The organism is Lelliottia sp. CFBP8978, assembly GCF_034046055.2.
In the GTDB taxonomy this organism is placed as follows: domain Bacteria; phylum Pseudomonadota; class Gammaproteobacteria; order Enterobacterales; family Enterobacteriaceae; genus Enterobacter.
Genome location: NZ_CM188253.1, coordinates 1,380,630 through 1,437,200, shown reverse-complemented (window position 1 = coordinate 1,437,200; position 56,571 = coordinate 1,380,630). Strand labels below are relative to the sequence as shown.

56 protein-coding genes and 1 riboswitch (2 of these 57 running past the window's edge) are annotated in these 56,571 nt (G+C 55.9%); of the genes, 28 read left to right on the top strand and 28 right to left on the bottom strand.

Features of this window, described 5'->3' with window-relative positions:
* Window positions 1–1,036, top strand: partial view of a phosphoethanolamine transferase gene (locus tag SOM82_RS06705; RefSeq protein WP_320459967.1) — the 3' portion only. It extends 548 nt beyond the left edge of the window; 1,036 of the gene's 1,584 nt are visible here — the last part of the coding sequence; the start codon falls outside the window, past its left edge; it ends in the stop codon at window positions 1,034–1,036.
* Between the two features lie 115 nt (window positions 1,037–1,151).
* Here SOM82_RS06705 and ompX read toward each other — a convergent pair whose 3' ends face one another.
* A complete protein-coding gene (gene ompX, locus SOM82_RS06700; protein WP_100777103.1) occupies window positions 1,152–1,670 on the bottom strand; it encodes an outer membrane protein OmpX in 519 nt (172 codons plus the stop codon).
* Window positions 1,671–2,024: 354 nt separating this feature from the next.
* On the opposite strand from ompX, the gene rhtA reads away from it, so the two are divergent.
* From rhtA to glnQ, 5 genes are all read left to right on the top strand, one after another.
* Entirely contained in the window at window positions 2,025–2,912 is an 888-nt protein-coding gene (rhtA, locus tag SOM82_RS06695) for a threonine/homoserine exporter RhtA (protein ID WP_154126773.1), read from the top strand.
* A 303-nt stretch (window positions 2,913–3,215) separates the two neighbouring features.
* A complete protein-coding gene (dps, locus tag SOM82_RS06690) occupies window positions 3,216–3,719 on the top strand; it encodes a DNA starvation/stationary phase protection protein Dps (protein ID WP_154126772.1) in 504 nt (167 codons plus the stop codon).
* 362 nt (window positions 3,720–4,081) lie between these two features.
* The gene (gene glnH / locus SOM82_RS06685; protein ID WP_154126771.1) at window positions 4,082–4,828 is read left to right on the top strand and encodes a glutamine ABC transporter substrate-binding protein GlnH; all 747 of its coding nucleotides are present in this window, start codon (window positions 4,082–4,084) and stop codon (window positions 4,826–4,828) included.
* Between the two features lie 79 nt (window positions 4,829–4,907).
* Window positions 4,908–5,567: a glutamine ABC transporter permease GlnP gene (gene glnP / locus SOM82_RS06680; protein ID WP_154126770.1), complete on the top strand. Its 660-nt coding sequence runs from the start codon at window positions 4,908–4,910 to the stop codon at window positions 5,565–5,567.
* A complete protein-coding gene (gene glnQ, locus SOM82_RS06675; RefSeq protein ID WP_320459966.1) occupies window positions 5,564–6,286 on the top strand; it encodes a glutamine ABC transporter ATP-binding protein GlnQ in 723 nt (240 codons plus the stop codon). Before glnP ends, glnQ begins: the two co-directional genes overlap by 4 nt.
* 50 nt (window positions 6,287–6,336) lie before the next feature.
* Here the strand turns inward: glnQ and SOM82_RS06670 are convergent, their stop codons facing one another.
* Window positions 6,337–6,786: a DUF1311 domain-containing protein gene (locus SOM82_RS06670; protein WP_320459965.1), complete on the bottom strand. Its 450-nt coding sequence runs from the start codon at window positions 6,784–6,786 to the stop codon at window positions 6,337–6,339.
* Window positions 6,787–7,134: 348 nt separating this feature from the next.
* Here SOM82_RS06670 and ybiO point away from each other — a divergent pair, with 348 nt between their 5' ends.
* Window positions 7,135–9,348 carry a mechanosensitive channel protein gene (gene ybiO / locus SOM82_RS06665; protein WP_320459964.1) on the top strand — a complete coding sequence of 738 codons (2,214 nt, stop codon included), beginning with the start codon at window positions 7,135–7,137 and terminating at the stop codon, window positions 9,346–9,348.
* A gap of 34 nt (window positions 9,349–9,382) precedes the next feature.
* On the opposite strand, the gene rlmF is transcribed toward ybiO, so the two are convergent.
* On the bottom strand, window positions 9,383–10,300 hold the full coding sequence (gene rlmF, locus SOM82_RS06660; protein WP_320459963.1) for a 23S rRNA (adenine(1618)-N(6))-methyltransferase RlmF: 918 nt from the start codon (window positions 10,298–10,300) through the stop codon (window positions 9,383–9,385).
* Window positions 10,301–10,541: 241 nt separating this feature from the next.
* On the opposite strand from rlmF, the gene mcbA reads away from it, so the two are divergent.
* The 3 genes from mcbA (at window position 10,542) to ybiJ (ending at window position 11,739) form a co-directional block, all read left to right on the top strand.
* A complete protein-coding gene (gene mcbA, locus SOM82_RS06655; RefSeq protein ID WP_154126767.1) occupies window positions 10,542–10,808 on the top strand; it encodes a DUF1471 family periplasmic protein McbA in 267 nt (88 codons plus the stop codon).
* 118 nt (window positions 10,809–10,926) lie between these two features.
* Window positions 10,927–11,193 (top strand): DksA/TraR family C4-type zinc finger protein, encoded by a 267-nt coding sequence (locus tag SOM82_RS06650; RefSeq protein WP_154126766.1) that lies wholly within the window; start codon window positions 10,927–10,929, stop codon window positions 11,191–11,193.
* 285 nt (window positions 11,194–11,478) lie between these two features.
* Window positions 11,479–11,739: a DUF1471 family protein YbiJ gene (gene ybiJ / locus SOM82_RS06645; RefSeq protein WP_154126765.1), complete on the top strand. Its 261-nt coding sequence runs from the start codon at window positions 11,479–11,481 to the stop codon at window positions 11,737–11,739.
* A gap of 115 nt (window positions 11,740–11,854) precedes the next feature.
* On the opposite strand, the gene ybiB is transcribed toward ybiJ, so the two are convergent.
* From ybiB to rhlE, 3 genes are all read right to left on the bottom strand, one after another.
* Window positions 11,855–12,820: a DNA-binding protein YbiB gene (gene ybiB / locus SOM82_RS06640; RefSeq protein WP_320459962.1), complete on the bottom strand. Its 966-nt coding sequence runs from the start codon at window positions 12,818–12,820 to the stop codon at window positions 11,855–11,857.
* A gap of 66 nt (window positions 12,821–12,886) precedes the next feature.
* Entirely contained in the window at window positions 12,887–15,064 is a 2,178-nt protein-coding gene (dinG, locus tag SOM82_RS06635) for an ATP-dependent DNA helicase DinG (RefSeq protein ID WP_320459961.1), read from the bottom strand.
* Window positions 15,065–15,161: 97 nt separating this feature from the next.
* Entirely contained in the window at window positions 15,162–16,556 is a 1,395-nt protein-coding gene (rhlE, locus tag SOM82_RS06630; protein WP_154126763.1) for an ATP-dependent RNA helicase RhlE, read from the bottom strand.
* A gap of 232 nt (window positions 16,557–16,788) precedes the next feature.
* Here rhlE and cecR point away from each other — a divergent pair, with 232 nt between their 5' ends.
* Genes cecR through SOM82_RS06605 form a run of 5 tightly spaced genes read left to right on the top strand, consistent with a single transcriptional unit; the run spans window position 16,789 to window position 22,429 of the window.
* Window positions 16,789–17,466, top strand: coding sequence for a transcriptional regulator CecR (cecR, locus tag SOM82_RS06625; protein WP_320459960.1), 678 nt, complete (start codon window positions 16,789–16,791; stop codon window positions 17,464–17,466).
* Complete coding sequence (gene hlyD, locus SOM82_RS06620; RefSeq protein ID WP_320459959.1) at window positions 17,463–18,458, top strand: secretion protein HlyD; 996 nt, start codon at window positions 17,463–17,465, stop codon at window positions 18,456–18,458. The genes cecR and hlyD overlap by 4 nt, the downstream gene beginning before the upstream one ends.
* A complete protein-coding gene (locus SOM82_RS06615; protein ID WP_320459958.1) occupies window positions 18,451–20,190 on the top strand; it encodes an ATP-binding cassette domain-containing protein in 1,740 nt (579 codons plus the stop codon). The genes hlyD and SOM82_RS06615 overlap by 8 nt, the downstream gene beginning before the upstream one ends.
* Window positions 20,180–21,313 carry an ABC transporter permease gene (locus SOM82_RS06610; protein WP_320459957.1) on the top strand — a complete coding sequence of 378 codons (1,134 nt, stop codon included), beginning with the start codon at window positions 20,180–20,182 and terminating at the stop codon, window positions 21,311–21,313. Before SOM82_RS06615 ends, SOM82_RS06610 begins: the two co-directional genes overlap by 11 nt.
* Before the next feature lie 9 nt (window positions 21,314–21,322).
* Window positions 21,323–22,429 carry an ABC transporter permease gene (locus SOM82_RS06605; protein WP_320459956.1) on the top strand — a complete coding sequence of 369 codons (1,107 nt, stop codon included), beginning with the start codon at window positions 21,323–21,325 and terminating at the stop codon, window positions 22,427–22,429.
* On the opposite strand, the gene SOM82_RS06600 is transcribed toward SOM82_RS06605, so the two are convergent.
* A complete protein-coding gene (locus tag SOM82_RS06600; RefSeq protein WP_154126757.1) occupies window positions 22,391–22,801 on the bottom strand; it encodes a YbhQ family protein in 411 nt (136 codons plus the stop codon). The genes SOM82_RS06605 and SOM82_RS06600 overlap by 39 nt on opposite strands.
* Before the next feature lie 133 nt (window positions 22,802–22,934).
* Here SOM82_RS06600 and SOM82_RS06595 point away from each other — a divergent pair, with 133 nt between their 5' ends.
* Genes SOM82_RS06595 through SOM82_RS06585 form a run of 3 tightly spaced genes read left to right on the top strand, consistent with a single transcriptional unit; the run spans window position 22,935 to window position 25,896 of the window.
* Window positions 22,935–23,696, top strand: coding sequence for an endonuclease/exonuclease/phosphatase family protein (locus SOM82_RS06595; protein WP_320459955.1), 762 nt, complete (start codon window positions 22,935–22,937; stop codon window positions 23,694–23,696).
* Complete coding sequence (gene clsB / locus SOM82_RS06590) at window positions 23,693–24,934, top strand: cardiolipin synthase ClsB (RefSeq protein ID WP_154126755.1); 1,242 nt, start codon at window positions 23,693–23,695, stop codon at window positions 24,932–24,934. The genes SOM82_RS06595 and clsB overlap by 4 nt, the downstream gene beginning before the upstream one ends.
* Window positions 24,934–25,896, top strand: a complete 963-nt coding sequence (locus SOM82_RS06585; protein ID WP_154126754.1) for a lysylphosphatidylglycerol synthase domain-containing protein — start codon at window positions 24,934–24,936, stop codon at window positions 25,894–25,896. The genes clsB and SOM82_RS06585 overlap by 1 nt, the downstream gene beginning before the upstream one ends.
* Window positions 25,897–25,941: 45 nt before the next feature.
* Here SOM82_RS06585 and SOM82_RS06580 read toward each other — a convergent pair whose 3' ends face one another.
* From SOM82_RS06580 to moaA, 6 genes are all read right to left on the bottom strand, one after another.
* Entirely contained in the window at window positions 25,942–26,649 is a 708-nt protein-coding gene (locus SOM82_RS06580) for a Bax inhibitor-1/YccA family protein (protein WP_154126753.1), read from the bottom strand.
* 57 nt (window positions 26,650–26,706) lie between these two features.
* Window positions 26,707–27,159, bottom strand: a complete 453-nt coding sequence (gene moaE, locus SOM82_RS06575; protein ID WP_320459954.1) for a molybdopterin synthase catalytic subunit MoaE — start codon at window positions 27,157–27,159, stop codon at window positions 26,707–26,709.
* A gap of 2 nt (window positions 27,160–27,161) precedes the next feature.
* Window positions 27,162–27,407: a molybdopterin synthase sulfur carrier subunit gene (gene moaD / locus SOM82_RS06570; RefSeq protein WP_320459953.1), complete on the bottom strand. Its 246-nt coding sequence runs from the start codon at window positions 27,405–27,407 to the stop codon at window positions 27,162–27,164.
* Window positions 27,400–27,885, bottom strand: a complete 486-nt coding sequence (gene moaC, locus SOM82_RS06565; protein WP_154126750.1) for a cyclic pyranopterin monophosphate synthase MoaC — start codon at window positions 27,883–27,885, stop codon at window positions 27,400–27,402. Before moaC ends, moaD begins: the two co-directional genes overlap by 8 nt.
* Window positions 27,886–27,888: 3 nt before the next feature.
* The gene (gene moaB / locus SOM82_RS06560; RefSeq protein ID WP_154126749.1) at window positions 27,889–28,401 is read right to left on the bottom strand and encodes a molybdenum cofactor biosynthesis protein B; all 513 of its coding nucleotides are present in this window, start codon (window positions 28,399–28,401) and stop codon (window positions 27,889–27,891) included.
* Window positions 28,402–28,423: 22 nt separating this feature from the next.
* The gene (moaA, locus tag SOM82_RS06555; RefSeq protein WP_154126748.1) at window positions 28,424–29,413 is read right to left on the bottom strand and encodes a GTP 3',8-cyclase MoaA; all 990 of its coding nucleotides are present in this window, start codon (window positions 29,411–29,413) and stop codon (window positions 28,424–28,426) included.
* Window positions 29,401–29,535, bottom strand: a riboswitch (molybdenum cofactor riboswitch). (Overlaps the previous gene by 13 nt.)
* 227 nt (window positions 29,536–29,762) lie before the next feature.
* Between moaA and yvcK the strand changes: the two genes are divergently transcribed.
* Window positions 29,763–30,671, top strand: coding sequence for a uridine diphosphate-N-acetylglucosamine-binding protein YvcK (gene yvcK / locus SOM82_RS06550; RefSeq protein ID WP_154126747.1), 909 nt, complete (start codon window positions 29,763–29,765; stop codon window positions 30,669–30,671).
* An 83-nt stretch (window positions 30,672–30,754) separates the two neighbouring features.
* On the opposite strand, the gene uvrB is transcribed toward yvcK, so the two are convergent.
* Window positions 30,755–32,770 carry an excinuclease ABC subunit UvrB gene (uvrB, locus tag SOM82_RS06545; protein ID WP_154126746.1) on the bottom strand — a complete coding sequence of 672 codons (2,016 nt, stop codon included), beginning with the start codon at window positions 32,768–32,770 and terminating at the stop codon, window positions 30,755–30,757.
* A 752-nt stretch (window positions 32,771–33,522) separates the two neighbouring features.
* Here uvrB and SOM82_RS06540 point away from each other — a divergent pair.
* Window positions 33,523–34,245 (top strand): ABC transporter ATP-binding protein, encoded by a 723-nt coding sequence (locus SOM82_RS06540; RefSeq protein ID WP_320459952.1) that lies wholly within the window; start codon window positions 33,523–33,525, stop codon window positions 34,243–34,245.
* Here the strand turns inward: SOM82_RS06540 and bioD are convergent.
* The 4 genes from bioD to bioB are packed head-to-tail and all read right to left on the bottom strand — an operon-like array spanning window position 34,208 to window position 37,883.
* A complete protein-coding gene (bioD, locus tag SOM82_RS06535) occupies window positions 34,208–34,909 on the bottom strand; it encodes a dethiobiotin synthase (protein ID WP_320460072.1) in 702 nt (233 codons plus the stop codon). The genes SOM82_RS06540 and bioD overlap by 38 nt on opposite strands.
* Window positions 34,902–35,657 carry a malonyl-ACP O-methyltransferase BioC gene (bioC, locus tag SOM82_RS06530; RefSeq protein ID WP_320459951.1) on the bottom strand — a complete coding sequence of 252 codons (756 nt, stop codon included), beginning with the start codon at window positions 35,655–35,657 and terminating at the stop codon, window positions 34,902–34,904. The genes bioD and bioC overlap by 8 nt, the downstream gene beginning before the upstream one ends.
* Window positions 35,641–36,798, bottom strand: coding sequence for an 8-amino-7-oxononanoate synthase (bioF, locus tag SOM82_RS06525; RefSeq protein WP_320460071.1), 1,158 nt, complete (start codon window positions 36,796–36,798; stop codon window positions 35,641–35,643). The genes bioC and bioF overlap by 17 nt, the downstream gene beginning before the upstream one ends.
* Before the next feature lie 44 nt (window positions 36,799–36,842).
* Entirely contained in the window at window positions 36,843–37,883 is a 1,041-nt protein-coding gene (bioB, locus tag SOM82_RS06520) for a biotin synthase BioB (RefSeq protein ID WP_320459950.1), read from the bottom strand.
* 89 nt (window positions 37,884–37,972) lie between these two features.
* Between bioB and bioA the strand changes: the two genes are divergently transcribed.
* Both bioA and SOM82_RS06510 read left to right on the top strand, forming a co-directional pair.
* Window positions 37,973–39,262: an adenosylmethionine--8-amino-7-oxononanoate transaminase gene (gene bioA / locus SOM82_RS06515; RefSeq protein ID WP_414672112.1), complete on the top strand. Its 1,290-nt coding sequence runs from the start codon at window positions 37,973–37,975 to the stop codon at window positions 39,260–39,262.
* 70 nt (window positions 39,263–39,332) lie between these two features.
* A complete protein-coding gene (locus SOM82_RS06510; protein ID WP_320459948.1) occupies window positions 39,333–39,809 on the top strand; it encodes a kinase inhibitor in 477 nt (158 codons plus the stop codon).
* 126 nt (window positions 39,810–39,935) lie between these two features.
* Here the strand turns inward: SOM82_RS06510 and hutH are convergent, their stop codons facing one another.
* From hutH to hutI, 5 genes are all read right to left on the bottom strand, one after another.
* Complete coding sequence (gene hutH / locus SOM82_RS06505; protein WP_320459947.1) at window positions 39,936–41,456, bottom strand: histidine ammonia-lyase; 1,521 nt, start codon at window positions 41,454–41,456, stop codon at window positions 39,936–39,938.
* Window positions 41,453–43,141: a urocanate hydratase gene (gene hutU, locus SOM82_RS06500; RefSeq protein WP_320459946.1), complete on the bottom strand. Its 1,689-nt coding sequence runs from the start codon at window positions 43,139–43,141 to the stop codon at window positions 41,453–41,455. Before hutU ends, hutH begins: the two co-directional genes overlap by 4 nt.
* A gap of 127 nt (window positions 43,142–43,268) precedes the next feature.
* Window positions 43,269–44,003: a histidine utilization repressor gene (locus tag SOM82_RS06495; RefSeq protein WP_154126737.1), complete on the bottom strand. Its 735-nt coding sequence runs from the start codon at window positions 44,001–44,003 to the stop codon at window positions 43,269–43,271.
* A gap of 19 nt (window positions 44,004–44,022) precedes the next feature.
* Entirely contained in the window at window positions 44,023–44,961 is a 939-nt protein-coding gene (hutG, locus tag SOM82_RS06490; protein ID WP_320459945.1) for a formimidoylglutamase, read from the bottom strand.
* Window positions 44,958–46,181 carry an imidazolonepropionase gene (gene hutI, locus SOM82_RS06485; RefSeq protein WP_320459944.1) on the bottom strand — a complete coding sequence of 408 codons (1,224 nt, stop codon included), beginning with the start codon at window positions 46,179–46,181 and terminating at the stop codon, window positions 44,958–44,960. Before hutI ends, hutG begins: the two co-directional genes overlap by 4 nt.
* Before the next feature lie 224 nt (window positions 46,182–46,405).
* Here hutI and SOM82_RS06480 point away from each other — a divergent pair, with 224 nt between their 5' ends.
* On the top strand, window positions 46,406–47,689 hold the full coding sequence (locus tag SOM82_RS06480) for a putative acyl-CoA thioester hydrolase (RefSeq protein WP_320459943.1): 1,284 nt from the start codon (window positions 46,406–46,408) through the stop codon (window positions 47,687–47,689).
* 59 nt (window positions 47,690–47,748) lie between these two features.
* Here the strand turns inward: SOM82_RS06480 and pgl are convergent, their stop codons facing one another.
* Window positions 47,749–48,744 carry a 6-phosphogluconolactonase gene (gene pgl / locus SOM82_RS06475; protein WP_320459942.1) on the bottom strand — a complete coding sequence of 332 codons (996 nt, stop codon included), beginning with the start codon at window positions 48,742–48,744 and terminating at the stop codon, window positions 47,749–47,751.
* Window positions 48,745–48,885: 141 nt separating this feature from the next.
* Between pgl and SOM82_RS06470 the strand changes: the two genes are divergently transcribed.
* On the top strand, window positions 48,886–49,704 hold the full coding sequence (locus tag SOM82_RS06470) for a pyridoxal phosphatase (protein WP_320459941.1): 819 nt from the start codon (window positions 48,886–48,888) through the stop codon (window positions 49,702–49,704).
* Here the strand turns inward: SOM82_RS06470 and modC are convergent, their stop codons facing one another.
* The 4 genes from modC to SOM82_RS06450 all read right to left on the bottom strand — a co-directional run bounded on the left by modC (window position 49,705) and on the right by SOM82_RS06450 (window position 52,556).
* Window positions 49,705–50,763: a molybdenum ABC transporter ATP-binding protein ModC gene (modC, locus tag SOM82_RS06465; RefSeq protein ID WP_154126731.1), complete on the bottom strand. Its 1,059-nt coding sequence runs from the start codon at window positions 50,761–50,763 to the stop codon at window positions 49,705–49,707.
* A 2-nt stretch (window positions 50,764–50,765) separates the two neighbouring features.
* Window positions 50,766–51,455 (bottom strand): molybdate ABC transporter permease subunit, encoded by a 690-nt coding sequence (modB, locus tag SOM82_RS06460; RefSeq protein WP_154126730.1) that lies wholly within the window; start codon window positions 51,453–51,455, stop codon window positions 50,766–50,768.
* Window positions 51,455–52,228 (bottom strand): molybdate ABC transporter substrate-binding protein, encoded by a 774-nt coding sequence (gene modA / locus SOM82_RS06455; RefSeq protein WP_320459940.1) that lies wholly within the window; start codon window positions 52,226–52,228, stop codon window positions 51,455–51,457. Before modA ends, modB begins: the two co-directional genes overlap by 1 nt.
* Before the next feature lie 178 nt (window positions 52,229–52,406).
* Window positions 52,407–52,556 (bottom strand): AcrZ family multidrug efflux pump-associated protein, encoded by a 150-nt coding sequence (locus SOM82_RS06450; RefSeq protein WP_032638956.1) that lies wholly within the window; start codon window positions 52,554–52,556, stop codon window positions 52,407–52,409.
* Window positions 52,557–52,684: 128 nt separating this feature from the next.
* On the opposite strand from SOM82_RS06450, the gene modE reads away from it, so the two are divergent.
* From modE to galT, 4 genes are all read left to right on the top strand, one after another.
* Window positions 52,685–53,473, top strand: a complete 789-nt coding sequence (modE, locus tag SOM82_RS06445) for a molybdenum-dependent transcriptional regulator (protein ID WP_320459939.1) — start codon at window positions 52,685–52,687, stop codon at window positions 53,471–53,473.
* 67 nt (window positions 53,474–53,540) lie between these two features.
* On the top strand, window positions 53,541–55,013 hold the full coding sequence (modF, locus tag SOM82_RS06440) for a molybdate ABC transporter ATP-binding protein ModF (protein WP_320459938.1): 1,473 nt from the start codon (window positions 53,541–53,543) through the stop codon (window positions 55,011–55,013).
* 204 nt (window positions 55,014–55,217) lie between these two features.
* Window positions 55,218–56,234, top strand: a complete 1,017-nt coding sequence (galE, locus tag SOM82_RS06435) for a UDP-glucose 4-epimerase GalE (RefSeq protein WP_320459937.1) — start codon at window positions 55,218–55,220, stop codon at window positions 56,232–56,234.
* Between the two features lie 9 nt (window positions 56,235–56,243).
* A protein-coding gene (gene galT, locus SOM82_RS06430; RefSeq protein WP_320459936.1) for a galactose-1-phosphate uridylyltransferase crosses the window boundary here: on the top strand, window positions 56,244–56,571 show its beginning. The gene runs 722 nt beyond the window's last position; 328 of the gene's 1,050 nt are visible here — the first part of the coding sequence; it begins with the start codon at window positions 56,244–56,246; its stop codon lies off the right edge, out of view.

Here is a 56,571-nt window from a genome sequence, read left to right as displayed (position 1 = left end):
GGTGAACAATAAAGAAGTGCTCGACGAGCAGACGCGTATGGCAGAGCTGTCGAATATGAAAGACACCTGGAACGTGCTGGCGGTAAAACCGAAGTACCACACATATGTGGTGGTGATTGGCGAAAGCGCCCGCCGCGATGCGCTGGGCGCGTTTGGCGGCCACTGGGATAACACCCCGTTCGCCAGTTCCGTCAATGGCACGCTGTTTACCGATTATGTGGCGGCGAGCGGCTCGACGCAGAAATCGCTCGGGCTGACGTTAAGTCGCGTGGTGGACGGTAAACCTCAGTATCAGGATAACTTTGTTACGCTGGCAAACCGCGCAGGTTTTCAGACCTGGTGGTTTTCCAATCAGGGACAAATCGGGGAATACGACACCGCCATCGCCAGCATCGCAAAGCGAGCCGATGAGGCGCAGTTCCTGAAAAACGGTGACTTTGAAGCAGATAAAAATACCAAAGACGAAGCCTTGCTGAAGATGACCGCGCAGGTATTTGCCAGCCAGCGCACCCAGCCGCAGCTGATTGTCCTGCATCTGATGGGTTCACACCCGCAGGCCTGCGATCGTACTCAGGGAAAATATACGGTTTTCGTCCAGTCCAAAGAGACCTCTTGCTATCTCTACACCATGACGCAAACCGATGAACTGCTGAGTCAGCTATATACTCAACTGCGCAATACCGGCGAGAGTTTCTCAATGGTGTACTTCTCGGATCACGGTCTGGCATTTAAAGAGCGCGGAAAAAAGGTGCAATACCTGGCGCATGACGACAAATTCCAGCAGAACTTTCAGGTGCCTTTCATGGTGCTTTCAAGCGACGATAAATCCCATCGCATCATTAAGGCGCGCCGCTCCGCCAATGACTTCCTGAGCTTCTTCGCCCAGTGGACCGGTATTTCCGCTAAAGAGATTACCCATCACTACCCGTTTATCTCCAACAAAAAAGCGCCGCCGGTTTACATTACCAACTTCAAGTTACAGAAAGTGGAATACACCCATCTGGGGACCGATCTCTTTGAGACGAAGAGTCGGTAAGTCAGCGTTGCCTCTGCTCCTGGGGTTTGTGACCAGAATGAACATCCGCCGATGCCGTTAAAGCAAAAAAAAATCCGCCACATTGGGCGGATTTTTTATTGGCTCACCGGAGTGATTAGAAGCGGTAACCCACGCCTGCGATCCAGGTGCCAACGTCAACGTTGCGGATACGGCTCTGCTCATAGGAGAAGTCCAGAGCAACGTTTTCGATTGGGTTGAACTGCATACCTGCGCCATAGGAGAAACCGTAGTCGCTGGTAGATGCAGTGCGATTCAGACTTTCGTTTTCAGTCTGCTGGAATTTACCGTAGCCAACACCTACAACACCGTAGATGCTTGCCCAGTCGTTCAGGCGGAAAGCAGGACCAGCGGTCACACCGTAGTACTGAGCTTTATTGTAAGCGCCATCTTCAGAACGATCTTTCTCGGTGTAGGTGAAAGAACCGATCACGCCCAGCGGGTTGTTGTCCTGCTCGTAACGGTATTTCAGGTTGAAACCGTTAGCTTTGTTTACTACGCCCTGCATATCGCTCTGAGCGTAACCACCGGTAACGGTAGAAGTAGCAGCTACAGCGGTACCTGCGGAAACAGCCAGAACAGCAGCCAGTGCTGAAAGACATGCAATTTTTTTCATAACCACCTCAAATGTGCTTCAAGTAAGTCCGTAAGTTTTAAATATATCAAAAAATCTTGTGAAACTCTTTGAGATTCGTGATGTCTAACCGAGCCTTGATGTAACAGAACGTTTCCAGACCCAGCTATCTCATTCAAAAAAAACCAGATTTTCACGGTATTACGCTAATTTTGCGCGTCAACGTTAATACAATCATCCAGATTATTCCTAATCTGTTAGCTGTTTTATCCATCAACTTATCTTCATTGTAAGAGGATTTCGGCTTTTTTTTTCAACAAAGTCTCAACCGCGTACGTTTATTTTCCATTACACTGCCGCTTTTACTTCCTTTGACAAAAATTGACAGGAGAAAGGATGCCTGGGTTGTCTCGCAAAGCGCCAGTCTGGTTGCCCATCGTTGTAATACTCATCGCTATGTTGTCCATTCAAAGTGGCGCATCACTGGCGAAGTCACTCTTTCCGCTGGTGGGCGCGCCAGGAGTCACTGCGCTGCGTATCGCACTGGGAACGCTGATCCTGGTCGTCATCTTTAAGCCCTGGCGGTTACGATTTAAAAAGGAACAGCGTCTGCCGCTGCTGTTCTATGGGCTGTCGTTGGGGGGCATGAACTATCTGTTCTACCTGTCGATCCAGACCGTACCGCTGGGGATTGCCGTCGCGCTGGAGTTTACGGGCCCGCTTGCCGTCGCCCTCTTCTCCTCTCGCCGCCCGGTGGATTTTGTCTGGGTGGTGCTGGCCGTGCTGGGACTGTGGTTCTTGTTACCGCTTGGACATAACATCTCGCACGTGGATTTGACCGGCGCCGCGCTGGCGCTGGGCGCAGGAGCCTGCTGGGCCGTCTATATCCTCACCGGACAACGGGCAGGGGAAGAGCATGGTCCGGCGACCGTCGCACTGGGTTCGCTGATCGCTGCAATTATTTTCGTCCCGCTGGGAATGGCCCAGGCCACCGAATCCATCTGGCAATGGTCGATTTTGCCTGTCGGACTGGCTGTGGCGGTGCTTTCCACCGCGCTTCCTTACTCACTGGAGATGATCGCCCTCACCCGCCTGCCTACACGGATCTTCGGCACGCTGATGAGCATGGAGCCAGCGCTTGCCGCCATTTCCGGGATGGTTTTCCTGGGAGAGAGCCTGACCTTCACTCAAACTCTGGCGCTGTGCTCCATCATTGCCGCCTCGATGGGATCCACGCTCACCATGCGCCCGGAAACCAAAATTGAAAAAGTCGATATCAATTAGGGCTGAATATTCTGCATGGCGTCAGTTGCCATGCAGAATAGGGGCCAGTGATATCTGCTGATTAATTTTGCGCATTTTTTGTCAGCGCCATGAAATATTCTTACACACTCTATCTCGTCGTCGGCAATTAAGACTCATCCGCATTAAAATATAATAAAACAATAATTAACAGACACTTAGCTGTTCAATTGCCTTTTCACTATTAAACCGATAGGCACAGACAAACCTGCAGACTAAAAAAGCGGTGCTATACTTATTTCCGGTAATTACCTGGAACGCAAAACATCAAGAGGATATGAGATTATGAGTACCGCTAAACTGGTTAAAACGAAAGCGTCTAATCTGCTTTATACCCGCAACGATGTATCGGATAGCGATAAGAAAGCAACGATCGAGTTGCTGAATCGCCAGGTGATCCAGTTCATTGACCTGTCACTGATCACTAAACAGGCCCACTGGAATATGCGCGGCGCAAACTTCATTGCCGTACATGAAATGCTGGATGGATTCCGAACTGCATTAGTAGACCACCTCGACACCATGGCAGAACGTGCCGTGCAACTGGGTGGCGTTGCCCTGGGCACCACCCAGGTTATTAACAGCAAAACGGCGCTGAAAAGCTACCCGCTGGACATTCATACCGTTCAGGAGCACCTGAAAGAGCTGGCCGACCGTTATGCGATTGTCGCCAACGACGTGCGTCAGGCTATCAGCGAAGCCAAAGATGAAGATACGGCAGATATTCTCACCGCCGCATCACGTGACCTGGATAAATTCCTGTGGTTTATCGAATCTAACATCGAATAATCCATACGAATTTTCAATCAAACCCTCGCCTCCCGGTGAGGGTTTTGCACGTTTATGGTGCACATTTTTGCCCTGCCTTGCTGCAAAAGTAAATTAGTTGTAATAATCACCTCACAAAATCGTTAACGAAAGATTGTTTTATCGCCGTTATATGCGCTTAATAGCCACCCGTCGGCTGAGCAAACCCGGCTGCACCAAAATAGCGCTCCATTATGGTGCAACAAAAGCGGTTTGCACCGTTTATCGTGCAAAACATGACATCATCCTCTTTGCAAAACAATGAGTTGCAATGTTGGCACGATTTTTTCATATGGCCGTATGTTCTCGCAGGGGATCGCCCCGTGGATATAAAAGGAAATGCTATGAAGTCTGTATTAAAAGTTTCACTGGCTGCACTTACCCTGGCTTTTGCCGTCTCCTCTCACGCTGCAGATAAAAAACTGATCGTCGCCACCGATACCGCATTCGTACCGTTTGAATTCAAACAGGGCGACCAGTATGTTGGTTTTGACGTGGATCTGTGGGCCGCTATCGCGAAAGAACTCAAACTGGATTACACGCTGAAGCCAATGGATTTCAGCGGTATCGTTCCGGCGCTGCAGACCAAAAACGTAGACCTGGCGCTGGCCGGTATCACGATTACTGATGCACGTAAAAAAGCGATCGACTTCTCTGACGGTTACTACAAAAGCGGCCTGCTGGTCATGGTTAAGGCTGATAACAACGACGTGAAAAGCGTCAAAGATCTGGATGGCAAAGTGGTTGCTGTGAAGAGCGGCACGGGCTCCGTTGATTACGCTAAAGCCAACATCAAAACCAAAGACCTGCGTCAGTTCCCGAACATCGACAACGCTTACATGGAACTGGGCACCAACCGCGCTGACGCGGTACTGCACGACACGCCAAACATCCTGTACTTCATCAAAACTGCGGGCAACGGCAAGTTCAAAGCGGTCGGTGAGTCTTTAGAAGCGCAGCAGTACGGCATCGCCTTCCCGAAAGGCAGTGACGATCTGCGTACCAAAGTGAACGGCGCGCTGAAAACCCTGCGTGACAACGGCACTTACAACGAAATTTATAAAAAATGGTTCGGCACTGAGCCAAAATAATTATTCTTAAAATACGAAGTACGCTCAGGGGCGACCTTTCGCCCCTGCTCTTTTAGAACCACGGTAACAGGAAATTATCATGCAGTTTGACTGGAGCGCCATCTGGCCTGCCATTCCTCTCTTGCTTGAAGGCGCCAAAATGACCCTGTGGATTTCGGTCCTCGGTCTGGTTGGCGGGTTGATTATCGGCCTGGTGGCTGGTTTCGCTCGCACCTACGGCGGCTGGATTGCTAACCACATCGCACTGGTTTTCATCGAAGTCATCCGCGGCACGCCCATCGTTGTCCAGGTGATGTTTATCTACTTCGCCCTGCCAATGGCTTTCACCGATTTGCGCATCGACCCGTTCAGCGCAGCGGTGGTCACCATTATGATCAACTCCGGTGCTTACATAGCGGAAATCACGCGCGGTGCGGTACTGTCGATTCATAAAGGCTTTAGCGAAGCGGGTCTGGCGCTGGGGCTGTCTCGTCGCGAAACCATCCGCCACGTGATCCTGCCGCTGGCGCTGCGCCGTATGCTGCCGCCGCTCGGTAACCAGTGGATTATCAGCATCAAAGATACGTCACTGTTCATCGTAATTGGGGTGGCCGAATTAACCCGTCAGGGCCAGGAGATCATTGCCGGAAACTTCCGCGCACTGGAAATCTGGAGTGCCGTGGCTGTGGTTTATCTGATTATTACGCTGCTGCTGAGCTTTGTTCTGCGTCGTCTGGAAAGAAGGATGAAAATCCTGTGATTGAATTTAAAAACGTCTCCAAGCACTTTGGCCCAACCCAGGTGCTGCACAATATTGATTTAGATATCAAACAGGGCGAAGTCGTGGTCATTATCGGGCCGTCAGGTTCCGGTAAATCGACGCTGCTGCGCTGCATCAACAAGCTCGAAGAGATTACCAGCGGCGATCTGATCGTCGACGGTCTGAAGGTCAACGACCCGAAAGTAGACGAGCGTCTGATTCGTCAGGAAGCGGGCATGGTGTTCCAGCAGTTCTACCTCTTCCCGCACCTGACGGCGCTGGAAAACGTGATGTTCGGCCCACAGCGCGTGCGCGGTGCCAACAAAGCGGCGGCCGAGAAACTGGCCCGAGAGCTGCTGGCGAAGGTTGGTCTGGCGGAGCGTGCTCATCACTATCCGTCAGAGCTTTCCGGCGGACAGCAGCAGCGTGTGGCGATTGCCCGCGCGCTGGCAGTGAAACCCAAAATGATGCTGTTTGATGAGCCGACTTCTGCGCTGGATCCAGAACTGCGTCATGAAGTGCTGAAAGTGATGCAGGATTTGGCCGAAGAAGGAATGACGATGGTGATCGTGACGCACGAAATCGGTTTTGCCGAGAAAGTGGCGTCCCGACTGATTTTCATTGATAAAGGACGTATTGCCGAAGATGGTAATCCGCAGGATCTGATCGCGAACCCGCCGAGCCAGCGCCTGCAGGAGTTCCTGCAGCACGTATCGTAATACCTGTCAGCCCAGCGTTTATGCAATATAACGCTGGGCTGTCTTACTCTTCATTCACCTGCTTCAAATCCCATCGCTTCGATTTCTGCCATATGACGTTTGTTCAGGTTTATTTGACACTGATCGAGAGACTGGGAATACGTTAAGCTATCCTCCGGAATCTGGCCAGCGACAGCCAGACACAGCTGAGTTTTGTACTGCTTCCAGATGATTTGTGCGTCTAAAAACCGTTGGCTATAAACTTCGCCAATAGTGGGAGAATCGGGATCCTTGACGTCAAAAGAACCAAGAATTGTTTTTTTAATTTGATGACTGGTATTACGTATCAGCGCATCGAGTTTTCGATTACTGTTGCGCGCAGCATTGGAAAAACAATTATCAAGTAGATCAACATCAACTGGCGGTTTATAGCATTCATCAGCCTCTTCGCCCTCATATAATCCTTTGGCATATAAAGGTAAATTGATTGATAGCATTACCACCAAAATTACGACCTGCATCCTTTTCATCTTAAGTGTCCAATTCTTTTCCGCTGAGATTCATAGGCCATTAGGCCTGTATCCCCTGATATAAAAGCTATTAATTCTGCTCTACCCGCTGTCGCTGCGTGGAAAAGTGCCTGGTGAGGGTGGAATCCTTGATAAAGGTTTTTTCACTTTCATAAGTCATCCTTTACACATTGGCTTTAAAAAACACACTCCTGGACTTGATGGTCATCCTGACACTCTCCGGAAAAATAATTTCCACACTTAATGCGATGTCTTCTCTGGGGAACTGTCCCAAAAATTAACCACACTGACACAGCCGCTATACTTATCTTTTTGCTGGTGATTTAGAAGGGATCTTCTATGCCATGGTTTTTGCTGCTGTTGTTCTGCCTGTTCTGCGCCCCCGCGCAGGCGGTCGCCATTCCCGGCGTCACTTCCTCTACTGCCGCATCAACGCAAACCCCGCCGCCAGCCGAACCTGACGTTGAGCAGAAAAAAGCCGCCTATGGCGCTCTGGCCGACGTGCTGGAGAATGACGCCTCGCGCAAAGAGCTGATTGAACAGTTACGCACGGTGGCCAGCACGCCGCCGCAGGATCCAGTGCCTAAAATCACGCCACCGGAGGTCGCCAGCCAGAAGACAGTGCTGGAAAACGTGACTGACGTGAGCCGACATTACGGCGAAGCCTTATCCGCGCGCTTCGCTCAGCTTTACAGAAACCTGATTGGCTCTCCGCACAAACCCTTTAATCCCCAGACCTTCGGCAATGCCGCCAGCCACTTTTTAATGCTGGCCGCGCTGGTGTTCGCCGTCTACTGGCTGGCGCGCCTCTGCGCCTGGCCGCTTTATCGCAAAATGGGCGAATGGGGGCGGCGAAAAAACCGCGAAAAGAGCAGCTGGCTCCACCTGCCGTTGATGATTGCTGGCGCCTTTGTGATTGATTTACTGCTGCTGGCGCTGACGCTGTTTGTCGGCCAGTTACTCAGCGACAATCTTCATGCCGGGAGCAAAACCATCGCCTTTCAGCAAAGTCTGTTCCTGAATGCCTTCGCCCTGATCGAGTTTTTCAAAGCCCTGTTACGACTGATATTTAGCCCCAGAGTGCCGGACTTACGCCCTTTTTCCATCAACGATCTGGCGGCAAAATACTGGGCGCTGCGTCTGAGTATTCTCAGTGGTCTGATTGGATATGGCCTGCTGGTGGCGGTTCCGATTATCTCCAACCAGGTCAATGTGCAGATTGGCGCGCTGGCAAATGTGCTGATTATGCTGTGCATCACTTTCTGGGCGCTGTATCTGATCTTCCATAATAAAAAGGCGATTACCGCCGGGCTGCTGCATCTGGCTGACCGATCGCTCTCTTTCTTCAGCCTGTTTATTCGCGCGTTTGCCCTGGTGTGGCACTGGCTCGCCAGCGCCTATTTTATCGTCCTGTGCTTCTTCTCACTGTTCGATCCGGGTAACAGCCTGAAGTTTATGATGGGGGCCACCTTCCGCAGTCTGGCTATTATTGGGATCGCCGCCTTTATCTCCGGCCTGCTTTCGCGCTGGATTTCCAAAACCATCACCCTTTCCCCGCAGGTGCAGCGAAATTATCCCGAACTGCAAAAGCGAGTAAACGGCTGGATCTCCGCATCGCTCAAAGTGGCTCGCATCCTGACCGTCTGTGTCGCCATCATGCTGATGCTCAGTGCCTGGGGATTATTCGATTTCTGGAACTGGATGCACAACGGCGCAGGCGAAAAAACCGTGGATATTCTGATCCGTATCGCCCTGATTTTATTCTTCTCCGCGATAGGCTGGACGCTGCTGGCGAGCCTGATTGAGAACCGGCTGGTCTCGGATATTCATGGCCGTCCGCTGCCCAGCGCCCGCGCCCGTACGCTGTTAACGCTGTTTCGCAATGCGCTGGCGGTCATTATCAGCACTATCACAATCATGATTGTGCTCTCTGAAATTGGCGTCAACATTGCGCCACTGCTGGCAGGCGCTGGCGCACTGGGTCTGGCCATCTCGTTCGGCTCGCAGACGCTGGTAAAAGATATTATTACCGGCATTTTTATTCAGTTCGAAAATGGAATGAACACAGGCGATCTGGTGACGATTGGGCCGTTAACGGGAACGGTCGAGCGGATGTCGATTCGATCGGTGGGCGTGCGTCAGGACACCGGCGCGTATCACATCATTCCGTGGTCATCCATTACCACCTTCGCTAACTTTGTCCGTGGCATCGGGTCGGTCGTAGCCAATTACGATGTCGACCGCCATGAAGATGCGGATAAAGCGAAGCAGGCGCTGAAATCAGCGGTTGAGGAGTTGATGGAGATGGAGGAGATTCGTGGGCTGGTGATCGGTGAACCATCCTATGCAGGCATTGTGGGGCTGACCAACACCGCCTTTACGCTGCGGGTCTCATTCACCACGCAGCCGCTCAAACAGTGGACGGTACGCTTTGCCCTCGACAGCATGGTGAAGAAACATTTCGATATCGCCGACGTGCGACCGCCGGTGCAAACCTACCAGGTACTCCCGGCGCCGGTGTCACCACCGCCGCCGCAAGAGCCCACATTGTAGGCCCGGTCAGCACCGCGCTACCGGGCAAAAGGCATCAGAACGGGCGACGGCGTTTGGCATCGTCCATAAATGACCACGCAATAAAGCGGCTCTGCTTTTGGCCCTGAGCCATCTCTTTTTTCACCACCTTGACCGCGCCTGCCTGTGTCAGCGCGCGATACAGAGGCGGCAGGTTATCGCCGCGGGAAACCAGCGTGGTGAACCATTTCACCTGGCGGCCAAACTGCTGGCTCTCGGCAATCATTTTCTCGATGAATGCCACTTCGCCACCTTCGCACCACAGTTCGTGCTGCTGACCGCCAAAGTTCAGCGCGGCGTTTTCTGCCTGACCAAGATTGCGACGCTTACGCTCGCTACCGGCACGGGCGGCCTCGGCGGAATCATGGAACGGCGGATTACACATGGTTGCGTCGTAATTCTCATTCTTGTGAATCACGCCGGCGAAAATAGCAGACGCCTCTTTCTGTCGACGTAAACGAATCGAGCGGGTCAAACCCTCATTGCCGTTGATAATCGCCTGAGCGCTGGCAAACGCCTGCTGGCCAATTTCACTCCCGGTAAAACGCCAGCCGTATTCCGCCACGCCAATCAGAGGATAAATGAGATTTGCGCCAGTCCCGATATCCAGCACCGTTGCCTGTTCAGGGACTTCGCCGTTACGGTCATCCGCGAGTAAATCAGCAAGATGATGGACATAATCCGCGCGGCCCGGGACGGGCGGGCAGAGAAAACCTTCCGGAATATCCCAGTGCGTAACACCATAAAAATGGGCCAACAGCGCCTTATTAAGCGCTTTTACCGCCAGCGGATCGGCAAAATTCACCGAAGGTTCACCCGCAGGCGTCTGCACGATAAAGTCCTGCAGTGGGGGATAGCTTTGACACAGGGCATTCATGTCGTAGCGGCTGCGGTGGCGGTTACGCGGGTGTAATCCCGGCTTTTGGGCAGTCATGGCATTCTCCTTTTAACAGCGGCGTAAGATACCCTCTGAGGACGCAACGGTAAATAACTCTCTTATCAACGCAATAACTCACTAAAAATCATCAACCTGTATGTCTATGATATGTCAATAATTTGTCAATAAATGTTGTTCAAAAAACACACAGATCACCATCAAATTTTTGCGCTAAATCACACTGCGTATGCTTCTAAACTTAATCTGAATCACCCATTGTCATTCAGAGGATGTGATTATGAAAAAATACCTGACACTTATCGTGGTCGCTGGCGCTCTTGCCACCGCATCACTTCCCGCCTGGGCCGTTCAGTCTCTGGTGACCCAAAGCGATACCAGCCAGCTTCGCCCTGCGGGGACGGTCTCTGCGACAGGGGCATCAAACCTTGACGATCTGCAACATAAGCTGGCAGAAAAAGCCCGTGAACAAGGTGCAAAAGGGTTTGTCGTCGAATCAGCAAGCGGCGACAACCATATGTTTGGCACGGCCACTATCTACAAATAACCCCGCAAAACGCGCTGCATCTGCCCAACAGATGCAGTTGTTCCGCACCCTTCCTTGACTGTACGTTTTTTGACCCCATATTCATAAGATGAGATTCACTTTCAGTCAGGAGTCACCTATGGCATCCGGTTGGGCGAATGATGACGCTGTCAATGAACAGATCAACAGTACGATTGAAGATGCGGTTGCACGGGTTCGCGGAGAGTTAACGCACGGTGAGAGTCTGCACGAGTGCGAAGAGTGTGGCGAACCGATCCCCGAGGCCCGGCGTAAAGCGGTGCCTGGCGTGCGGCTGTGCATCGCCTGTCAGCAGAATAAAGATTCAAAAAATAGCGTTAACTCGGGATATAATCGCAGAGGATCGAAAGATAGCCAGTTACGCTGACTCTTCTTTACCCAAAACGAAGCCGCAAGCAGTTACCTTTACGCTCACGGTTTTTTGATAACCGCGTCGCAAAAAGTGCGCTGCGTGACGGCTGTGTAAAGCGCAACGGCAAGAAGTGTCAATCGTCGCTTTGAATTTATTAATATTCAATAAGTTATTTGTCATTCAATTTTTTTGAGCAACGCTGTCAATTCTCTTCGATTTTATCTTTCGCAAAAAAACGTGATACTTATCACATCGACGGAACATCGTCCCCTTAACAGAATAACCTGCGAGAGATTAACTATGAAAACCATCAAATATGCTGTTGCCGCTGTAGCCCTTTCTGCTCTGTCTTTTGGCGCGTTCGCTGCTCAGTCAATCACAACTTCCCAGGCTCAGGGTATGAATAAAATGGGTGTGGTCAGTGCTGAAGGCGCGACCACGCTGGATGGTCTGGAAGCGAAACTGGCTGAGAAAGCCTCTGCTGCTGGCGCAAGTGGTTATACCATCACTTCTGCTAACACCAACAACAAACTTAGCGGTACTGCGGTTATCTATAAATAACCCAACGGATTTATGCACCACGCTCGCTATCCCTCTGGCGAGTTGCTCCACCCCTCATTGACCCTGTTGTTGTTACCCTTTGTTTGCCCGTCCAGTCTGGACGGGCTTTTTTTTGCTAAAAACTCTGCTCAACGCGAGCCAGCCCGGCGTCCACTGATTCCACTTCTCCCGTTGCCAGCAGGCAGCAGGCCATCTGGAGTTTAAGCGAATGTGGCACCGGCTCAGTTCCGGCGAGACAGCGCTCTGTCCAGCGCGCGGTGGTTTCCGGATCTTTTGCCGCTGGCAGCAGCACCGCCCCCTGACTCTCTTCACCGCGCTCCAGCACGACGCGCGTCCCGACAGGGTCGATCAGTGTCATCTGCGGACAACGTTGCGGATTGGCATACGCTTCGCCTTCCGTGCCGTGCATCAGCAATCCTCGTCCGCCAATATCAGCGAAAAATTCCGCCACTCGCGTGACATATTCGGGATGTGACACGCTGGACAAACGCAGCGCGGCATCCTCCGCGAACGGCGTGGCGAGCTTCGCCAGCGTGTGCGCGCTGTTACGCACTCCCATCCGCCAGCGGTGATCCAACTGCGCTTCAAGCGGCGGGCAAAGCGCGCGAACCGGAATGTATACCGGCTGGTGTCCGTCAAGTTTGGCCTGCGCCTGCCCGGCGTGAAGAGTGGGTTCAATCCCCATTAGTTCAAAAATGGTTTCTGTCAGTACGCGGGTGGGATCGGCGCTGACGCCATGCACCACAACCGGAAAACCGAGTTTGTGCAGCAGAATAGCCAGCAGCGGTGTCAGGTTCGCCTGCTTGCGCGCGCCGTTGTAGCTTGGGATCACAATCGGCATCGGTTTACCGACCGGAGGGGTCAGGCGCAGGGTCTGCGCTTGCATCGCCTCATAAAACCCGCGCATCTCGGCTTCACCCTCCCCTTTGATACGCAGCGCAATCAATATGCCCCCGAGCTCCAGCTCCGGCACTTCGCCATTCAGCATACGGGTGTAGAGGGCACGGGCTGTTTGCTGGTCCAGATCGCGGGCATGGTTTTTCCCGCGTCCTACCTCTTTGATAATTTTGCGATAATCCACGACATTTCTCCTGGCAACTTCATTGACACACTATAGCCCTGAAAAAGCCATCAACGATAGTGTTGCTTATTTTCTACCGGAATTCCGTCGTCTCGCACCCGGTGCTTTTTTCCGCGCCGCCACCACAGTCGTTGGCCGTTTTTTCACTTCCGGCACATCAGGCTGCTCAATAGGAAAGACCGGCAAAGCGTTCAGCAGGCGCTGACCGTAGTTTTTAGTGAGCAGTCGTCGGTCATAAATCACGATTTCGCCCCAGCAGCCGTGGCTACGAATCAGTCGGCCCACCTGCTGAATCAGGTTAAACGACGCCGCAGGCAGGCTTTGCACCTCGAACGGATAGCGATTGAGACTCTTCAGCCATTCGCCCTCGGTGATCACCACCGGGCTATCAATCGGCGGGAACGCGATTTTATGGATATGCACCTGCGTCAGATAGTCGCCCTTCAGATCGAGACCTTCAGCAAAAGACTGCAAGCCGATCAGCACACTGCGCTCACCGTTATCAATGCGTTTTCGGTGGGTTTCCACCAGCCGGTAGCGCGGTTGATCGCCCTGCACCAACAGCAATAAACGCAGATCGGTCACATAGGTTAAAAACAGCTGCATCGCCCGATTACTGGCAAACAACACCAGCATCCCCGGATATTTTTTGCTCTCGACCTGCTCGCGGAAATAGGCCGCCATCTCGGCAATGTGCTGCTCTTCGTGCTCCATCAGCGGTTCATGCTGCATTTTGGGGATCACCAGTTTCCCCTGCTCACAGTGGTTAAACGGCGAATCGAGCGAGACAAAACGATCGCCCGCTTTTTCTTTTAACCCGCTCATCTCCTGCAATCGGGAAAAGCTGTTCAGAGAGCGCAGCGTCGCGGAGGTGACCACCACATGCGGGACGCTTCGCCAGATCAGTTTTTCCAGCTGATCGCTGACGCGGATCCCCACACAATGGAAGTACAGGTGGATCTGCCCGTCTTTCGCTTCCCGCGTTGCCCATTTGGTCACGGGTGCGCCGGAAGCCTGGGCCATCGACGCCAGCCGCCACAGCTTGCTTTGACTTTCAAACATGCTCAATGCGCGATTCATCTGCAACAAAACGCGATGCACGCGCACTACGTCATGCGTCCCGGTTTTTTCACTGAGATCGTTGAGGAACATCTCCGCCAGCCCGCGCAGCTTTTCCAGATGCTTCGCCAGCTGTTTGCAGATCTCCATGATCTCATCCGGCAGCTCACCCATCGCAAAACGGTGTTCGGCTTCCTGGGTTGCGGGCATGTAAAGATCAAGAATGTTATTCAGTGAAGCAATAAGTGAATAGACCTCTTCACAGTGTTCACTCAGCCGCTCTGGCACCGCCAGCGGGGGCGTGGTTTTGGGGCGGAACTGCTCCATGCAGGTCGCGATCAGCTTGCAGAACAGATCGAGCTGCAGGCGAAACCACGGCGCGGTGATCTCGGCACTCATCTCCAGCGCATCGCGGGCGACGTCGGGAAGATGGTGTCCTTCATCGAGAACCAGCAGCAGGTTTTTCGGATCGGGAAGAACCGATTCGCTCTCCAGCGCCGCCATCACCAGCGCGTGATTGGCGACCACCACTTCCGCCTCCTGGATTTCACGACGCGCAACAAAGAACGGACATTCGCGGTAGTAATGGCAGTTGCGATTCAGACAGCTGGCCTTATCGGTGCTCAGCCGTCGCCACAGGTCGTCGCTAATCGCCTTATCGGTGTGATCGCGCAGGCCATCCCATTTATAGCCGTCGAGATCGATCTTCAGCTTCGCGCATAGCTCCTGCTCGGCCTTGTTGTTGGGGGTTAAATCATCGTCCAGAAATGCCAGCAGATCCTGCTGGGTGGCTTCGGTACTGGCCAGCCCCGCCAGATTGCGCGGACACACGTAGCGCCCGCGGCCAAAGGCGGCGGTAAACCGCAGTTCAGGAATGATTTTGCGCAGCAGCGGCAGGTCTTTGCTGTAGATCTGATCCTGAAGCGCCACGTTGGCGGTGCTGATAACCAGTGTTTTTTGCTCTTCCCGGGCAATGGCGATCCCGGGAATCAAATAGGAGAGGGTCTTACCGACCCCGGTCGGGGCTTCAATCGCCAGATGTCGTCCGTCGTCCCCGGCGAGCGTCTTCGCCACATCGGCAATCATCTGCCGCTGTGGGGCTCGGGGAATAAAATCGGGGATCTGCTGTTGCAACGCCTTATACCAGGCGGCAATTTGCGCTTTGAGCGCAGCGGTTAAAGCCATCGGGAAACCTGAAACACTGTATAAACAGCCACTATTGTGGCACGTTCGCGGGGTTGTCGCAAAAAGAAAAGCCCGGCGTTAGAGCCGGGCTTCCAGATTACTGCGCGGAGGCAGGTTTACGCGGGCGGCGTCGGCGTTGGCCTTCACCTGCGGGTTTTGCTTCCCCGCTACGCCACGGGTTTTCCCCGGCGGGTTTCGCGTCACCCGTACGGCGCGGCGGTTTGCCTGCCGCTTTTGGTGCGCCACCTTCTGCACGACGCGGCTGCTGGCTGCGTCCGCCAGCGCCCTGACCGCGGCCACCGCCGCCGCCACGCTGCTGACGGCCGTTCTGAATCGGCTCTGCTTTAATTGAGGAATCCACTTCATAGCCTTCAAGGGCGATGCGAGGGATCTCTTTTTTCAGCAGACGTTCAATGTCATGCAGCAGTTTATGTTCGTCGACGCACACCAGTGAGAGTGCTTCACCGGTTGCCGCTGCACGGCCAGTACGGCCAATACGGTGAACGTAATCTTCCGGCACGTTCGGCAGCTCATAGTTCACGACGTGCGGCAGCTCTTCAATATCCAGGCCGCGGGCCGCAATATCGGTTGCCACCAGCACGCGAATATCGCCGGATTTGAAATCAGCCAGCGCACGCGTACGCGCACCCTGACTCTTGTTACCATGGATCGCCGCACTGCGAATCCCATCTTTATTCAGCTGTTCAGCCAGGTGGTTAGCCCCGTGCTTGGTGCGGGTGAAGACCAGCACCTGCTGCCAGTTGCCTTCACCGATCATCTGCGACAGCAGTTCCCGCTTACGCTTCTTGTCAACGAAGTGAACGTGCTGGGTCACCTGTTCAGAGGCGGTGTTGCGACGCGCCACTTCGATTTCCAGCGGGTTACGCAGCAGTTTTTCCGCCAGCCCTTTGATCTCGTCGGAGAAGGTCGCGGAGAACAGCAGGTTCTGACGACGCGCAGGCAGTTTAGCCAGTACGCGGCGAATATCGTGGATAAAGCCCATGTCCAGCATGCGGTCAGCTTCGTCCAGCACCAGGATTTCAACCTGATCCAGTTTAACGGCATTCTGGTGTTCCAGATCGAGTAAACGGCCCGGCGTGGCGACTAATACGTCAACACCGCTGCGCAGTTTCATCATCTGTGGGTTAATGCTCACGCCGCCAAATACCACCAGCGAACGGATATCGAGATAGCGGCTGTACTCACGCACGTTCTCGCCGATCTGCGCCGCCAGTTCACGGGTTGGGGTCAGGATCAGCGCACGGACCGGACGGCGACCCTTCGCATGAGGCTCTTTCTGAACCAGACGCTGCAATAAAGGCAGGGTGAAGCCCGCCGTTTTACCGGTACCGGTCTGGGCACTGGCCATCAGATCGCGGCCTTCCAGCACCGCAGGGATCGCCTGCTGCTGAATAGGGGTTGGCTCAAGGTAGCCCTGTTCTGCAACAGCGCGCAGAATTTCCGGGTTCAGGCCAAGGGTATCAAAAGACATAAAAACTCCGAACCGCCCCGACCGTCACAGGTGTAGTTTTCAGGGAGATAAGACGAATAGAGAGGGACAAAAACCACAATGTCACGAAGCAGCGGAGTGTAGCAGATTTTGTGACACGGCGCATAAAATATCCCTGTGGGATTCAACGACAAAATATTTCGCCACCCGACTGGACACGGCGAAAAATTATACATAGTCTTAATCAATCGATTGATTAATTATTAATGACGCTATGAATCCAACTCCGACAACCACCAAAGGTGAACAGGCCAAAAGCCAGCTGATTGCCGCCGCGCTGGCCCAGTTTGGCGAGTACGGGCTGCACGCCACCACGCGTGATATCGCCGCCCAGGCCGGGCAAAACATCGCTGCCATCACCTACTACTTTGGTTCGAAGGAAGATTTATACCTCGCCTGCGCCCAGTGGATCGCCGATTTTATTGGCAGCCGTTTTCACCAGCAGGTTGCCGCCGCCACCGCGCTGCTTAACGAGCCAACGCCGGATCGCGCCGCCATCCGCGCGCTGATCCTGAGCGCCTGCAACAATATGATTGCCCTGCTCACTCACGACGATACGCTGAATCTCAGTAAGTTTATTTCGCGCGAGCAGCTATCCCCCACCGCCGCCTATCAGCGGGTTCACGATCAGGTGATCGCGCCGATGCACACCCATCTGACGCAGCTGATTGCGGCCTATACCGGACGCGACGCCAACGACACACAAACCATTTTGCATACCCATGCGCTGCTCGGCGAAGTGCTCGCTTTTCGCCTGGGCCGGGAGACCATTCTGTTACGCACGGGCTGGACACAATTCGATGAGGATAAAGCCGCGCAGATCGGTCAGGTGATCACCTGTCACCTCGACCTGATCCTGCAAGGTTTAACGCAAAGGAGCCTGGAGTCATGAAAAAACCTGTCGTCGCCATCCTGGCGGTGGTCGTTGTGCTGGCAGCCGGGATCGGCGGCTGGCTGTGGTATCAGAGCCAGCAGGATCGCGGTCTTACGCTCTACGGCAACGTGGATATTCGTACGCTCAATATGAGTTTCCGCGTCGGGGGTCGCCTGGCATCGCTCACGGTTGACGAAGGCGATGCGATCAAAGCCGGGCAGGTGCTCGGTCAGCTGGATAAAGCCCCGTACGAAAACGCGCTGATGCAGGCCAAAGCCAGCGTGTCGGTGGCCCAGGCGCAGTATGATTTAATGAAAGCGGGCTATCGGGATGAAGAAGTTGCCCAGGCCGCCGCGGCCGTGAAACAGGCGCAGGCCGCTTACGACTACGCGCAAAACTTCTATAACCGCCAGCAAGGGTTATGGAAAAGCCGCACCATCTCGGCCAACGACCTCGAAAATGCGCGCTCCTCGCGCGATCAGGCCCAGGCCACATTAAAATCGGCGCAGGATAAACTCAGCCAGTACCGCACCGGTAATCGTCCGCAGGATATCGAACAGGCAAAAGCCAGCCTCGAACAGGCTCAGGCGCAGCTGGCGCAGGCCGAGCTCGATTTACATGACACCACGCTGGTGGCGCCGTCTGACGGCACGCTGATGACCCGCGCCGTTGAGCCAGGCAGCATGTTAAGCGCAGGCAGCACGGTTCTCACTCTCTCCCTCACCCGTCCGGTGTGGGTCCGCGCCTACATTGACGAGCCGAATCTCAACCAGGCGCAGCCGGGACGCGAACTGCTGCTCTATACCGATGGACGTCCCGATAAGCCGTATCACGGTAAAGTGGGGTTTGTTTCTCCCACCGCTGAATTTACCCCGAAAACTGTCGAAACCCCCGATCTGCGCACAGACCTTGTCTATCGCCTGCGCATTATCGTTACCGATGCCGACGACGCACTGCGTCAGGGCATGCCGATTACGGTGAAATTCAACGACGGGGAAGGACATGAATGACGCGGTTATCCAACTTAACGACCTGGTAAAACGCTTTGCGGGAATGGATAAACCCGCCGTTGCCCCGCTGAATTGCACGCTGCAAAAAGGCTATGTGACCGGCCTGGTGGGCCCCGATGGCGCGGGAAAAACCACGCTGATGCGGATGCTTGCCGGTCTGCTCAAGCCCGACGAGGGGAGCGCCAGCGTGCTGGGGCTGGATCCGATCCAAAACGACAGCGAACTGCATGCGATGCTGGGTTACATGCCGCAGAAATTTGGCCTGTACGAAGATCTGACGGTGATGGAAAACCTTAACCTGTATGCCGATTTGCGCAGCGTCACCGGAGAAACGCGGCAAAAAACCTTTGCCCGTTTGCTTGAGTTCACCTCACTCGGCCCCTTCACCGACCGCCTGGCCGGTAAGCTTTCCGGCGGGATGAAGCAGAAGCTGGGGCTGGCCTGCACCCTGGTGGGCGAGCCAAGGGTTCTGCTGCTTGATGAACCCGGCGTCGGCGTGGATCCCATTTCGCGGCGCGAGCTGTGGCAAATGGTCCACGAACTGGCTGGCGATGGCATGTTGATCCTCTGGAGCACATCCTATCTCGACGAAGCAGAACAGTGTCGCGACGTGCTGTTGATGAACGAGGGCGAGCTGCTGTATCAGGGCGAACCCACCGCCCTGACGCAAAAAATGGCAGGACGCTGTTTTTTACTGCACAGCCCGGATGAAACCAACCGCCAGTTATTGCAGCGCGTGCTGAAATTGCCGCAGGTCAGCGATGGCATGATCCAGGGGCGCTCGGTGCGCGTGATCCTGAAAAAAGAGTCCACCGCAGACGATATTCGCTCTGCACAAGGCATGCCGCCGGTAGAAATTGAAGAGACGGCGCCACGCTTTGAGGATGCGTTTATTGATTTGCTGGGCGGCGCGGGTACGTCTGAATCTCCTCTTGGCGCCATTCTGCATACGGTGGAAGGCACGCCTGGCGAAACGGTCATTGAAGCCAAAGCGCTGACCAAAAAATTTGGTGATTTCGCCGCGACGGATAATGTGAATTTCTCGGTGCAACGCGGTGAGATATTCGGCCTGCTGGGACCGAACGGCGCGGGCAAATCCACCACCTTTAAAATGATGTGCGGTCTGCTGGTCCCTACATCCGGTAAAGCGCTGGTGCTGGATATGGATCTCAAAGTCAGCTCGGGCAAAGCGCGCCAGCATCTGGGCTATATGGCGCAAAAGTTCTCGCTCTACAGCAACCTGACCGTCGAACAGAATTTGCGTTTTTTCTCGGGCGTCTACGGCCTGCGCGGGCGGGCGCAAAGTGAAAAAATCGCCCGCATGAGCGACGCGTTTGGCCTGACCCATATTGCCTCGCACGCCACCGACGCCCTGCCACTTGGCTTTAAACAGCGTCTGGCGCTGGCATGTTCTCTGATGCACGAGCCAGATATTCTGTTTCTCGATGAGCCGACTTCCGGCGTTGACCCCATCACTCGCCGCGAATTTTGGCTGCATATCAATAGCATGGTGGAGAAAGGCGTCACCGTGATGGTCACCACCCACTTTATGGATGAAGCCGAGTATTGCGACCGTATCGGCCTGGTCTATCGCGGCAAACTGATTGCGCACGGCACGCCGGACGATTTAAAAGCGCAGGCCGCCGACGATGAGCAGCAGGATCCGACGATGGAGCAGGCCTTTATCACCCTGATTAACGACTGGGACAAGGAGCATGCGAATGAGCACTAAGGCGATTTCCTGGCGTCGGGTGCGGGCGTTGTGCATCAAAGAGACGCGGCAGATCGTCCGCGATCCGAGTAGCTGGCTGATTGCGGTGGTTATCCCCCTCCTGCTGCTGTTTATTTTTGGCTACGGGATAAACCTCGACTCCAGCAAACTGCGGGTCGGGATTTTGCTGGAACAACGCAGTGAAGAGGCGCTGGATTTCACCCATGCCATGACTGGATCACCCTACATTGACGCTACCATCAGCGATAATCGCCAGCAGCTGGTGCAAATGATGCAGGCCGGGCGTATTCGCGGAATGGTGGTGATCCCGGTCGATTTTGCCGCCAATATGGCGCGGCCCGGTGCGAATGCTCCTCTTCAGGTGATCACCGACGGCAGCGAGCCCAACACCGCAAACTTTGTGCAGGGCTATGTTGAGGGGATCTGGCAGCTGTGGCAGATGCAGCGGGCGGAAGATCGCGGAGAGAAGTTTGAACCGCTGATTGACGTGCAAACCCGCTACTGGTTCAACCCCGCCGCCATCAGTCAGCACTTTATCATTCCGGGGGCCGTCACCATCATCATGACGGTGATTGGCGCGATCCTCACCTCGCTGGTGATCGCCCGTGAATGGGAGCGTGGCACGATGGAGGCGCTGCTGTCCACCGAGGTGACGCGCGTTGAACTGCTGCTCTGCAAGCTGATCCCCTACTACTTCCTCGGGATGCTGGCGATGCTGCTCTGTATGCTGGTGTCGGTGTTTATTCTCGGTGTGCCTTATCGCGGCTCGCTGATCCTGCTGTTCTTAATCACCAGCCTGTTTTTACTCAGTACCTTAGGCATGGGGCTGCTGATCTCGACCATTACCCGTAATCAGTTTAACGCCGCGCAGGTGGCGCTGAATGCCGCGTTTCTGCCGTCGATTATGCTCTCGGGCTTTATTTTCCAGATAGACAGTATGCCGGCGGTGATCCGCGCGGTGACCTATATTATCCCGGCTCGTTATTTCGTCAATACGCTGCAAAGCCTGTTTCTGGCGGGCAATATTCCGGTGGTGCTGGTCGTCAACATTCTTTTTTTGATGGCGTCGGCGGTGATGTTTATCGGCCTGACATGGATGAAAACCAAACGGCGGCTGGATTAAGGAGCGCATATGTTTCATCGTCTGTGGACATTAATTCGTAAAGAGCTGCAATCGCTGCTGCGTGAACCGCAAACCCGCGCGATCCTGATCCTGCCGGTGCTTATCCAGGTGCTGCTGTTCCCCTTTGCCGCAACGCTTGAAGTGACCAATGCCACCATCGCGGTGTACAGCGAAGATAACGGCAAACATTCGGTAGAGCTGACGCAACGTTTTGCCCGCGCCAAAGCTTTTACTCATGTTTTGCTGCTGAAGAGCCCGCAGGAGATTCAGCCCACCATTGATACGCAAAAGGCGCTGCTGCTGGTGCGTTTCCCGGCCGATTTTTCCCGCAATCTGGATACCTTCCAGACCGCGCCGTTGCAGTTGATTCTTGACGGGCGTAACTCCAACAGCGCACAGATTGCCGCCAATTATCTGCAACAGGTGGTGAAGAACTATCAGCAGGAGTTAATGGAGGGGAAAGCCAGACCCAATAACAGCGAACTGGTGGTGCGTAACTGGTATAACCCGAACCTCGATTACAAATGGTTCGTGGTGCCGTCGCTCATCGCGATGATCACCACCATCGGGGTGATGATTGTGACGTCGCTGTCGGTGGCTCGCGAACGTGAACAGGGTACGCTGGATCAGCTGTTAGTCTCGCCGCTGTCTACGTGGCAGATTTTTGTCGGCAAGGCGGTTCCGGCTCTTATCGTTGCCACCTTCCAGGCCAGCATTGTGCTGGGAATAGGCATCTGGGCCTATCAAATTCCGTTTGCCGGATCGCTGGCGCTGTTTTACTTCACGATGCTGATTTACGGGCTGTCGCTGGTGGGATTCGGGCTGTTGATTTCGGCGCTGTGCTCAACGCAACAGCAGGCATTTATCGGCGTGTTTGTCTTTATGATGCCGGCGATTTTGCTGTCGGGTTATGTCTCGCCGGTCGAAAACATGCCGGTCTGGCTACAGAATTTGACGTGGGTGAATCCGATTCGGCACTTTACCGATATCACCAAGCAGATCTATCTGAAGGATGCGAGTCTGGATATTGTCTGGGGAAGTTTGTGGCCGCTACTGGTCATAGCGGCCACGACGGGTTCAGTGGCGTACGCGATGTTTAGGCGTAATATCGCCTAACTTCTTCTCTTTGGTCAGCAGTGAGACGACCGCAGGCCCTGCGAGGATAGCCAGACCTGCAAGGGCCAGCAGCAGGTTGTTTTGCAATACGCGCGACAACAGCCATAAGACGATTAACGCCGCGCCAAAATACCAGGTGGTGGTGAGCTCTTCGAGCACATCACCCACTTCCCGCCAGCGTGCTTCATGGTGACGCTGTAAAAACAGCATCGACAGCACGGTGACGCCATACATCACGCACAATCCCAGGCCGACGTGCACCAGGTTACGGCTCATCCAGCCCATTACCAGTACCGCCACGACCAGTAAATGCAACATAATCTGCCAGCAACTAAGACCTGTTGCGACACGAACGCGTTGTTGCCACTTCATGGCTTCTCTCCTGAAGGATATTTCTCTGCTAGTTCAGAGTACCGCACTTTACGGAAAATTCCGTAACGCCGCATCTTTTTGTGACGCCTACTACACTTTATTTTCATCAGGATAGTGACGCTGGCAGGAGCATATGACCCAACAAACCCGGCATTTTTCATTAAAAATATTGACGATTAACACACACAAAGGCTTCACGGCATTTAATCGCCGCTTCATTTTACCCGAGCTGCGTGACGCGGTACGGACCGTCGGCGCCGATATTGTCTGTCTTCAGGAAGTGATGGGCGCGCATGACGTTCACCCGATGCATATTGAAAACTGGCCCGATACCACGCACTACGAATTTCTGGCCGATACCATGTGGAGCGATTACGCCTACGGGCGCAATGCGGTCTATCCCGAAGGGCATCACGGCAATGCGGTACTGTCGCGTTTTCCCATCGAGCACTATGAAAATCACGACGTTTCGGTGGGCGAAAGCGAAAAACGCGGCTTACTTTACTGTCGCATCACTCCGCCGGATCTGGCCTTTCCGGTCCATGTGGGCTGCGTGCATCTCGGCCTGCGGGAAGCGCATCGTCAGGCGCAGCTGAAGATGATGACACAGTGGGTGAATGCCTTACCGCAAGGCGACCCGGTGGTTATCGCCGGGGATTTTAACGACTGGCGGCTGCGAGCCAACCATCCGTTGAAAGCGCATGCGGGCCTTGATGAGATTTTTACCCGTGCCCATGGCCGCCCGGCGCGCACCTTCCCGGTGGGGTTTCCCCTGCTGCGCCTGGATCGTATTTACGTCAAAAACGCGCATGCCAGCAGTCCCAACGCGCTGACGCTGCGTAGCTGGCGGCATTTGTCCGACCATGCCCCTTTAAGTGCGGAGATCCACTTATGAAAAGTTCATGGCGAGAAGGAAACCGAATCCAGCTGCTGGAGAATGGCGATAACTATTATCCGGCAGTCTTTGCCGCGCTCGACGGCGCACAGCACAAAATTATCCTTGAGACCTTTATCTGGTTTGAGGACGGCGTAGGCCGTCAGCTCCACGAGGCCGTTCTGCGTGCCGCCCAGCGCGGAGTGAAAGTCGAAGTGTTGCTGGACGGCTACGGTTCGCCGGATCTCAGCGATAATTTTGTTAACGAGCTCACCGCCGCGGGCGTGGTGTTCCGCTATTACGACCCGCGCCCTCCGCTGCTGGGGATGCGCACGAACGTCTTTCGCCGCATGCACCGCAAAATTGTGGTGGTGGATGACACCGTCGCCTTCGTGGGAGGCATTAACTACTCCGATGAGCACATGTCTGATTATGGCCCGGAAGCCAAACAAGATTATGCGGTAAGAGTTGAAGGCCCGGTGGTGCAGGATATTTTGCTGTTCGAGCTGGAAAACCTGCCGGGTCAGTCAGTGGCGCGTCGATGGTGGAAACGTCGTCATCGCCCGGAAGAGAATCGCCAGCCGGGCGAAGCGCAAGCGCTGTTTATCTGGCGCGATAATGGCGAACATCGCGACGATATTGAACGCCATTATCTGAAGATGCTCGCCAATGCGAAGCGCGAAGTGATTATCGCCAACGCCTATTTCTTCCCGGGCTATCGTCTGCTGCACGCCATGCGCAACGCCGCGCGGCGCGGTGTCCGGGTCAAGCTGATTGTGCAGGGTGAGCCGGATATGCCGATTGTCACCGTAGGCGCGCGGTTGCTGTACGACTATCTGGTCAAAGGCGGCGTGCAGATATACGAGTACCGCCGCAGACCGCTACACGGAAAAGTGGCGCTGATGGACGATCACTGGGCAACGGTCGGCTCCAGTAATCTCGATCCCCTGAGCCTGTCGCTGAATCTGGAAGCCAATCTGATCATTCACGATCGCGAGTTTAATCAGACCCTTCGCGACAATCTGAACGGCATTATTGCCCGCGACTGCGTACGGGTGGATGATTCGATGGTGCCGAAACGCACCTGGTGGAATCTCACCAAAAGCGTGGTGGTGTTCCACTTCCTGCGCCACTTCCCGGCGCTGGTCGGCTGGCTGCCAGCCCATACGCCAAAGCTCGCGCAGGTCCCTGCGCCAGTACAACCTGAAATGGAAACGCAGGATCGGATTGAAGCCGAAAACACAGGGGTAAAACCATAATGAGCAAATCTCATCCCCGCTGGCGACTGGCAAAGAAAATCCTCACCTGGCTATTTTTTATCGCTGTCGCCGTTTTACTGGTGGTGTACGCGCAAAAAATCGACTGGGCAGAGGTGTGGAAGGTTATTCGCAACTATAACCGTATGGTGCTGCTGACCGCCGTTGGCCTGGTCATACTGAGCTATCTGATTTATGGCTGCTATGACCTGCTGGGGCGGGCCTATTGCGGGCATAAGCTGGCGAAACGCCAGGTGATGCTGGTGTCGTTTATCTGCTACGCCTTCAATCTGACGCTCAGTACCTGGGTGGGCGGCATTGGCATGCGCTATCGCCTGTACTCGCGCCTTGGGCTGCCGGGCAGTACCATTACGCGTATTTTCTCGCTAAGCATTACCACCAACTGGCTCGGGTATATCCTGCTCGGCGGGGTGATTTTCACCGTTGGGGTGGTTCAGCTGCCCGCGCACTGGTATATCGACGAAGCGACCCTGCGCATTTTAGGTATTGTCCTGCTGCTGATCATCGCCGCCTATCTGTGGGCCTGCGCGTTTGCTAAACGACGTCATATGACCGTCAAAGGGCAAAAACTGGTTTTACCCTCGTGGAAATTTGCCGTGTTGCAGATGGTGATTTCCAGCGCCAACTGGATGGTGATGGGGGCGATCATCTGGCTGCTGATTGGCGAGGAGGTAAATTATTTCTTCGTTCTGGGTGTGCTGTTAGTCAGCAGTATCGCCGGAGTGATCGTTCATATCCCGGCCGGGATCGGCGTGCTGGAGGCGGTATTTATCGCGCTGCTGGCGGGTGAGCATGTCTCGCACGGTACGATTATCGCCGCGCTGCTGGCCTATCGAATGCTCTATTATTTCCTGCCGCTGGCGCTGGCCACGGTTTGCTATTTGATGCTGGAGAGTCGGGCGAAAAAGTTGCGGGCAAAAAACGAGAAGGCCATGGCGAAATGATGATTCCCTCACACGCTCGCTTTTGGGGCGTGTGAGGGAGGAGGATTAGCGGCGATTACCAAAGATACGCAGCAGCATCAGGAACAGGTTGATAAAGTCCAGATACAGAGTTAACGCGCCGAGAATGGCGTATTTACGCAGTGTGGAACTGTCGCGAACATCAATTTGCTCGCCGATGTTTTTCAGCTTCTGAGTATCGTAAGCGGTCAGGCCGACAAAGACGATCACCCCGATATAAGTCACCGCCCACATCAGCGCTTCGCTTTTCAGCCAGAAGTTAACCAGCGAGGCGAGGACAATGCCGATCAGCGCCATAAAAAGCATATTACCGAGGCCGCTCAGATCGCGTTTGGTGGTGTAGCCGTACAGGCTCATCGCGCCGAACATCCCGCCTGCCACCACAAAGGTACTGGCGATAGACGAATAGGTGTAGACAATAAAAATGCTGGAGAGCGTCAGGCCGGTGAGGGCCGAATAGAGCATAAACAGCGTCGTCGCCATCCCCGCACTGAGCTTTTGCACCAGTCCGGAAAGCACAAACACCAGCGCCAGTTGAGCAATGATTAGCCCAAAGAAGGTGATTTTGCTGGAAAAGATAAACATCATCAGCGCCGGCGTATTGGCTGCATACCACGCGATAAACGCCGTGAGCAACAGGCCAACGGTCATCCAGCCATAGACTTGCGCCATATAGGTTTGCAGGCCGCTACGCGTCTGCTGAACGATTGAATCCGAACGTGGAAATCGGTCCATGATAACTCCTGATTAAGTGGGCACACTCCGTAAGATTAACACATCCACGCCATCCGGTTACCAGCGTCGGGCAGCCTGTTTGTCGCTGTCACGCGATTCCACCCAGCGTTCGCCTTCTGGCGTGGCTTCACGCTTCCAGAACGGGGCGCGGGTTTTGAGATAATCCATCATAAACTCTGCCGCTTCAAATGCACTGCCGCGATGCGAACTGGTCACGCCAACAAAGACGATCTCCTCGCCGGGCCACATTTCACCGATGCGGTGGATGACCGTCACGCGGCCCACAGGCCAGCGACGACGCGCCTCTTCAACGATGTCGGCGAGCGATTTTTCCGTCATGCCGGGATAGTGCTCCAGCGTCAGCGCGCTAACGTCGTCGCCGAGGTTATGGTTACGCACTTTTCCGGTAAACGTCACCACCGCGCCATCTTCATCACGTTCGGCAAGCCAGTTGTATTCTGTTCCGACGTTGAAGCGCTCCGGTCCGACGACAATACGCGTGTCAGCCATGATTAACCCCCTGTGACCGGCGGGAAAAAGGCCACTTCATCGCCCGCATTCACGGGATGGGTAAAGTCCACCAGCGTCTGGTTGACGGCCGCCAGCAGTTTGCCCTCCTCCAGCGCCAGCGCCCAGCGATCGTTTTGCGCAGCCAGATGCGCGCGCAGCGCTTCTACGGTGTCAAAAGAGGCGTCCAGCGTCAGGCTGTCGGTGTTGACCAGCTCACGCACCTGAGCAAAAAAGAGAACTTTAATCATGATTGTCCGCCCTGAAATCCCCGGATTTGCCGCCGCTTTTCGCCAGCAGGCGAACCGGGCCAATCACCATGTCCTTCTGGACGGCTTTGCACATATCGTAGATGGTCAGCGCCGCGACGGAAGCCGCGGTGAGTGCCTCCATTTCTACGCCCGTTTTACCGGTGAGGCGGCATAAGGATTCGATACGTACCCGATGGTGTTCCGGCTCGGCCAGCAGATTCACTTCGACTTTACTTAGCATCAGCGGATGGCACAGCGGGATCAGATCCCAGGTGCGTTTTGCGGCCTGGATCCCCGCGATGCGGGCGGTGGCAAAGACATCACCTTTGTGGTGACTGCCGTCGATAATCATCGCCAGCGTTTCCGGCAACATGGTGACGAAGGCTTCGGCACGCGCTTCGCGCACCGTTTCAGCTTTGGCGGACACGTCCACCATATGCGCTTCGCCAGCGGCGTTAATGTGGGTCAGTTGCGACATAACTTACTTCTTCAAATGAGGGTGAAAATTACACGGACGGGTACGGGCATCAAGCTGCGGGGCAATGATGTTTTCCCACGCCGTGCGACAGGCTTTGGTTGAGCCTGGCATGGCGAAAATCAGGGTCTTGTTGGCAATCCCGGCTACCGCGCGAGATTGCAGTGTCGAGGTGCCGATCTCTTCAAACGAGAGCATACGGAACACTTCGCCAAAGCCTTCGACTTCACGGTCAAACAGCGGCAGCAGCGCTTCGGGAGCCTGATCGCCAGCGGTAAAACCGGTGCCGCCGGTAATCAAAACAACCTGCACCTCATCGCTTGCGATCCATTGTGACACCTGGGCGCGAATGGCGTAGCGATTCTCTTTCACAATCGCTTTGTCCACGAGGTGATGACCCGCCTCATGCGCGGCATCGCGCAGCCAGTGGCCGGAGGTATCGTCCTCTTCGCCACGGCGTTCAGAAACGGTAAGAATAGCGATACGCGTCGGGATAAACTCTGCGCTGACCTGACTCATTTTCGGGTTCCTTTTAAGCCGATTACCCGCCGATATACGACAGGTTTTGGGTAATTCCGGTGTTGCCCTGATGGAGGAAATGGGTCTGTTTTTTCTGCGTGAGCGCCGCTGAAATACGCGCCTCAAGCGCGTCCTGCTGCGCATCGTCTTCCAGCAAATCGCGCAGATCCACGCCGCCATCGCCAAATAGACACAAATGAAGTTTGCCAACAGAGGAGACCCGCAGGCGGTTGCAGCTGGCACAGAAATCTTTTTCATAGGGCATGATGAGCCCTATTTCCCCTTGATAATCCGGGTGACAAAAGACTTGCGCAGGGCCGTCACTCCGCTGGCGGATCTGGTGGATCCAGCCGCGTTTCAGCAACTCGTCGCGCAGTACCATCCCGGAAATATGGTGGCGGCGAAACAGATCGCTGCCCTCACCGGTTTCCATCAGTTCAATAAAGCGCAGCTGAATGCGACGGGGTTTAATCCACGCCAGGAAGGTGTCCAGCTGGTGGTGATTCACATCACGCATCAGGACCGTGTTGACTTTAACTTTCTCAAAACCGGCCTCGAAAGCGGCATCGATCCCGTCCATCACCTGCTGGAATTTATCCTGCCCGGTGATGGCATGAAACTGACGGGCGTCGAGACTGTCAACGCTGACATTAATGGCCGTCAGCCCCGCATCGCGCCACTGCGCAACATCCCGCGCCATACGATAGCCATTGGTGGTCACGGCAATCTGGCGAATGCTGTCGTTTTCACGGATGGCGGCGATGATGTCGGGGAAATCACGGCGGAGTGAAGGCTCACCGCCGGTGAGACGGACTTTTTCGGTGCCCAGCTCAGAAAACGCCCGCGTAATGCGGCGCACCTCTTCCACGGAGAGAAAACCGTTATTGGTGACGCTGCCCGGTTTGTAGCCATCAGGCAGGCAGTAGGTGCAACGGAAATTGCACACATCGGTAATCGACAGGCGTAAATAGAAAAACTTACGCGCGAAAGCATCAGTGAGTTGTGAAGCCATGTACACCTTTCCAGATACGGGAGGCACAGTCATTTCTTTCTGTACCCTGGTGGCGATACCGCCACGGCCAGGACGCCATATCATGAGACACAGGCGCCAGGGCTAGAGTGTATGTTTTCGATGACGAAAACGTGGGTTATGCCGATAGTAGCGCGGAAATGACGCTTTCGCCATTCGCACATAACGCTGTATAGTTGTATATATAGCGACAAGATCGTGCACTTTCACTACAGGATACGTAAAAATCACAGTTTCGCATTGATATACGTCATTTTGGCTGGGGTGAGGCATCGTCTTTTAGGGGTAGTTAGGTTACTGTTACGCAGATCAAATGTGATAAGGAATGTGTATGCGCAATCGCACTTTTGCGGATCTTGACCGTGTGGTCGCTCTCGGCGGAGGACATGGGCTGGGGCGGGTTATGTCGTCATTATCGTCGCTGGGCTCCAGACTGACCGGGATCGTGACGACAACCGATAATGGCGGCTCTACAGGTCGTATTCGTCGTTCAGAAGGCGGCATCGCCTGGGGCGATATGCGTAACTGCCTCAATCAACTTATCACCGAACAAAGCGTCGCTTCGGCGATGTTTGAGTACCGTTTTGGCGGTAATGGTGAACTTTCCGGGCATAACCTCGGAAATCTGATGTTAAAGGCGCTGGATCACCTGAGCGTCCGCCCTCTTGAGGCGATTAATTTAATCAGAAACTTGCTAAAAGTGGATGCATTCCTGATCCCTATGTCAGAACAACCGGTCGATTTAATGGCTATCGACACGGAAGGGCATGAAGTTTACGGCGAGGTCAATATCGATCAGCTTATCCTGCCGCCAAAAGAGCTGATGACCTATCCGAGCGTTCCGGCCACCCGCGAAGCGGTTGAAGCCATCAGCGAAGCCGATTTAATTCTGATCGGCCCCGGCAGTTTCTATACCAGTCTGATGCCGCTGCTGCTGGTGAAAGAGCTGGCACAGGCGCTGCGTCGAACGCCGGCTCCGATGGTGTATATCGGCAATCTGGGCCGCGAACTCAGCCCTGCTGCTGCCAGTCTGACCCTTGCGGATAAGCTGGATCTGATGGAGCAGTACGTGGGTAAAAAGATTATCGACGGCGTGGTGGTTGGCCCCCATGTTGACGTCTCGGGGATTGAAGGCCGTATTGTTGTGCAGGAGCCGCTGGAAGCGAGCGATATCAAATATCGTCATGACCGACATTTGCTGCGTTTAGCGCTGGAGAAGGCAATTCAGGCGCTGGGATAGGTGTGTCTGGTGCACTCTGATCCCCTCCCCCTGCCCCACAGAAACATTAAAAATGGCAGCCTTTGACTGCCATTTTGCTTTTCCTAGGATGCCGCAATAAATAGCTCGCGCAGCTTATGCAGCTGATCGCGGAGTTGCGCCGCCTCTTCAAACTCCAGATTCTGGGCATGCTGCATCATCTGCCCTTCCAGCTCGTGGATTTTCTGCTGCAGGGCTTTCGGTGTCAGCAGCACTTCCACCGCGTCGGCCTCAACCGGGTGACGCGCTTTTCCACGGCCTTTGGTTTTCGCCAGACCCTGGCCCAGCGCCAGAATATCCACCACCTTCTTGTTCAGGCCCTGCGGCGTAATGCCGTGTTCTTCGTTGTACTGCTGCTGTTTCTCACGACGACGTTCTGTTTCGCCGATCGCTTTGGCCATCGACGCCGTAATTTTATCGCCGTACAGAATGGCTTTCCCGTTGATGTTACGCGCCGCACGGCCAATGGTCTGAATCAGCGAGCGTTCTGAACGCAGGAAGCCCTCTTTGTCGGCATCCAGAATCGCCACCAGCGAGACTTCCGGCATGTCCAGACCTTCTCGCAACAGGTTAATCCCCACCAGCACGTCAAATTCACCAAGACGCAAATCGCGGATGATCTCCATGCGCTCAACGGTGTCGATATCCGAGTGCAGATAGCGCACGCGCTCACCGTGCTCTTCCAGATATTCGGTCAAGTCTTCTGCCATACGCTTGGTCAGCGTGGTGACCAGCACACGCTCGTTAACCGACGCGCGAGCGCGGATTTCCGACAGCAAATCGTCCACCTGTGTGCCCACCGGACGCACTTCGATAATCGGATCCAGCAGGCCAGTGGGACGCACCACCTGATCGATCACCTCATCGCCGGATTTCTCAAGCTCGTAGTTGCCGGGTGTCGCCGACACATAGATGGTTTGCGGGGCCAGTGCCTCGAACTCCTCGAACTTCATCGGGCGGTTATCGAGCGCCGACGGCAGGCGGAAGCCGTACTCCACCAGCGTCTCTTTGCGCGCACGGTCGCCGCGATACATCCCGCCGATTTGCGGAATGGTGACGTGCGATTCGTCCACCACCAGCAGCCCGTCAGCCGGGAGATAGTCAAACAGCGTCGGTGGCGCCTCGCCGGGCCCACGGCCCGAAAGATAGCGCGAGTAGTTTTCGATACCCGAGCAGTAGCCCAGCTCGTTCATCATCTCAAGATCGAACTGCGTACGCTGGCTCAGGCGCTGTTCTTCAAGCAGTTTGTTGTTAGCCAACAGGACTTTACGCCGGTCGGCCAGCTCCACTTTGATCTCTTCCATCGCCTGAACAATGCGCTCGCGCGGGGTCACGTAGTGCGTTTTCGGGTAGATGGTGAACCGCTGAACCACCGACTCAACGTGTCCGGTTAACGGATCGAACAGCGACAGGCGCTCGACTTCCTCGTCAAACAGCTCAACGCGCAGCGCCAAATCGTCCGACTCAGCCGGGAAGATGTCGATCACTTCACCGCGCACGCGGAAGGTACCGCGCTGGAAAGCCTGGTCGTTACGCGCATATTGCAGTTCCGCCAGTCGACGTAAAATGGCGCGCTGATCGATGATCATCCCGTTGGTCAGGTGCAGCATCATCTTCAGATAGAGATCCGGATCGCCCAGGCCGTAAATGGCGGAAACCGAGGCCACCACGATCACATCCCGACGCTCAAGCAGCGCTTTCGTTGCCGACAGGCGCATCTGCTCGATATGTTCGTTCACCGAGGCGTCTTTCTCGATAAAGGTGTCAGAGCTCGGGACATACGCTTCTGGCTGGTAATAATCGTAGTAGGAGACGAAATACTCGACGGCGTTATCCGGGAAAAACTCTTTCATCTCGCCATACAGCTGCGCCGCCAGCGTTTTGTTAGGAGCAAGCACCATAGTAGGGCGCTGCAAATCTGCAATCACATTGGCAACGGTAAACGTTTTGCCCGAGCCGGTCACACCCAGCAGGGTCTGATGCGCAAGCCCGTCCTCCAGCCCCTCTTTCAGACGTTTAATCGCCTCCGGCTGATCGCCAGATGGACGGAAGGCAGAATTCAGTTTGAACAGTTTACTCATGGGCAACAACCTGGTGACGGAAAAAGCGGCAGGTGTGTAATTTTACTCGCGACGGCCAAATTTGCCAGTAATAAATACTGGATGTAAAACCAGTGGCGTGTACGGATATCTGGATGAACATCCGAATAATAAGTGCGAAACGGGTCAAAATTTTACCTCTGGCACGATAAAACACCGGCGCCTCCCTTTTATCCCCAGAACATTTCCACATTTAACATTTGTCAAGCCATGTAATGATAGTTTTGTGGCGGCAGGTGACACTTTCATGACGGCGATTGCTTTTGTCTAACTATTTAATTAATAGCGGATATTTCTTAAAGCCGCGTTTCGCACCAATTCATGCGCAGGCCGCGTATTCTCTCGCTTACCTTCAGTTTTCTAACTCTAATACACAAGGTTATCCACAGGAATGGTGGATAACTGCTTCCAGCCCATGCAGATAGCCGCTCGGCAAATTCCCGGTTTTTGTCACAGCGCCCGGTTAAAAAAAATTTATCGCTCTTTTTTCACCCTTCTCAGTCCATCAGGTCATAAGAGACTGGTGAGATCTTACTCACATTCTCGCGATTCGCGGCGCTGCACCACTATCCACCCCGATGGGCACTGCGGATGTGCATATGTGCTCCAGCCATGGATGGAAAAGGTGACATTGTCTGAAAAAAACCGCTTATTTAATCAACTTGTCGTATCTGGCAGGGGTTTTGCAGATTCTTTCTGGCGTGTCGCCCATTACGCCTTTTAAGGAGAGAGATATGTTAAGTCTGCGCGCAGTGAATCAGTTTTATGGCAGCCAGCACACCCTGTGGAATGTCGATCTGGATTTACCGCCAGGGATGTGTACGGGTGTTATCGGGCTGCCCGGTATGGGGAAAACGACCCTCATAAACTGCATCACCGGGCAGTTGCCGATCGAGAGCGGCACCATTATCTGGCACGAGGCGGGCGCGCCACCGCGTGATTTGCTCAGCGTCGCGCCGGAGCAGCACCCGATGCCAGGGATAGGCTATGTGTCGCAGGACAGGCGGATTTTCTCGCAGCTTACCGTTGAGGAGAATCTGCACGTGGCGATGAGAGCGAAAGGCACGCCTGATGCAGGCGCAAGCAGTGAGATCTATGATCTGTTTCCGCAGCTTTGGCCGCTGCGCCACTCGCGTGCTAACGGAATGTCTCCCGATGAGCAATACCAGCTGGCGCTGGCCAATGCGCTCATCTGTCGCCCCCGGCTGCTGATTCTGGATGAACCGTTACAGGGCACGGGCCAGACCTTTGCGCACAAACTGGGGCAACTGCTGCAGCGTTTAAACCGGGATCTGGGGATGACCGTGCTGCTGGCGGAGCAACAGCTGTCGTTTATTCGCCGCGTTGCCGATCGGTTTTGCGTTCTCTATCGGGGGCGTAACGTGGCCCAGGGCCACGTTAACGAGCTGGATGACGAGCTTATTGCGCACTGGCTGTCGCTGGAAGCAAGGCATTGAGATCCAGGTATTGCCCGGTTTGGGCGTGTTCAACCCCCTCTTCAAGCCAGGGGATTTCTCCCAGAAACGGCGCAGGAAGGACTCTTTTCAGCGTCGTAAGGTATTCCTGATGGCGCTGACCGGGTGCCACTACGTCGTTGGCGATCCAGCCGGCAAAACGTAAGCCGGAGTGTTTAATCGCCTGCGCGGTGAGCATCGCATGGTTAATGCACCCCAGTCTGACCCCCACCACCAGAATCACCGGCAGTTGCTCGTCGGTCACCCAGTCGGCGAATGTCCGATGGTCAGAGAGCGGCGTAAACCAGCCGCCCGCTCCTTCGACCAGCACCCACTCTGCCTGTTGTTCCAGAGCCCTCAGCCCCGCGGAAAGGACCGAGAACGCGATGGGGCGTTGTTCCTCCGCGCTCACGATATGCGGCGATGTCGGCTCGGCAAAAGTGTACGGGTTAACCGCCTGGTACGACAGCGGGAGGCTGCTGTGACGCTGAAGCGCCAGCGCATCGGTGTTGCGTAATCCTTCTGCCGTCATTTCGCTGCCCGAGGCAACCGGTTTGTATCCGGCAGTGGTAAATCCCTGCAGGCGCGCGGCCTGCAGCAGAGCCGAGCTGGCGACCGTTTTACCGACTTCAGTATCCGTGCCGGTGACAAAATAGCGTTCAGTCACGTTCGATAATCCCATGAAATAATTGATAAGAGAGCGGGAATCTGCCCCGCTGCTGCGGCCACGCGCGTTCGAGTCGCTGCAGCGCACCGCGCGTCAGCGGCTTGCGCGCCCGTCCGGCATGCAAATGGGTAGCGCCAATCCCCTTTAGCGAGCGCATTGCGCTGAGCGCATCGTCAAAGTCCAGCGTAACCACCTGGGTCATCGACCGGTGACGCCAGCCCGCCAGCGCCGTCAGCACCGCCTCATGTGACAGAAAACGATTGGCGTGAGGCTGCTCATCCACCGCTCTCCACGCCTGATTCAGTTCCGGCAGCGAATTATCCAGCAGCGTGGTAAATGCCACGGTTCCGCCCGGACGCGTCACCCGATACAGTTCGCGCAATGCCTGAGGCAAGCTGGCGCACCACTGGACCGCCAGATGACTCCAGGTGAGGTCAAACTGTGCATTCGCCAGAGGAATCGCTTCGATATCCGCCAGCAAATAGTCGTCAGCCGCCTGCCGATTGCGCGCCTGCTCAAGCATCCGGGCAGAGAGATCCAGCGCCGTGACGTGGCTCCCCGCCTCGCGCCACAGACGGCTGTTCGCACCCGGCCCACAGCCCGCGTCCAGCACCGTACCGAATCGTCCTTCACCGATAAACGTGTGCAGCCCCTGCGCACTTTGACGCTGCAATTCGTCGTGCTGTGAATAGCTCTGCGCCGCTCGCCCAAACGCGCAGGCAATGGCCTGCTTATTGACTGGCTGCATGGAGTTCCTCAAGTAAGCGATCGATATCCTGCGGGTGATGCGCGGCGGTCAGCGTCAGGCGCAAACGCGCCGTTCCCACCGGAACGGTTGGCGGACGGATTGCAGTAACCCATATCCCGCGTTCACGCAGCTGTTGCGCCAGCTTCAACGCGCGGCGGTTGTCTCCAACGATGAGCGGCTGAATGGCGCTCTGCGAATCGGTCATGTGATACGGCATCTCGCTCACTCCCGCCCGGAAGCGGGCAATCAGCGCGGCAAGCGTTTGTCGACGCTGCTCCCCCTCATCACTGCGGATCACCGCCATCGCCGCCTGCAGGGCCACCGCCTGCGCGGGCGGCATGCTGGTGCTGTAGATAAGATGGCGGGCGAATTGCAGCAGATAATCGGCCACCGGTTCACTGCACAGCACCGCCGCGCCGCTGATGCCAAACCCTTTGCCGAAGGTTACGACCAGCAGATCCGGCTTAACTCCTTGACGGGCGGCGCTTCCGCGCCCTTCTTCACCCGACACGCCGATGCCGTGTGCGTCATCCACCAGCATCCAGGCGTTGTGCTGCTGCGCCGCGGCATGTAATTCGCGGAGCGGCGCGCTGTCGCCGTCCATGCTAAATATCCCTTCGGTCACCACCATCTGCTGTCCTGCGCACGGTTTTTCCAGCAGCGCGTTAAGATGCGAAGCCTCGTTATGAGCGAAGCGGCGCAGCTGCGCCGGGCTATGGCTGGCGGCTTCCAGCAGCGAGGCGTGGCTCAGGCGGTCGGCCACGATCCGGTCCTCTCTCTCCATCAGCGCCGCAATCAGCGCCTGATTGGCGGCAAAACCGGAGATAAACAGCAGCGCGCGCGGATAGCCGAGCCAGTCGGCAAGGGACGCTTCCAGCTTCTGATGAGCCGTGGTATACCCACTGACATGCCCCGAGCCGCCGCTGCCCACGCCCCAGGTTTCGGCTCCCTGCTGCCAGGCTCGCACGATTGCCGGATGCTGGCTAAGCCCCAGATAATCATTGCCGGAAAAATGACAATACTGGCGATTGTCGCGAATCAGAAAGCGGCCCGCCCCCCCTTCAACAACCGAACGCACGCGAAAAGCCTCTGCCGCCCGACGCGCCTCCAGCGCGCTATCAATGCGCTGCTGCCAGGTGATACGGTTATCGCGTTGCCCGGTCATACGGTTATCGCGTTGCGCAGTCATACGGTGGCCGCGTTGTAATACTGTTCGGTATCGGCGTTGAAAAGCTGCTGCTCCAGCTGTTGCTGTTGCTCGTTATCGCCGGTCAGGACGTCAGTCTGATGCGGATTCAGCCCCAGCTTGCGGAACAGCTGCACGTCTTTGTCCTCTTCCGGATTCGGGGTGGTCAGCAGTTTGCAGCCGTAGAAAATGGAGTTCGCGCCGGCCATAAAGCACATCGCCTGCGTCTGCTCGCTCATCTGTTCGCGGCCTGCGGAAAGGCGCACAAACGAGGTCGGCATCATGATGCGCGCCACCGCGATGGTGCGGATGAAATCAAAGGCATCGACATCGTCGTTGTCCGCCATAGGCGTGCCTTTGACCTTCACCAGCATGTTGATCGGCACACTTTCCGGCGGTGTCGGCAGGTTCGCCAGTTGCAGCAGCAGCCCCGCGCGATCTTTTACCGTTTCGCCTAAGCCGACGATCCCGCCGGAACAGACCTTAATCCCGGCGTCGCGCACCTTACCCAGCGTATCCAGACGCTCCTGATAGGTGCGGGTGGTGATGATATTGCCGTAGAACTCCGGCGAGGTATCAAGATTGTGGTTGTAGTAATCCAGCCCCGCCGCCGACAGGCGTTGCGCCTGATCGTCATTCAGCGTCCCGAGGGTCATACAGGCTTCCAGCCCCATCGCTTTCACGCCCTGCACCATCTGCTCCAGATACGGCATATCGCGGTCGTGCGGGTTTTTCCACGCCGCCCCCATGCAGAAACGGGTAGAGCCGGCATTTTTGGCTTTGCGCGCCGAGTCGAGGACCTGCTCAACTTCCATCAGGCGCTCGGCTTCCAGTCCGGTTTTATAGCGCGCGCTTTGTGGGCAATATTTACAATCTTCCGGACAGGCGCCGGTTTTGATCGACAGCAGCGTGCTCACCTGCACATGGCGCGGATCGAAGTGTTGACGGTGGATCTGCTGCGCTTCAAACATCAGTTCCAGGAAAGGTTTATTAAATAATTCGGTGACTTGCGACATCGTCCAGCGTGTCTGGTGAGCCATTGGGCTTCTCCAAAAAGGGGTTCAGTTCATTGTGGGTTCGGTTTATACTTGTAAACCTAAAACTTTTCAAAATGGTTTACAAGTCGATTATGACCCTGGACGATCTCGCTTTCGACAAGCAACACATCTGGCATCCCTACACCTCCATGACCCGCCCTCTGCCCGTTTACGCGGTGGCTTCCGCGCAGGGCTGCGAGCTGAATCTGGCCTCCGGCGAAACGCTGGTGGATGGCATGTCCTCCTGGTGGGCAACGATCCACGGCTATAACCACCCGCGCCTCAACGCGGCGATGAAAACGCAAATTGACCAGATGTCACACGTGATGTTTGGCGGGATCACCCATCAGCCCGCCGTTGACCTGTGCCGTCGGCTGGTGTCTATGACCCCGGATTCACTGGAGTGCGTTTTCCTCGCCGACTCGGGCTCGGTGGCGGTCGAAGTCGCCATGAAAATGGCCTTGCAGTACTGGCACGCCAAAGGGGAACCGCGACAGCGATTTCTCACCTTCCGCAACGGCTATCACGGCGACACGTTTGGCGCGATGTCGGTGTGCGACCCGGATAACTCCATGCACAGCCTGTGGAAAGGCTATCTGCCGGAAAATCTGTTTGCCCCCGCGCCGCAGAGCCGTTTTGACGGTGAGTGGGATGAAGCGGATATGGTCGGGTTTGCCCGCCTGATGGCAGCCCATCGCCACGAGATTGCGGCGGTGATCCTCGAGCCCGTGGTCCAGGGCGCGGGCGGGATGCGCATGTATCACCCCGAGTGGCTGAAGCGTATTCGCCGGATGTGCGATCGTGAGGGCATTCTGCTGATTGCCGATGAGATCGCCACCGGATTTGGCCGCACCGGCAAGCTCTTTGCCTGCGAACACGCCGGTATCGCCGCGGATATTTTGTGTCTGGGTAAAGCGCTGACCGGCGGAACCATGACCCTCTCCGCCACGCTCACCACTCGCCACGTCGCGGAGACCATCAGCGATGGCGACGCCAGCTGTTTTATGCACGGCCCGACGTTCATGGGCAATCCGCTGGCCTGTGCGGTGGCCAGCGAGAGCCTGGCGATTCTGGAAAGCGGTGAGTGGCAGGGGCAAGTTGCGGCAATTGAATCGCAGCTCAGGCTTGAACTGGCGAGCGCGGCGGAATCAGAATGGGTGGCCGATGTGCGGGTGCTGGGCGCGATTGGCGTGGTCGAAACACGCTATCCGGTGAACATGGCGGCATTGCAGCGTTTCTTCGTGGAGCGCGGCGTCTGGGTGCGCCCGTTCGGCAAACTGATCTATCTGATGCCGCCCTATCTCATCACCGAAGCGCAGCTGCGTAAACTGACCCGCGCGGTGGTTGAGGCTGTTAACATTCCCGCACATTTTGTGATTTAACCCAGCCGGTTGGCTTCGGTATTCTGTTTATGCATTACACTTTTTGCACTGCTACAGACGGAGAAATCGCATGAAGATTTTCAGCCAGGATCTGCGCGACGGGGAGAAACTTCCCGAGCGCCACGTATTAAACGCGATGGGCTACCAGGGCGATAATATTTCGCCGCACCTGGCGTGGGATGACGTTCCGCCCGGCACCAAAAGTTTTGTGGTGACCTGTTACGATCCCGATGCGCCCAGTGGCTCAGGATGGTGGCACTGGGTGGTGGCCAATCTGCCAGCCGAGACGCGCGTTCTGCCGCAAGGCGCCGGTTCTGATTTAGCGCCGCTGCCGGAAGGGGCCCTCCAGACCAACACCGATTTCGGCAAGCCGGGTTACGGTGGCGCAGCGCCGCCAAAAGGCGAGTCGCACCGCTATATCTTTACCATCCATGCGCTTGATGTGGAAAATCTTGAGGTCGACGAACGCGCAAGCGGCGCGATGGTGGGCTATCTGGCGCATTTCCACACTCTGGGTAGCGCGTCGATGACCGCCATGTACTCGTAAAAAATGTATTCGTAATAAAAGCCAAAACGGCAACCCCGGGTTGCCGTTTTTAGTATTTTCTTCCCCTCCCTGTGGGAAAGGATCCGATGGCCTCACTCATGGCACAGCGCCACCGGGCTTGAGTGATTACAGCACCGCTGGCAACAATCCCACCAGACTTCCTGCGTTCAGCAGCGCCATCGCTTTATCAATGTCCGGCGCGAAGAAGCGGTCGTCGTCATAGTGCGTGACCTGCTCACGCAGAATCTGGCGCGCCTGCTCCAGCAGCGGACTGGATTTCAGCCCTTCCCGCAGATCGATCCCCTGGCTTGCCGCCAGCCACTCTACCGCCAGCACGCCGCGCGTGTTGTAGGCCATCTCCCACAGACGACGCCCTGCCGCCGGTGCCATCGACACATGGTCCTCCTGATTGGCGGAAGTGGGCAGACTGTCCACGCTGTGCGGATGCGACAGCGCTTTGTTTTCACTCGCCAGCGCCGCCGCCGTCACCTGGGCAATCATAAACCCGGAGTTCACGCCGCCGTTGCGGACCAGGAATGGCGGCAGCTGCGACATATGTTTATCCATCATCAGCGCGATACGCCGCTCGGACAAAGCACCGATCTCGGCAATCGCCAGCGCCAGATTATCTGCCGCCATCGCCACCGGTTCCGCATGGAAATTCCCGCCGGAGATCACCTCATTTTCACGGGCAAAGACCAGCGGGTTATCGGAAACCGCGTTGGCCTCCACCAGCAGCACTTCGGCGGCATGGCGTAGCTGTGTCAGACAGGCGCCCATGACCTGCGGCTGGCAGCGCAGAGAATACGGGTCCTGCACCTTGTCGCAGTTGTGATGAGAGTCGGCGATCTCACTGGCGTCTGTCAGAAGGTGACGATACATCGCCGCCGCGTCGATTTGTCCGCGCTGGCCGCGCACCTCATGGATACGAGCATCAAACGGACGACGCGAGCCGAGCACGGCTTCCGTCGTCAGCGCGCCGCACACGACCGCCGAAGCAAACAGATCTTCCGCCTCAAACAGTCCGCGCAGCGCAAACGCCGTCGATGCCTGTGTGCCGTTAAGCAGCGCCAGCCCCTCTTTCGCCGCCAGCGTAATCGGCTCTAGCCCGGCTTTTTTCAGCGCCTCTTTCGCAGGCAGCCATTCGCCCTTCCAGCGCGCTTTCCCCTCGCCCAGCAGCAGCAATGACATGTGCGCCAGCGGAGCCAGATCGCCCGATGCGCCCACAGAACCTTTCGCCGGGATCCACGGATAGACCTCTGCATTGACCAGCGCAATCAGCGCCTGAATGACGCTCAGGCGGATCCCGGAAAAGCCGCGCGCGAGGCTGTTAATTTTCAGCACGGTCATCAGGCGGACCATCTCGTCATCCAGCGGTTCCCCGACGCCGGCGGCATGAGAAAGCACCAGCGAACGCTGGAGATTTTCCAGATCGTGGGTCGCAATGCGGGTTTGCGCCAGCAGCCCAAAACCGGTATTGATGCCGTAAGCCGTACGATCTTCCGCAACAATCGCCTCGACGCAGGCCACGCTATCGTTGATCGCCGCATGTGCGCGGGCATCAAGCTGGAGTGTGACGGGATGGCGCCAGACGTTACGCAGCTGTTTGAGCGTCAGTGAACCGGGCGTTATCGTTAAAGCGTTCATGAAGGCTTTCCTTGTGTGGCAGCGACCATCGGCAGGTTTAATCCCTGCTCTTTCGCGCAATCAATAGCAATGTCATAACCCGCGTCAGCATGGCGCATCACGCCCGTCGCCGGGTCGTTATGCAATACGCGGGCAATACGGGCGGCCGCTTCGTCGGAGCCGTCGCAGACAATCACCATGCCCGCGTGCTGCGAGAAGCCCATCCCTACGCCACCGCCGTGGTGTAATGACACCCAGGTCGCGCCGCTGGCGGTATTCAGCAGTGCGTTAAGCAGCGGCCAGTCGGAGACGGCATCGGAGCCGTCGCGCATGGCTTCAGTTTCGCGGTTCGGGCTGGCGACCGAACCGGAGTCCAGATGATCGCGCCCGATGACCACCGGCGCAGAGAGTTCGCCGCTGCGCACCATTTCGTTGAACGCCAGGCCGAGCTTTTGCCGCCACTCCAGGCCCACCCAGCAGATCCGCGCCGGCAGCCCCTGGAAATTAATCCGCTCGCGGGCCATATCCAGCCAGCGATGCAGATGTTCGTCATCGGCAACGATCTCTTTCACTTTGGCATCGGTTTTATAGATATCTTGCGGATCGCCAGAGAGCGCAACCCAGCGGAACGGTCCGATACCGCGACAGAACAGCGGACGGATATAGGCCGGAACAAAGCCGGGGAAGTCGAAGGCATTTTCGACGCCCATCTCTTTTGCCATCTGGCGAATATTGTTGCCGTAGTCGAAGGTCGGTACGCCCATTTTGCTGAACGCCAGCATCGCCGACACATGCTCAGCCATAGAGCGTTTGGCGGCCAGCACCGTCCCTTCGGGGTCGCTTTGGGATTTTTGCTGGTACTCTTCCCAGGTCCAGCCTTTGGGCAGGTAGCCGTGAAGCGGATCGTGAGCGCTGGTCTGGTCGGTCACCAGATCCGGATGAACGCCGCGGGCGACCAGTTCGGGGAGGATCTCTGCCGCATTCCCGCACAGAGCGACAGAGACGGCCTGACCTTGCGCGGTGTATTTTTTGATACGAGCCAGCGCGTCATCAAGGTTTTCGGCCTGCTCATCGACGTAGCGGGTACGCAGGCGGAAATCAATACGGCTCTGCTGGCACTCAATGTTCAGAGAACACGCGCCAGCAAGCGTGGCCGCCAGCGGCTGCGCGCCACCCATGCCGCCCAGCCCTGCGGTCAGCACCCAGCGCCCTTTAAGCGAGCCGCTGTAGTGCTGGCGACCCGCTTCGACGAAGGTTTCATAGGTGCCCTGGACGATCCCCTGGCTGCCAATATAGATCCAGCTGCCCGCGGTCATTTGCCCGTACATCGCCAGCCCTTTCGCATCCAGTTCGTTGAAGTGTTCCCACGTCGCCCAGTGCGGCACCAGATTGGAGTTGGCGATCAGCACACGCGGCGCGTTTTTATGGGTTTTGAACACCCCAACCGGCTTACCGGATTGCACCAGCAGCGTTTCGTCGATTTCCAGATGGGTTAACGCGTCCACAATGGCGTCGTAGCACTCCCAGTTTCGCGCTGCCCGGCCAATGCCGCCGTACACCACCAGCTCGTGGGGATTTTCGGCGACGTCGGGATCAAGGTTGTTCATCAACATGCGCAGCGGCGCTTCGGTGAGCCAGCTTTTGGCGGTCAGCGTGGTACCGCGAGGGGCGCGGATCTCCTGCTGACGATATTTACCTGACGTCATTGTGTGGTCCTCATACGGGATGAAAGATACAAACAGATATACTTGTATAGACAACCACACACAAGGCTGGATTTAACAAAAAAGATACAATTTTGTTATATTGCGTTATCTATCACGCTTTGAAAATCTACGACATAAAGTGGCCTTGCAGGCGGTATCTTGCACCCGGGAATAATAATCTGGCATGGGAAACAATCTGCCCGGAAGACCAGGTGCGACGGCGGATGAGCAGACAGGGATCGTGCTCTTTAATGCGCAGTAATTCGCACTCCTGTGGCGTGGCGCGCACCGCTTCGACAATATGCTCGCCTTCAGTTAAGGGAGCGACCTGCGAAAGCCAGGCGTGAGGCGTGGTTTGCGTGTAATCCTGCTGAAGATAATCGGCGACCCGTTCGGCGTTAACGCAGCGGTCTTCAATCTGCACCGGGACGTCGTTTTCGAAGTGCACCATGACGGAGTGAAAAATGCGCGCCCCCTCTTTCACATTGAGCTCTGCCGCCTGCTCCGCGCTGGCCCGGGTCTCCTCAAGCACCAGCACTTCACAGTGATGCTGATGGTTTCGCGAGGCGATCTCATCGGCAATGCTGCGAATTTCAAACAGCGCCGATTGCCCTTTCGGTTCAGCGACAAAGGTTCCTACGCCCTGTAAACGCACCAGCAATCCTTCGTCGGTGAGCTCGCGCAGGGCGCGGTTGATGGTCATACGGCTAAAGCCAAACTGCGCCACCAGCTCGGCCTCGGACGGAATACGGTCATGCGCGCGCCAGACGCCGGAAGCGATTTTCTCGCTGATCGCCTGTTTGACCTTTTCGTAGAAAGGAGCGGGCGCGGCGGAGAGTGGATTCGGTGAGCGTGAAAACATGGTGATTCCTTTAAATGGGTTATGCCCACCAGTGAGCGATTTGCCAGGCGAGACGCGCTGCCAGTCTGGCGCCCTGTCCGTCTCTGTCGTAAAGCGGGTTAAACTCGACCAAATCCGCTGCCTGGAGCTTTCCGCTTTGACAGATTTGCCTGATAACCGGCAGCAGATCCTGCGCCGGAACGCCGAGCGCCGCCGGGGCCGACACCGCAGGCATTTCACCGGCGGGCAGCACATCCAGATCGATGGTCAGATAGACGCGATCCGCCCCGGCCAAAACCTGCTCAAGCACAGAAAATGCCTCGCGACGAAAATCCAGATCTTCGACCAGCGTGACCTTCAGACGGGCCGCTTCGTCCCACAGCGCCTGCGTATTGGCCGCGCGGCTGACGCCAAAACAGGCGTAGTGAAATTCCCGCTGTTGCGTTTCACAGTACTGCGCCAGCTGGCGGAACGGTGTGCCCGACGTCGCGTGCTCCGCCTTGCGTAAATCGAGATGCGCGTCGAGATTAATGATGGCGATACGATCATTCGCAAACGCATCCAGCACGCCGCGCCCGTGCGCCCATGCGGTTTCATGTCCGCCGCCGAACACCAGCGTGCGCATACCCGATTGCTGGCAGGCCTGCACCGCATCGCTCAAAGCACGCTGCGCGGACTCAAGCTGGTCGCCCTCAACGCTTATCGTGCCCATATCGGTGAGACGCGCGTGGCCGCTATGGCTGGCCATGTTCGCCAGCGCTTTGCGCAGCTCATCAGGCGCCTGCGCGGCCCCTGGTCGCCCATGATTGCGCCGGACGCCTGCGTCGCACGCGAACCCCAGCAGCGCAATACCTGAATTTTTTGGCGCAAAACGATCGGTCTGCGCGATAGTCTGGAAGATGCGCAGCGCGTTGCTGGCCTCTGCGCTGTCGTCGCGCCCCTGCCAGAGCTCAGGTGAGGTCGGCCGCCACATCGTCATGTTACCCTCCCGCGGAATACGCGCTGATAGAGCGGATTGCGCCCCGGCTCATAGACCATCTCCACCGGGCGCTCGGCGTCCCAGACAATAAAATCGGCCACGAACCCGGCGCTGAGCTGACCGTGCGTTGCGCCACGGCCCAGCGCCTGCGCGGCATGTCGCGTCACGCCCGCCCACGCCTCTTCCGGCGTTAAGCCAAACTGGACGCAGGCCATATTCATCGCCAGATGCAGGCTGGCAAACGGGCTGGTTCCGGGATTGTAATCGGTGGCCACGGCCAGCGGAACGCCGTGCTTGCGCAGCAGCCCGACCGGCGGACGCTGGCGCTCCTGCAAAAAATAGAACGCGCCCGGCAGCAGTACCGCCACCGTGCCGCTTTGGGCCATCGCACGCACGCCCGCCTCATCAAGATACTCAATATGATCGGCCGACAGCCCCTGATAGCGGCTCACCAACGCTGCGCCGCCCAGGCTGGAGAGCTGTTCGACGTGACCCTTAACCGGGATCCCCAACGCGGCGGCGGCCCGGAAAACCCGCTCGGTTTGCGCCAGCGTAAAGCCAACGTTTTCGCAAAAAACATCCACCGCCTCAAACAGGCCCTGCCGCCAGAGCGCGGGCATGATCTCTTCGCAGACCTGCGTCAGGTACGCATCCGGATCGTGGCGATACTCCGCTGGCACGGCGTGGGCAGCCAGCAGCGTCGGGCTGATTTCAACCGGATGCTGTTGCGCGAGGGATTGCGCCACGCGCAGCATGCGCTCTTCCGCCTGCGCATTAAGGCCATATCCGGATTTGATTTCGAGGGTCGTCACGCCCTCTTGCATCAGGCGATGCAAACGCTGCTCCGCCTGTTTCAGTAACGTGTCCGAATCGCTACTGCGGGTTGCCGTGACGGTGGCATTTATTCCGCCGCCCTGGGCGCTGATGGTTTGATACGAGACACCGTTCAGGCGCTGTTCCCACTCTGCGGCACGGTCGCCGCCAAACACCAGATGGGTGTGACAATCAATCAAACCCGGCGTCACCAGCCGCCCCTCTAAATCGATCTGATGAGCATGGCCTGGCGGCACTTCCGATTCCGGCACCAGCGCCAGAATGGTCTGCCCGCGCACAATGAGCGCGACCTTTTCACGCAGGCCGTAAGGCTCAGAATGCTTCGGATCCAGCGTGGCCAGGCGTGCGTTGCGCCAGATAACATCGTCAGGGTGAAGCTGCTGCATAGGGCTTCCACTTGTCATGGGTTGTATAGACATTTATTTTGATTCATTTGTCGCTGTCAACCCGCTTTACGGAAATTGTTACTAATTTGTGACATTTTACCCGTCGCGACGCGGTGAAATGTACAACTTTTTAGCTTTTCGTCTTCCCGTTTCGCTCAACTTAGTATAAAAAAGCAGGCTATTTCGATCATCCCGTTAAGACTCGTGAAGCAAGGAGCTTTCCCTTGAATATTTCCAGGATTTCTCGTCTGGCGTTAGCACTCGCCTTTGGCGTGACATTGTCAGCGTGCAGCTCAACGCCACCTGACCAGCTGCCCTCTGAGCAGGCAGCACCCGGCACGGCATCGCGCCCTGTTCTCTCTGCTGGCGAAGCGAAAAACTTCACCGCTGCACATTATTACTCTGCAATGGATCCGAACGCTGCGCCGTGGACACCGTCTGCGATTAACGTGCCAGCGCAGCCTGACTTCGTGGTCGGCCCGGCGGGCACTCAGGGTGTGACGCACACCAGCATTCAGGCTGCCGTTGACGCGGCCATTACCAAACACAGCGCATCACGCCAGTACATCGCGATTCTGCCAGGCGAGTATGAAGGGACTGTCTATGTTCCCGCCGCACCGGGCAGCATTACCCTGTACGGTACCGGTGAGAAAGCGATCGACGTGAAGATTGGTCTGGCGATCGACTCTGAACTCGATCGTAATAGCTGGCGTCATCTGGTCAACCCGGCCGGGAAATATATGCCGGGCAAACCGGCGTGGTATATGTTCGACAACTGCCAGAGCAAACAAAGTGCGACCGTTGGCATGATGTGCTCGGCGGTATTCTGGTCGCAGAATAATGGCCTGCAGCTGCAAAATCTGACCATTCAGAACACGCTGGGTGACGGCGTCGATGCCGGTAACCATCAGGCAGTCGCGCTGCGTACCGACGGCGACAAGGTACAGATTAATAACGTCAATATTCTGGGTCGCCAGAACACCTTCTTCGTGACCAACAGCGGTTTACAGAACACACTGCAGAACAACCGTCTGACCCGTACTCAGGTCACCAACAGCTATCTCGAAGGCGATGTGGATATCGTTTCCGGTCGCGGTGCGGTGGTGTTTGATAACACCGAATTCCGCGTGGTGAACTCGCGTACGCAGCAGGAAGGTTATGTGTTTGCTCCGGCAACGCTGTCGAACATGTTCTACGGCTTCCTGGCGATCAACAGTCGCTTTACCGCAGCCGGTGACGGCGTGGCGCAACTGGGCCGCTCTCTGGACGTCGATTCGGCTACAAACGGCCAGGTTGTCATTCGTGACAGCGTGATCAATGAAGGTTTCAATATGGCGAAACCGTGGGCCGATGCGGCTATCTCCAAACGTCCTTACTCCGGTAACACAGGCGCGATGGATGATAAAGGCAACGTGCAGCGCAACCTGAACGACGCAAACTTCAACCGCATGTGGGAATACAACAACCGCGGTGTTGGTAGCAAAGTGGTTGCCGAACCGAAGCAGTAATCGCCCTCTTCGGACATAAAAAAACCTCGCGCTGGCGAGGTTTTTTTATTTTTAGTCGCTTAGTGCGCGTTAACCACTACCCACATTGGGCCCTGGCCAACGGCATAACGCCCTTTCTCTTCAAGAAGCCCCTGCTCGCCATGAATTTTATACAGCGCGATGTGGTGAGATTTCTGTCCTGCCGCAATCAGGAATTGCCCGCAATTGTCGATGTTAAAACCACGCGGCTGCGTTTCGGTCGGCTGGAAACCTTCAATCGACAGCACGCTGCCATCTTCTGAGATGCTGAAGATAGTGATAAGGCTTGAGGTACGGTCGCAGGCGTAAAGATGACGGCCATCCGGCGTGATATGAATATCGGCCGCCCAGCGGGTGTCGCTAAAGTCCGAAGGCATCATGTCCAGCGTCTGGACGCACTCAACTTGTCCCTTCGGATCGTTCAGTTCCCACACATCAACGGAGCTGTTCAGTTCGTTGACCACGTAAGCGTATTGCTGATTCGGATGGAACACCATATGACGCGGACCGGCGCCCTCAACGGCGGTCACTTCGGAAGGCGTTTGCGCAGCCAGATGGCCATCGTCGCTCAGGGTGAACAGGCAGATGCGATCCTGTTTCAGAGCGGGAACCCACAGAGTACGGTTATCCGGAGAGATATTTGCGGAGTGGCAACCCTCAAGCCCTTCGACAACGTCCACGGTTTCAACCGGCACACCCTCTTCAAGACGCGTGACGCTAACGCAGCCAGAATTATACGATCCGCTGAAGAGGAAACGGCCCTGGCGATCGGTGGAGATGTGCGTCGGGCTACCCGGCAGCGGCGCTTCGGCGGTAAAGGTTAATGCGCCATCATCCGGCGCGATGCGGTAGGCCAGAACGCGGAATTCAGGACGCACGCCAACATACAAAAAACGTTTATCCGGGCTGACAACCATCGGTTGAACCTGTCCCGGAACATCAACCACCTGAACCAGCGTAAGCGAGCCTTCGGCATTCAAACGCCAGACGTGGATCTGCTGGCTTTCAGGACTGGCGGTATAAACGGTTTGTTTCATGAATACTCCTTTCCTCACTGCGCGTGAACGTAATTAACTTTTAACGGTGAATGCTGAATTGTCGCCCGGCATTTTGCCGGTTCCGTCTCTCGGTGTACCATCCCCTAAGACCTTAAATTCAATATTAACCCGGAAGAACAAATGACCTCGCGTGTGATTGCACTGGATTTAGACGGTACGCTGTTAACCCCTCAAAAAACCCTGCTTCCCTCTTCCCTTGAAGCACTCAAACGAGCCCAGGAAGCGGGATATCAACTCCTGATCGTTACGGGTCGACATCACGTTGCCATTCATCCTTTTTATCAGGCACTGGCGCTAGATACACCTGCAATTTGTTGTAACGGGACTTATTTGTATGATTATCAAGCGAAAAAGGTTCTTGAGTCCGATCCGCTGCCTGTCGCCCAGGCGCTGCAACTGATCGATCTGCTCGATGAGCACGCCGTTCATGGCCTGATGTATGTCGATGATGCGATGATGTATGAGCATCCGACCGGCCACGTCCTTCGCACCCGCAACTGGGCGCTCTCGCTACCGGAGGCGCAGCGCCCGGTCTTTACCCAGGTCTCTTCGCTTCGTCAGGCTGCTCAGGAGGTCAATGCCATCTGGAAATTTGCTCTGACGGGCGAAGACACCGGCAAGCTGGACGCTTTCGCGAAATACATTGAGCAGACGCTGGGACTGGAGTGCGAGTGGTCCTGGCACGATCAGGTGGATATTGCCCGTAAAGGTAACAGTAAAGGCAAACGCCTGACGCAGTTTGTCGAGTCGCAGGGGATGTCGATGAACGAGGTCATTGCTTTCGGCGATAACTACAACGACATCAGCATGCTCGAAGCCGCGGGCACGGGCGTGGCGATGGGCAATGCCGATGACGCGGTCAAAGCGCGCGCAAATGTGGTGATTGGCGATAACACCACCGACAGCATCGCGCAGTACATCTACACCCATCTGCTGTAATCAGGTGGTGATCGAGACGCTCTTGATTTGTGCGTAAAGCCACAGGCCGGGTTTGATCCCCAGCTCATCCCTGGCCCACGGGCTGATACGCGCCCAGAGCGTCTTGCTGCCGACCTCCAGCTGCACTTCTACCTGTCCGTTATCATCAAGGCACTGCGCCACTTTTGCGCGCAAAATATTACGGATACTGGTTTGTAGCGGCGGTTGCAGCACCAGCGAAACATCCGACGCCTGAATACGAATACGCAGCGCGGATTGCAGCGGCTTGTCGATCTTATTGACCCACAGATGCTGATCGCCCAGCGCCAGCGCCGTCATGGCATAGTGCGGATGATGTTCCAGCACGCTTACTTTCAGAATGCTGCTCTGCTGCTCTTTCGGCAGCCACGGATGCATAACGCTACTGCCCCAGACTTCCTCCAGATTGCCAAATGCTTTCACACTGCCGTTTTCCAGCACCAGCACTTTGTCCGCCAGATGCAGAATTTCATCCAGTGAATGGCTGACGTAGAGCATCGGAATATTAATTTCGCGCGCCAGACGTTGCAGATAAGGCAGCAGCTCGCGTTTGCGGGGGATATCAAGCGAGGCGAGCGGTTCGTCGAGCAACAGTAGCTCTGGTGCGGTTAACAGCGCCCGCCCGATGGCGACACGCTGTTTTTCGCCACCGGAGAGCGACGACGGCAGACGGTCCAGCAACGCTTCAATCCCCAACAACGCCACCAGCTTATCAAACTGACCGGCCATGCTTTTTGCCATGCCATAGCGCAGATTCCCGCGCACTTTGTAGTGCGGAAACAGTCGGGCATCCTGGAAAACATAGCCGATACGCCGCTTTTCAGGCGTCAGGTAGATGCCTTTTTCAACGTCATTCAGGACGCGATCGTTAAGCGCAATCCGGCCCGTTTGCGGGCGCGTCAGGCCGCTTATCGCATTAATGAGTGAGGTTTTTCCTGCCCCCGATACGCCAAAAATCGCGGTAATCCCGCTGGCGGGCAACGTTTCGTTGAGCGTCAGGCTGTGATTGCCCAGCGTCTGGGTAAAATGAAGTTCCAGCATGATTATTTCCCCATCCGCTCGCGGCTAAGACGCGCCAGCCATTCCGAAATCAACAGCGACACCAGCGCCAGAACAATGGAAAGAATACAGAGTCTTGCCGCTGCGCTTTCACCGCCAGGGGTCTGAATGAGGGTATACATCGCCGACGGAATGGTGCGGGTTTCACCGGGAATGTTCGACACAAAGGTGATCGTCGCGCCAAATTCGCCAAGCGATCGGGCAAACGCCAGCACCGTGCCGACGATAATACCTGGCAAGGTCAACGGCAGCGTAATCGTCAAGAAGACGCGCCAGCGCCCGGCCCCCAGCGTGCGTGCGGCTTGCTCCAGCCGCAGATCGACCCCTTCCAGCGCCAGGCGTATCGCTCTTACCATCAGCGGGAATGACATCACAGCCGCTGCCAGCACCGCGCCGCGCCAGCTAAAGGCAAAGGTCAGACCAAACCAGTCATAAAGCCACTGGCCGATAAAACCGCGTCGCCCCATGGCAATCAGCAACAGATAACCCACCACGACCGGCGGTAACACAAGGGGGAGATGGAGAAGACTGTCGAGCAGGGCTTTACCGGGAAACTGACAGCGAACCAGTAACCAGGCAAAGAAGATCCCAAAGGGCAAACTAAAGGCAACTGCCAGGGAGGAGACTTTAAGGCTCAGCAACACAGCCTGCCATTCAGGATCGGTCAATATCATCAGTGAGTCGTAAATCCGTAACGTTTAAAGATTGCCGACGCCTCTGGCCCCTTCAGGTATTCCACGAAGGTGCTGACCGTCGCATTTTTGTGTCCATCAACAATCGCAATCGGGTACTCGACTTTCTTGTGCGAGTCTTCCGGGAAGGTCCCGACCACTTTCACCCCTTTTCCGGCAACCGCATCAGAGCCGTAGACGATACCCAGCGGGGCTTCATTACGCTCCACCAGCGCCAGTGCGCCGCGCACATCTTCAGCCGGTGCGAGCTTCGGCGACAATGTATCCCACGCGCCCAGTTTTTGCAGCGCTTCTTTCGCGTAAATCCCGGCCGGAACGTGGTCCGGATCGCCGACGGCCAGACGGCCATCTTTCAGCAGACTGGTCCAGTTTGTCTCTTTATTGATGCTGATCTCGCCCTGGGCGCTGGCTTTTGGTGCGACAACCACCAGGCTGTTACCCAACAGGGTTTCACGGGTGGCGGCATCAATGGATTTTTTCTCAACCGCGTAATCCATCCACTTTTGATCGGCAGAAATAAACAGATCGGCTGGCGCACCGGCTTCAATCTGACGGGCCAGCGTAGAAGAAGAGGCGAAGGAAGAGGCAACGTCGACGTTTTTCTCTTTTTTATACTGCGCCGCAATCTCCTGCAGGGCATTGGTTAACGATGCCGCCGCAAAAACCGTGATTTTACCTTCTTCAGCCAGCGCGTGTCCGGTGAGAGAAAGTGTCAATGTCGCCCCTGCAAAAAGGCGTAGCCATGTACGTGCCATTTTTAACTCCTGTGAGTGTCGTTATATACTTATAAATATAACGATAACTGCAGGGATAACCTAGCGCTAAATCGTACCGATTAATGAGTAAACGGGCCTGGTACTGGAAATAATATCGGCGGGAATGGCGGAAACTTGAGAGCAAAACGCCCGGACAAGCCGGGCGTTTTGGAGGGAATCAATGCTGCTTTTTAGGCTGGTCTTTATGACCAATGTTCGAAAATAGGTTGAACACTTCACCCAGACCGTAGATGGCGCCGAGGATGATGGCCATCACTACGGGTACCATGATCACGGCGAATACCAGACTTTTCAACAACTCTAACATGGTTTTCTCCAGATACTGTGAATGGGCTATTCTACCCTGAAAAGTCAGAAAAACATCCCCTTTTGTGCGGTACGCTTTGCGCTCCCGAGCAATTGGGTCACAATACGCTTTTTGCCAGGATACGTGTCATGCAGGCCGAAATTCTCCTCACCCTTCGACTTCAGCAGAAGCTTTTCGCCGATCCGCGACGCATCGCCCTGCTTAAACAAATAGAGCAAACCGGTTCAATTAGCCAGGGCGCCAAAAACGCCGGTATCAGCTACAAAAGCGCGTGGGATGCCATCAATGAGATGAACACGCTCAGCGAACAAACTCTGGTCGATCGCGCTACAGGCGGCAAGGGCGGCGGCGGCGCGGTATTGACCCGCTACGGTCAACGCCTGATCCAGCTCTACGATCTGCTCGCGCAAATTCAACAAAAAGCGTTTGATGTATTGAGCGATGACGACGCCCTTCCCCTGGACAGTCTGCTGGCGGCCATCTCCCGCTTCTCGCTGCAAACCAGCGCACGAAATCAGTGGTTTGGAACGGTGACGGCGCGCGATCGCGCTCAGGTTCAGCAACACGTTGAGATTCTGCTGGCCGATGGCACGACACGACTTAACGTTGCGATCACCGCGCAGAGCGGCGAGCGGCTAGGACTGGAAGAGGGTAAAGAGGTGCTGGTGTTGCTGAAAGCGCCGTGGGTGAATATCACGCGCGACGCAAAACAGGCGCAGCACGCCGACAACCAGCTCCGGGGCGCAATAAGCCACATTGAACGCGGCGAAGATCAGTGCGAAGTGCTGATGGCGCTGCCCGATGGACAGAGGCTGTGTGCCACGGTTCCGGCTGCAGATGCGGAAGATCTTCATGAAGGTGTTGAAGTCACGGCCTGGTTTAACGCTGACCGGGTGATTATCGCCACGTTGTGTTAAGTGCATTGACAAACGTGGCAACAGTGGGTATCCCTGAAGCTTATTGCTGCATAAAATGGGATAACTCATGTCGTCATTGCAAATTTCGCAAGGCACGTTTCGTCTTAGCGATACCCGAATTCTCACCCTTCCGGATTTAACCCTGCGTGCAGGCGAGAGCTGGGCGTTTGTCGGCACCAACGGCAGCGGCAAATCCGCCCTGGCCCGCGCGCTGGCGGGGGAGCTGGTTCAGCTTAAAGGCGCACGTCAGTGCAGCTTCACCCGTCTCACCCGTCTCTCCTTCGAGCAACTCCAGAAACTGGTCAGCGACGAATGGCAGCGCAATAACACCGATCTGCTGAGTCCTGGCGAAGACGATACCGGTCGTACCACGGCTGAAATTATCCAGGACGACAGAAAAGACGACGCCCGTTGTCGGCAACTTGCGGAACGCTTTGGCATGACTCACCTGCTGGAACGGCGCTTTAAATATCTCTCGACCGGTGAAACCCGCAAAACGCTGCTGTGTCAGGCGCTGATGAGCGAGCCGGAGCTGCTGATTCTGGACGAGCCTTTCGACGGACTGGATGTACAATCCCGCGCACAGCTGGCGTCGCTGCTCGCCGCGCTCAATCAGCAAGGTTATACCCTCGTTCTGGTCCTGAATCGCTTCGATGAAATCCCTGATTTTGTCCGGTATGCGGGCGTGCTGGCCGACTGTTCTCTGACCGAGACCGGCGAAAAAGACGCGCTGTTGCAACAAGCGTTGATCTCGCAGCTGGCGCATAGTGAAAAACTCGACGGCATTGCACTCCCTGAGCCAGACGCTCCTTCGGCGCGGAATACCTTAGACCGCCACCAGCCACGCATCCAACTGCTCAACGGCGTGGTTTCCTATAACGATCGGCCGATTCTCAATCAGCTAAGCTGGACGGTCAATCCAGGCGAACACTGGCAAATTACCGGCCCGAACGGCGCGGGTAAATCCACCCTGTTGAGTTTGATTACCGGCGATCATCCGCAGGGTTATAGCAACGATTTAACGCTGTTTGGCCGCCGTCGCGGCAGCGGTGAAACCATCTGGGATATTAAAAAGCATATTGGCTACGTCAGCAGCAGTTTGCATCTGGATTACCGTGTCAGCACGACGGTACGGAATGTCATTTTGTCGGGTTATTTCGATTCCATTGGCATTTACCAGGCGGTTTCGGACAGGCAGCATAAGCTGGCGCAACAATGGCTCGATATTCTGGGAATGGATAAACGCGTGGCAGACGCGCCTTTTCACAGTTTGTCATGGGGCCAGCAGCGGCTGGCGTTGATTGTGCGAGCGCTGGTCAAGCACCCCACTCTGCTAATCCTGGACGAGCCGCTGCAAGGGCTGGATCCGTTAAACCGGCAGCTTATTCGTCGGTTTGTGGATGTCCTGATTGGTGAGGGCGAAACGCAATTGCTGTTTGTTTCCCACCATGCCGAAGATGCGCCGTCCTGCATCACCCATCGGCTGGAATTTGTTCCTGATGGCGAAAGCTATCGCTATGAACTGAGCCGCATCTCATAGAGCGCTATCCCGGGGGCCTGGCCCCCATTTTCAGATAACCTGCATCATTACATCGTTATCCCTTTGATTTAGAATGGCATCAACAGTCAGCAAAACGAGCGTGAAACGCAGTGTAAGCGATTCCACTATTTTATCCCATGTCACACTTTTAGCGTCTCTGTTATGCTATGGTTATTACATACCATAAGCCTAATGGAGCGAAAAATGCGAGTTCTGGTAACAGGTGGTAGCGGTTACATTGGAAGTCATACCTGTGTGCAACTGCTGCAAAATGGCCATGATGTCATCATCCTCGACAACCTGTGCAACAGTAAGCGCAGCGTCCTGCCCGTCATCGAACGCCTTGGCGGAAAGCAGCCCGCGTTTGTGGAAGGCGACATCCGCAATGAAGCGTTGATGACCGAAATTCTCCACGATCACGCCGTTGATACCGTGATTCACTTCGCCGGTCTTAAAGCCGTGGGCGAGTCGGTGGCAAAACCCCTCGAATACTACGATAACAACGTGAACGGTACTCTGCGCTTAATCTCCGCGATGCGCGCCGCCAACGTTAAAAACTTCATTTTCAGCTCTTCTGCCACCGTCTACGGCGACCAGCCCAAAATCCCGTACGAGGAGAGCTTCCCGACCGGGACGCCGCAAAGCCCGTACGGTAAGAGCAAACTGATGGTGGAACAGATTCTGGCCGATCTGCAAAAAGCGCAGCCAGACTGGAGCATCGCGCTGCTGCGCTATTTCAACCCGGTTGGCGCACATCCGTCAGGCGATATGGGTGAAGACCCGCAGGGGATCCCGAACAACCTGATGCCGTACATCGCGCAGGTCGCCGTCGGTCGTCGTGATTCGCTCGCTATCTTTGGCAACGATTATCCGACGGAAGATGGTACGGGCGTGCGCGATTACATCCACGTGATGGATCTGGCTGATGGTCATGTCGCAGCGATGCAACAGCTGGCGAATAAACCCGGCGTGCATATTTATAACCTCGGCGCAGGGGTGGGCAGCAGCGTGCTGGACGTGGTTAACGCCTTCAGCAAAGCCTGCGGCAAACCCGTGGCCTATCACTTTGCTCCGCGCCGTGACGGCGATCTTCCTGCCTACTGGGCTGATGCCTCCAAAGCGGACAAAGAGCTTAACTGGCGTGTGACGCGCACGCTTGATGAAATGGCGCAGGATACCTGGCACTGGCAATCGCGCCACCCGCAAGGCTATCCGGACTAAGGATTTGTCATGACCCAATTCAACCCCGTCGATCATCCGCATCGTCGTTATAACCCGTTAACCGGGCAGTGGATTTTGGTTTCTCCGCACCGCGCAAAGCGTCCCTGGCAAGGGGCGCAAGAAACGCCGGCTAAACAGACGCTGCCGCAGCACGATCCCGATTGCTTCCTGTGTCCCGGCAATACGCGTGTCACCGGCGATAAAAATCCGGATTACAAAAGCACTTATGTGTTCACAAATGATTTTGCCGCCCTGATGACCGATACTCCGGATGCGCCGGAAAATGTGGATCCGCTGATGCGCTGCGAAAGCGCGCGCGGAACCAGCCGGGTGATCT

Excerpts from the sequence above, each read along its gene's own strand:
- ompX (WP_100777103.1), bottom strand. The coding sequence starts at position 1,670 with ATGAAAAAAATTGCATGTCTTTCAGCACTGGCTGCTGTTCTGGCTGTT.
- rhtA (WP_154126773.1), top strand. The coding sequence starts at position 2,025 with ATGCCTGGGTTGTCTCGCAAAGCGCCAGTCTGGTTGCCCATCGTTGTA.
- dps (WP_154126772.1), top strand. The coding sequence starts at position 3,216 with ATGAGTACCGCTAAACTGGTTAAAACGAAAGCGTCTAATCTGCTTTAT.
- glnH (WP_154126771.1), top strand. The coding sequence starts at position 4,082 with ATGAAGTCTGTATTAAAAGTTTCACTGGCTGCACTTACCCTGGCTTTT.
- glnP (WP_154126770.1), top strand. The coding sequence starts at position 4,908 with ATGCAGTTTGACTGGAGCGCCATCTGGCCTGCCATTCCTCTCTTGCTT.
- SOM82_RS06670 (WP_320459965.1), bottom strand. The coding sequence starts at position 6,786 with ATGCAGGTCGTAATTTTGGTGGTAATGCTATCAATCAATTTACCTTTA.
- ybiO (WP_320459964.1), top strand. The coding sequence starts at position 7,135 with ATGCCATGGTTTTTGCTGCTGTTGTTCTGCCTGTTCTGCGCCCCCGCG.
- rlmF (WP_320459963.1), bottom strand. The coding sequence starts at position 10,300 with ATGACTGCCCAAAAGCCGGGATTACACCCGCGTAACCGCCACCGCAGC.
- mcbA (WP_154126767.1), top strand. The coding sequence starts at position 10,542 with ATGAAAAAATACCTGACACTTATCGTGGTCGCTGGCGCTCTTGCCACC.
- SOM82_RS06650 (WP_154126766.1), top strand. The coding sequence starts at position 10,927 with ATGGCATCCGGTTGGGCGAATGATGACGCTGTCAATGAACAGATCAAC.
- ybiJ (WP_154126765.1), top strand. The coding sequence starts at position 11,479 with ATGAAAACCATCAAATATGCTGTTGCCGCTGTAGCCCTTTCTGCTCTG.
- dinG (WP_320459961.1), bottom strand. The coding sequence starts at position 15,064 with ATGGCTTTAACCGCTGCGCTCAAAGCGCAAATTGCCGCCTGGTATAAG.
- rhlE (WP_154126763.1), bottom strand. The coding sequence starts at position 16,556 with ATGTCTTTTGATACCCTTGGCCTGAACCCGGAAATTCTGCGCGCTGTT.
- cecR (WP_320459960.1), top strand. The coding sequence starts at position 16,789 with ATGAATCCAACTCCGACAACCACCAAAGGTGAACAGGCCAAAAGCCAG.
- hlyD (WP_320459959.1), top strand. The coding sequence starts at position 17,463 with ATGAAAAAACCTGTCGTCGCCATCCTGGCGGTGGTCGTTGTGCTGGCA.
- SOM82_RS06615 (WP_320459958.1), top strand. The coding sequence starts at position 18,451 with ATGAATGACGCGGTTATCCAACTTAACGACCTGGTAAAACGCTTTGCG.
- SOM82_RS06610 (WP_320459957.1), top strand. The coding sequence starts at position 20,180 with ATGAGCACTAAGGCGATTTCCTGGCGTCGGGTGCGGGCGTTGTGCATC.
- SOM82_RS06605 (WP_320459956.1), top strand. The coding sequence starts at position 21,323 with ATGTTTCATCGTCTGTGGACATTAATTCGTAAAGAGCTGCAATCGCTG.
- SOM82_RS06600 (WP_154126757.1), bottom strand. The coding sequence starts at position 22,801 with ATGAAGTGGCAACAACGCGTTCGTGTCGCAACAGGTCTTAGTTGCTGG.
- SOM82_RS06595 (WP_320459955.1), top strand. The coding sequence starts at position 22,935 with ATGACCCAACAAACCCGGCATTTTTCATTAAAAATATTGACGATTAAC.
- clsB (WP_154126755.1), top strand. The coding sequence starts at position 23,693 with ATGAAAAGTTCATGGCGAGAAGGAAACCGAATCCAGCTGCTGGAGAAT.
- SOM82_RS06585 (WP_154126754.1), top strand. The coding sequence starts at position 24,934 with ATGAGCAAATCTCATCCCCGCTGGCGACTGGCAAAGAAAATCCTCACC.
- SOM82_RS06580 (WP_154126753.1), bottom strand. The coding sequence starts at position 26,649 with ATGGACCGATTTCCACGTTCGGATTCAATCGTTCAGCAGACGCGTAGC.
- moaE (WP_320459954.1), bottom strand. The coding sequence starts at position 27,159 with ATGGCTGACACGCGTATTGTCGTCGGACCGGAGCGCTTCAACGTCGGA.
- moaD (WP_320459953.1), bottom strand. The coding sequence starts at position 27,407 with ATGATTAAAGTTCTCTTTTTTGCTCAGGTGCGTGAGCTGGTCAACACC.
- moaC (WP_154126750.1), bottom strand. The coding sequence starts at position 27,885 with ATGTCGCAACTGACCCACATTAACGCCGCTGGCGAAGCGCATATGGTG.
- moaB (WP_154126749.1), bottom strand. The coding sequence starts at position 28,401 with ATGAGTCAGGTCAGCGCAGAGTTTATCCCGACGCGTATCGCTATTCTT.
- moaA (WP_154126748.1), bottom strand. The coding sequence starts at position 29,413 with ATGGCTTCACAACTCACTGATGCTTTCGCGCGTAAGTTTTTCTATTTA.
- yvcK (WP_154126747.1), top strand. The coding sequence starts at position 29,763 with ATGCGCAATCGCACTTTTGCGGATCTTGACCGTGTGGTCGCTCTCGGC.
- uvrB (WP_154126746.1), bottom strand. The coding sequence starts at position 32,770 with ATGAGTAAACTGTTCAAACTGAATTCTGCCTTCCGTCCATCTGGCGAT.
- SOM82_RS06540 (WP_320459952.1), top strand. The coding sequence starts at position 33,523 with ATGTTAAGTCTGCGCGCAGTGAATCAGTTTTATGGCAGCCAGCACACC.
- bioC (WP_320459951.1), bottom strand. The coding sequence starts at position 35,657 with ATGCAGCCAGTCAATAAGCAGGCCATTGCCTGCGCGTTTGGGCGAGCG.
- bioB (WP_320459950.1), bottom strand. The coding sequence starts at position 37,883 with ATGGCTCACCAGACACGCTGGACGATGTCGCAAGTCACCGAATTATTT.
- bioA (WP_414672112.1), top strand. The coding sequence starts at position 37,973 with ATGACCCTGGACGATCTCGCTTTCGACAAGCAACACATCTGGCATCCC.
- SOM82_RS06510 (WP_320459948.1), top strand. The coding sequence starts at position 39,333 with ATGAAGATTTTCAGCCAGGATCTGCGCGACGGGGAGAAACTTCCCGAG.
- hutH (WP_320459947.1), bottom strand. The coding sequence starts at position 41,456 with ATGAACGCTTTAACGATAACGCCCGGTTCACTGACGCTCAAACAGCTG.
- hutU (WP_320459946.1), bottom strand. The coding sequence starts at position 43,141 with ATGACGTCAGGTAAATATCGTCAGCAGGAGATCCGCGCCCCTCGCGGT.
- SOM82_RS06495 (WP_154126737.1), bottom strand. The coding sequence starts at position 44,003 with ATGTTTTCACGCTCACCGAATCCACTCTCCGCCGCGCCCGCTCCTTTC.
- hutG (WP_320459945.1), bottom strand. The coding sequence starts at position 44,961 with ATGACGATGTGGCGGCCGACCTCACCTGAGCTCTGGCAGGGGCGCGAC.
- hutI (WP_320459944.1), bottom strand. The coding sequence starts at position 46,181 with ATGCAGCAGCTTCACCCTGACGATGTTATCTGGCGCAACGCACGCCTG.
- pgl (WP_320459942.1), bottom strand. The coding sequence starts at position 48,744 with ATGAAACAAACCGTTTATACCGCCAGTCCTGAAAGCCAGCAGATCCAC.
- SOM82_RS06470 (WP_320459941.1), top strand. The coding sequence starts at position 48,886 with ATGACCTCGCGTGTGATTGCACTGGATTTAGACGGTACGCTGTTAACC.
- modC (WP_154126731.1), bottom strand. The coding sequence starts at position 50,763 with ATGCTGGAACTTCATTTTACCCAGACGCTGGGCAATCACAGCCTGACG.
- modB (WP_154126730.1), bottom strand. The coding sequence starts at position 51,455 with ATGATATTGACCGATCCTGAATGGCAGGCTGTGTTGCTGAGCCTTAAA.
- modA (WP_320459940.1), bottom strand. The coding sequence starts at position 52,228 with ATGGCACGTACATGGCTACGCCTTTTTGCAGGGGCGACATTGACACTT.
- SOM82_RS06450 (WP_032638956.1), bottom strand. The coding sequence starts at position 52,556 with ATGTTAGAGTTGTTGAAAAGTCTGGTATTCGCCGTGATCATGGTACCC.
- modE (WP_320459939.1), top strand. The coding sequence starts at position 52,685 with ATGCAGGCCGAAATTCTCCTCACCCTTCGACTTCAGCAGAAGCTTTTC.
- modF (WP_320459938.1), top strand. The coding sequence starts at position 53,541 with ATGTCGTCATTGCAAATTTCGCAAGGCACGTTTCGTCTTAGCGATACC.
- galE (WP_320459937.1), top strand. The coding sequence starts at position 55,218 with ATGCGAGTTCTGGTAACAGGTGGTAGCGGTTACATTGGAAGTCATACC.